General features: G+C 61.0%; 54 protein-coding genes (1 of these 54 running past the window's edge). 30 read left to right on the forward strand and 24 right to left on the reverse strand.

What is annotated here, in order from left to right:
• The coding region (locus KW846_RS25820; protein WP_218485990.1) for an aldehyde dehydrogenase family protein at window positions 1-684 on the reverse strand (684 nt) is incomplete at its 3' end.
• 402 nt (window positions 685-1,086) lie between these two features.
• Between KW846_RS25820 and KW846_RS25825 the strand changes: the two genes are divergently transcribed.
• From KW846_RS25825 to KW846_RS25840, 4 genes are all read left to right on the forward strand, one after another.
• Window positions 1,087-3,003 (forward strand): sigma-54-dependent Fis family transcriptional regulator, encoded by a 1,917-nt coding sequence (locus KW846_RS25825; protein WP_218485991.1) that lies wholly within the window; start codon window positions 1,087-1,089, stop codon window positions 3,001-3,003.
• Window positions 3,004-3,162: 159 nt separating this feature from the next.
• Window positions 3,163-4,512 carry a UDP-N-acetylmuramate:L-alanyl-gamma-D-glutamyl-meso-diaminopimelate ligase gene (mpl, locus tag KW846_RS25830; protein WP_218485992.1) on the forward strand — a complete coding sequence of 450 codons (1,350 nt, stop codon included), beginning with the start codon at window positions 3,163-3,165 and terminating at the stop codon, window positions 4,510-4,512.
• Entirely contained in the window at window positions 4,509-5,141 is a 633-nt protein-coding gene (ubiX, locus tag KW846_RS25835; protein ID WP_007979725.1) for a flavin prenyltransferase UbiX, read from the forward strand. Before mpl ends, ubiX begins: the two co-directional genes overlap by 4 nt.
• Entirely contained in the window at window positions 5,134-5,418 is a 285-nt protein-coding gene (locus KW846_RS25840) for a YceK/YidQ family lipoprotein (RefSeq protein WP_218485993.1), read from the forward strand. The genes ubiX and KW846_RS25840 overlap by 8 nt, the downstream gene beginning before the upstream one ends.
• A 153-nt stretch (window positions 5,419-5,571) precedes the next feature.
• On the opposite strand, the gene KW846_RS25845 is transcribed toward KW846_RS25840, so the two are convergent.
• The 3 genes from KW846_RS25845 to KW846_RS25855 form a co-directional block, all read right to left on the reverse strand.
• Window positions 5,572-6,213, reverse strand: coding sequence for an oxidoreductase (locus tag KW846_RS25845; RefSeq protein ID WP_218485994.1), 642 nt, complete (start codon window positions 6,211-6,213; stop codon window positions 5,572-5,574).
• A gap of 27 nt (window positions 6,214-6,240) precedes the next feature.
• Window positions 6,241-7,959, reverse strand: coding sequence for a C13 family peptidase (locus KW846_RS25850; RefSeq protein WP_218485995.1), 1,719 nt, complete (start codon window positions 7,957-7,959; stop codon window positions 6,241-6,243).
• Between the two features lie 114 nt (window positions 7,960-8,073).
• The gene (locus KW846_RS25855; protein WP_007979717.1) at window positions 8,074-8,529 is read right to left on the reverse strand and encodes a MaoC family dehydratase; all 456 of its coding nucleotides are present in this window, start codon (window positions 8,527-8,529) and stop codon (window positions 8,074-8,076) included.
• 193 nt (window positions 8,530-8,722) lie between these two features.
• Here KW846_RS25855 and KW846_RS25860 point away from each other — a divergent pair, with 193 nt between their 5' ends.
• From KW846_RS25860 to KW846_RS25875, 4 genes are all read left to right on the forward strand, one after another.
• Window positions 8,723-9,085 (forward strand): CidA/LrgA family protein, encoded by a 363-nt coding sequence (locus KW846_RS25860; protein ID WP_218485996.1) that lies wholly within the window; start codon window positions 8,723-8,725, stop codon window positions 9,083-9,085.
• On the forward strand, window positions 9,082-9,798 hold the full coding sequence (locus KW846_RS25865; RefSeq protein ID WP_007975911.1) for an LrgB family protein: 717 nt from the start codon (window positions 9,082-9,084) through the stop codon (window positions 9,796-9,798). The genes KW846_RS25860 and KW846_RS25865 overlap by 4 nt, the downstream gene beginning before the upstream one ends.
• Before the next feature lie 10 nt (window positions 9,799-9,808).
• Window positions 9,809-10,399, forward strand: coding sequence for an LON peptidase substrate-binding domain-containing protein (locus KW846_RS25870; protein ID WP_007998442.1), 591 nt, complete (start codon window positions 9,809-9,811; stop codon window positions 10,397-10,399).
• Between the two features lie 220 nt (window positions 10,400-10,619).
• Window positions 10,620-10,985, forward strand: a complete 366-nt coding sequence (locus KW846_RS25875; RefSeq protein WP_218485997.1) for a hypothetical protein — start codon at window positions 10,620-10,622, stop codon at window positions 10,983-10,985.
• 189 nt (window positions 10,986-11,174) lie between these two features.
• Here the strand turns inward: KW846_RS25875 and KW846_RS25880 are convergent, their stop codons facing one another.
• Both KW846_RS25880 and KW846_RS25885 read right to left on the reverse strand, forming a co-directional pair.
• A complete protein-coding gene (locus KW846_RS25880; protein WP_218485998.1) occupies window positions 11,175-12,491 on the reverse strand; it encodes a bifunctional DedA family/phosphatase PAP2 family protein in 1,317 nt (438 codons plus the stop codon).
• A 193-nt stretch (window positions 12,492-12,684) separates the two neighbouring features.
• On the reverse strand, window positions 12,685-13,383 hold the full coding sequence (locus KW846_RS25885) for a DNA-3-methyladenine glycosylase (protein ID WP_256356868.1): 699 nt from the start codon (window positions 13,381-13,383) through the stop codon (window positions 12,685-12,687).
• A gap of 189 nt (window positions 13,384-13,572) precedes the next feature.
• On the opposite strand from KW846_RS25885, the gene KW846_RS25890 reads away from it, so the two are divergent.
• The 13 genes from KW846_RS25890 to KW846_RS25950 all read left to right on the forward strand — a co-directional run bounded on the left by KW846_RS25890 (window position 13,573) and on the right by KW846_RS25950 (window position 26,152).
• On the forward strand, window positions 13,573-14,844 hold the full coding sequence (locus tag KW846_RS25890; protein ID WP_218486000.1) for a glutamate-5-semialdehyde dehydrogenase: 1,272 nt from the start codon (window positions 13,573-13,575) through the stop codon (window positions 14,842-14,844).
• Window positions 14,845-14,890: 46 nt separating this feature from the next.
• On the forward strand, window positions 14,891-15,535 hold the full coding sequence (gene nadD, locus KW846_RS25895; protein WP_218486080.1) for a nicotinate-nucleotide adenylyltransferase: 645 nt from the start codon (window positions 14,891-14,893) through the stop codon (window positions 15,533-15,535).
• Between the two features lie 73 nt (window positions 15,536-15,608).
• On the forward strand, window positions 15,609-16,103 hold the full coding sequence (rsfS, locus tag KW846_RS25900) for a ribosome silencing factor (RefSeq protein WP_007975896.1): 495 nt from the start codon (window positions 15,609-15,611) through the stop codon (window positions 16,101-16,103).
• Window positions 16,104-16,112: 9 nt separating this feature from the next.
• Window positions 16,113-16,580, forward strand: a complete 468-nt coding sequence (gene rlmH / locus KW846_RS25905; protein ID WP_007937439.1) for a 23S rRNA (pseudouridine(1915)-N(3))-methyltransferase RlmH — start codon at window positions 16,113-16,115, stop codon at window positions 16,578-16,580.
• Between the two features lie 12 nt (window positions 16,581-16,592).
• Window positions 16,593-18,488 carry a penicillin-binding protein 2 gene (gene mrdA / locus KW846_RS25910; protein WP_218486001.1) on the forward strand — a complete coding sequence of 632 codons (1,896 nt, stop codon included), beginning with the start codon at window positions 16,593-16,595 and terminating at the stop codon, window positions 18,486-18,488.
• Window positions 18,489-18,519: 31 nt separating this feature from the next.
• A complete protein-coding gene (rodA, locus tag KW846_RS25915; RefSeq protein WP_050549215.1) occupies window positions 18,520-19,623 on the forward strand; it encodes a rod shape-determining protein RodA in 1,104 nt (367 codons plus the stop codon).
• A 17-nt stretch (window positions 19,624-19,640) separates the two neighbouring features.
• A complete protein-coding gene (gene mltB, locus KW846_RS25920) occupies window positions 19,641-20,651 on the forward strand; it encodes a lytic murein transglycosylase B (protein ID WP_104451328.1) in 1,011 nt (336 codons plus the stop codon).
• Window positions 20,651-21,658 (forward strand): septal ring lytic transglycosylase RlpA family protein, encoded by a 1,008-nt coding sequence (locus KW846_RS25925; protein ID WP_218486002.1) that lies wholly within the window; start codon window positions 20,651-20,653, stop codon window positions 21,656-21,658. Before mltB ends, KW846_RS25925 begins: the two co-directional genes overlap by 1 nt.
• A 185-nt stretch (window positions 21,659-21,843) precedes the next feature.
• Window positions 21,844-23,001, forward strand: coding sequence for a D-alanyl-D-alanine carboxypeptidase family protein (locus KW846_RS25930; protein ID WP_007975884.1), 1,158 nt, complete (start codon window positions 21,844-21,846; stop codon window positions 22,999-23,001).
• 83 nt (window positions 23,002-23,084) lie between these two features.
• Entirely contained in the window at window positions 23,085-23,360 is a 276-nt protein-coding gene (locus KW846_RS25935) for a DUF493 domain-containing protein (RefSeq protein WP_007975882.1), read from the forward strand.
• On the forward strand, window positions 23,360-24,007 hold the full coding sequence (gene lipB / locus KW846_RS25940) for a lipoyl(octanoyl) transferase LipB (RefSeq protein ID WP_218486003.1): 648 nt from the start codon (window positions 23,360-23,362) through the stop codon (window positions 24,005-24,007). The genes KW846_RS25935 and lipB overlap by 1 nt, the downstream gene beginning before the upstream one ends.
• Window positions 24,008-24,032: 25 nt before the next feature.
• Window positions 24,033-25,031, forward strand: a complete 999-nt coding sequence (gene lipA, locus KW846_RS25945; protein ID WP_162130289.1) for a lipoyl synthase — start codon at window positions 24,033-24,035, stop codon at window positions 25,029-25,031.
• A gap of 173 nt (window positions 25,032-25,204) precedes the next feature.
• Window positions 25,205-26,152, forward strand: a complete 948-nt coding sequence (locus KW846_RS25950; protein WP_218486004.1) for an LD-carboxypeptidase — start codon at window positions 25,205-25,207, stop codon at window positions 26,150-26,152.
• A 72-nt stretch (window positions 26,153-26,224) separates the two neighbouring features.
• Here the strand turns inward: KW846_RS25950 and KW846_RS25955 are convergent, their stop codons facing one another.
• From KW846_RS25955 to leuS, 5 genes are all read right to left on the reverse strand, one after another.
• Window positions 26,225-27,547 (reverse strand): lytic murein transglycosylase, encoded by a 1,323-nt coding sequence (locus KW846_RS25955; protein ID WP_218486005.1) that lies wholly within the window; start codon window positions 27,545-27,547, stop codon window positions 26,225-26,227.
• A gap of 61 nt (window positions 27,548-27,608) precedes the next feature.
• Window positions 27,609-27,773 (reverse strand): alternative ribosome rescue factor ArfA, encoded by a 165-nt coding sequence (arfA, locus tag KW846_RS25960; protein ID WP_007975872.1) that lies wholly within the window; start codon window positions 27,771-27,773, stop codon window positions 27,609-27,611.
• Between the two features lie 183 nt (window positions 27,774-27,956).
• Window positions 27,957-28,994, reverse strand: a complete 1,038-nt coding sequence (gene holA, locus KW846_RS25965) for a DNA polymerase III subunit delta (RefSeq protein ID WP_218486006.1) — start codon at window positions 28,992-28,994, stop codon at window positions 27,957-27,959.
• Window positions 28,995-29,033: 39 nt separating this feature from the next.
• The gene (lptE, locus tag KW846_RS25970; protein ID WP_218486007.1) at window positions 29,034-29,639 is read right to left on the reverse strand and encodes an LPS assembly lipoprotein LptE; all 606 of its coding nucleotides are present in this window, start codon (window positions 29,637-29,639) and stop codon (window positions 29,034-29,036) included.
• Window positions 29,640-29,726: 87 nt separating this feature from the next.
• Complete coding sequence (gene leuS, locus KW846_RS25975) at window positions 29,727-32,333, reverse strand: leucine--tRNA ligase (RefSeq protein WP_116581872.1); 2,607 nt, start codon at window positions 32,331-32,333, stop codon at window positions 29,727-29,729.
• A gap of 281 nt (window positions 32,334-32,614) precedes the next feature.
• Here leuS and KW846_RS25980 point away from each other — a divergent pair, with 281 nt between their 5' ends.
• Together KW846_RS25980 and KW846_RS25985 are read left to right on the forward strand one after the other, a co-directional pair.
• Window positions 32,615-32,935 (forward strand): hypothetical protein, encoded by a 321-nt coding sequence (locus tag KW846_RS25980; RefSeq protein ID WP_007975866.1) that lies wholly within the window; start codon window positions 32,615-32,617, stop codon window positions 32,933-32,935.
• 104 nt (window positions 32,936-33,039) lie between these two features.
• Window positions 33,040-33,801 (forward strand): YdcF family protein, encoded by a 762-nt coding sequence (locus KW846_RS25985; protein ID WP_218486008.1) that lies wholly within the window; start codon window positions 33,040-33,042, stop codon window positions 33,799-33,801.
• 76 nt (window positions 33,802-33,877) lie between these two features.
• On the opposite strand, the gene lnt is transcribed toward KW846_RS25985, so the two are convergent.
• From lnt to miaB, 5 genes are all read right to left on the reverse strand, one after another.
• Entirely contained in the window at window positions 33,878-35,401 is a 1,524-nt protein-coding gene (lnt, locus tag KW846_RS25990; protein ID WP_218486009.1) for an apolipoprotein N-acyltransferase, read from the reverse strand.
• Window positions 35,402-35,409: 8 nt separating this feature from the next.
• Window positions 35,410-36,249, reverse strand: a complete 840-nt coding sequence (locus tag KW846_RS25995; protein WP_007975860.1) for an HlyC/CorC family transporter — start codon at window positions 36,247-36,249, stop codon at window positions 35,410-35,412.
• Between the two features lie 5 nt (window positions 36,250-36,254).
• Window positions 36,255-36,749 (reverse strand): rRNA maturation RNase YbeY, encoded by a 495-nt coding sequence (ybeY, locus tag KW846_RS26000; RefSeq protein ID WP_218486010.1) that lies wholly within the window; start codon window positions 36,747-36,749, stop codon window positions 36,255-36,257.
• Complete coding sequence (locus KW846_RS26005) at window positions 36,742-37,749, reverse strand: PhoH family protein (protein ID WP_015096962.1); 1,008 nt, start codon at window positions 37,747-37,749, stop codon at window positions 36,742-36,744. Before KW846_RS26005 ends, ybeY begins: the two co-directional genes overlap by 8 nt.
• A 176-nt stretch (window positions 37,750-37,925) precedes the next feature.
• Window positions 37,926-39,254 (reverse strand): tRNA (N6-isopentenyl adenosine(37)-C2)-methylthiotransferase MiaB, encoded by a 1,329-nt coding sequence (gene miaB / locus KW846_RS26010; RefSeq protein ID WP_218486011.1) that lies wholly within the window; start codon window positions 39,252-39,254, stop codon window positions 37,926-37,928.
• A gap of 135 nt (window positions 39,255-39,389) precedes the next feature.
• Between miaB and KW846_RS26015 the strand changes: the two genes are divergently transcribed.
• Entirely contained in the window at window positions 39,390-39,719 is a 330-nt protein-coding gene (locus KW846_RS26015) for a DUF1820 family protein (RefSeq protein ID WP_003185742.1), read from the forward strand.
• A 129-nt stretch (window positions 39,720-39,848) separates the two neighbouring features.
• Here KW846_RS26015 and KW846_RS26020 read toward each other — a convergent pair whose 3' ends face one another.
• From KW846_RS26020 to KW846_RS26035, 4 genes are all read right to left on the reverse strand, one after another.
• Window positions 39,849-40,403, reverse strand: coding sequence for a tetratricopeptide repeat protein (locus KW846_RS26020; RefSeq protein WP_095965710.1), 555 nt, complete (start codon window positions 40,401-40,403; stop codon window positions 39,849-39,851).
• 224 nt (window positions 40,404-40,627) lie between these two features.
• Window positions 40,628-41,911, reverse strand: a complete 1,284-nt coding sequence (gene hemL, locus KW846_RS26025) for a glutamate-1-semialdehyde 2,1-aminomutase (protein WP_218486012.1) — start codon at window positions 41,909-41,911, stop codon at window positions 40,628-40,630.
• 10 nt (window positions 41,912-41,921) lie between these two features.
• Window positions 41,922-42,545 (reverse strand): thiamine phosphate synthase, encoded by a 624-nt coding sequence (gene thiE, locus KW846_RS26030; protein ID WP_095965708.1) that lies wholly within the window; start codon window positions 42,543-42,545, stop codon window positions 41,922-41,924.
• Window positions 42,546-42,576: 31 nt separating this feature from the next.
• Window positions 42,577-43,374 (reverse strand): hydroxymethylpyrimidine/phosphomethylpyrimidine kinase, encoded by a 798-nt coding sequence (locus tag KW846_RS26035; protein ID WP_057713171.1) that lies wholly within the window; start codon window positions 43,372-43,374, stop codon window positions 42,577-42,579.
• Window positions 43,375-43,746: 372 nt separating this feature from the next.
• On the opposite strand from KW846_RS26035, the gene KW846_RS26040 reads away from it, so the two are divergent.
• The 4 genes from KW846_RS26040 to KW846_RS26055 all read left to right on the forward strand — a co-directional run bounded on the left by KW846_RS26040 (window position 43,747) and on the right by KW846_RS26055 (window position 50,251).
• On the forward strand, window positions 43,747-46,131 hold the full coding sequence (locus tag KW846_RS26040; protein ID WP_218486013.1) for a hybrid sensor histidine kinase/response regulator: 2,385 nt from the start codon (window positions 43,747-43,749) through the stop codon (window positions 46,129-46,131).
• A 74-nt stretch (window positions 46,132-46,205) separates the two neighbouring features.
• Window positions 46,206-47,855 (forward strand): acyl-CoA dehydrogenase family protein, encoded by a 1,650-nt coding sequence (locus KW846_RS26045; protein WP_007975843.1) that lies wholly within the window; start codon window positions 46,206-46,208, stop codon window positions 47,853-47,855.
• A 186-nt stretch (window positions 47,856-48,041) separates the two neighbouring features.
• Window positions 48,042-49,541 carry an AMP nucleosidase gene (gene amn / locus KW846_RS26050; protein ID WP_218486014.1) on the forward strand — a complete coding sequence of 500 codons (1,500 nt, stop codon included), beginning with the start codon at window positions 48,042-48,044 and terminating at the stop codon, window positions 49,539-49,541.
• Window positions 49,542-49,612: 71 nt separating this feature from the next.
• Entirely contained in the window at window positions 49,613-50,251 is a 639-nt protein-coding gene (locus KW846_RS26055) for a pseudouridine synthase (protein ID WP_095965705.1), read from the forward strand.
• Here the strand turns inward: KW846_RS26055 and KW846_RS26060 are convergent.
• Together KW846_RS26060 and KW846_RS26065 are read right to left on the reverse strand one after the other, a co-directional pair.
• Window positions 50,246-50,455, reverse strand: a complete 210-nt coding sequence (locus KW846_RS26060) for a DUF2788 domain-containing protein (RefSeq protein ID WP_007975837.1) — start codon at window positions 50,453-50,455, stop codon at window positions 50,246-50,248. The two genes, KW846_RS26055 and KW846_RS26060, sit on opposite strands and share 6 nt — an antisense overlap.
• A 243-nt stretch (window positions 50,456-50,698) precedes the next feature.
• Window positions 50,699-51,178, reverse strand: coding sequence for an Lrp/AsnC family transcriptional regulator (locus tag KW846_RS26065; RefSeq protein ID WP_007937367.1), 480 nt, complete (start codon window positions 51,176-51,178; stop codon window positions 50,699-50,701).
• 438 nt (window positions 51,179-51,616) lie between these two features.
• On the opposite strand from KW846_RS26065, the gene KW846_RS26070 reads away from it, so the two are divergent.
• Complete coding sequence (locus KW846_RS26070) at window positions 51,617-52,690, forward strand: DUF6515 family protein (RefSeq protein ID WP_218486015.1); 1,074 nt, start codon at window positions 51,617-51,619, stop codon at window positions 52,688-52,690.
• On the opposite strand, the gene KW846_RS26075 is transcribed toward KW846_RS26070, so the two are convergent.
• Entirely contained in the window at window positions 52,684-53,580 is an 897-nt protein-coding gene (locus KW846_RS26075) for a cation diffusion facilitator family transporter (RefSeq protein ID WP_218486016.1), read from the reverse strand. The two genes, KW846_RS26070 and KW846_RS26075, sit on opposite strands and share 7 nt — an antisense overlap.
• A 41-nt stretch (window positions 53,581-53,621) precedes the next feature.
• Window positions 53,622-54,041, reverse strand: a complete 420-nt coding sequence (locus KW846_RS26080) for a hypothetical protein (RefSeq protein ID WP_007975830.1) — start codon at window positions 54,039-54,041, stop codon at window positions 53,622-53,624.
• A gap of 100 nt (window positions 54,042-54,141) precedes the next feature.
• Here KW846_RS26080 and hrpB point away from each other — a divergent pair, with 100 nt between their 5' ends.
• Window positions 54,142-55,865, forward strand: partial view of an ATP-dependent helicase HrpB gene (gene hrpB, locus KW846_RS26085; RefSeq protein WP_218486017.1) — the 5' portion only. Its footprint extends 793 nt past the window's final position; 1,724 of the gene's 2,517 nt are visible here — the first part of the coding sequence; the start codon lies at window positions 54,142-54,144; its stop codon lies beyond the right edge, outside the window.

Genomic DNA, 55,865 nt, shown 5'->3' on the forward strand with positions numbered 1-55,865 from the left:
GGCCAGGGCTTCGCCGGCTTCTTTGCCGAAGCCTTGCACGATGTTCAGCACGCCCGGTGGCAGCAGGTCGCCGATCAGTTCGACCAGCACGGTGATGCCCAGCGGGGTTTGCTCGGCGGGTTTGAGCGCCACGCAGTTACCGGCAGCCAGGGCCGGGGCGAGTTTCCAGGCGGCCATCAGGATCGGGAAGTTCCACGGGATGATCTGCCCGACCACGCCGAGGGGTTCATGGATGTGATAGGCCACGGTGTTGCCGTCGATTTCGGCAGCGCTGCCTTCCTGGGCGCGGATGCAGCCGGCGAAGTAGCGGAAGTGGTCGGCGGCCAGTGGGATGTCGGCGTTGAGGGTTTCGCGCACGGCCTTGCCGTTGTCCCAGGATTCGGTGATTGCCAGCAGTTCGAGGTTCTGTTCGATGCGGTCGGCGATTTTCAGCAGCACCAGCGAGCGCGCCTGGGCGGACGTGGCGCCCCAGGCATCGGCGGCTGCGTGGGCAGCGTCCAGGGCCTTGTCGATGTCTTCGGCCGTGGAGCGGGGGAATTCGGCAATCGGTTGGCCATTCACTGGCGAGGTATTGGTGAAGTACTGACCTTTGACAGGCGCGACGAACTCGCCGCCGATGTAGTTACCGTATTTGGCTTTGAACGAAACGATAGCGCCTTCAGTACCGGGGTGAGCGTAACGCATGGTGGTCTCTCCTTGCTTTTGTGCTTATAGGGAGTCGCGCATGTGCGCTTGCTATAAGCGTAGAGCAAGGGGCGGGCCAGCGCGTTGCAGCTCAGGCAAATCAAGGCCTTGCGCATTTTTTGTCGGACGGATGGAGTGCGCCTGTGACGCTTTCGGTACAGCTGGCGTGACACTTTGTACCGTTTCTGGCGCAGCGTGTGACTGAGCGGTCTTGCCAGCATTGCAATGCAGGCCCGGCTGGAGGATGCTCGGGCAATCACAAGGACTGACGCTGCATCACCCCTGTAGGAGCTGCCGCAGGCTGCGATCTTTTGATCTTGAAAAAATCAAAGTCAAAAGATCGCAGCCTGCGGCAGCTCCTACAGGGAGCGTGTAAACCTTTCGGGGGGAGAACAATAAGAAATGCACGACAACCATTTGAGTCGCCATGCCCAGCAGGTTCTGACCGTCACTCAGGGCAAGGCCCACTTGCATGGCCCTGGCAGTGATCCGTCCATCGCCCGCTCCTGGCTGCGCTGCCTTGAGGACTATCACCTCGACCCGGCCCTGAGCATTGCACCAACGGTGCTGGAGCATGGGCGTGTCCTCGAAAGCCGCGAACGCTTGCAGCAAGTGCTGCACATCGCTGGCAATGAAATGACCAGCCTGCACCAGCAACTCTCCGGTGCCGGCCATGCAGTGCTGCTGACCGACGCCCGCGGCGTGATCCTCAATTGCGTCACCGCGCCTGCCGAACGACAGATTTTCGAGCGTGCCGGGCTCTGGCTCGGTGCCGACTGGAGCGAGGCCTGCGAAGGCACAAACGGTATCGGAACCTGCCTGGTGGAGCGTCAGTCGCTGACCATCCATCAGGACGAACACTTTCGCGGCCGCCACACCGGCCTGACCTGCTCGGCGAGCCCGGTCTTCGATCCCCATGGCGAATTGCTGGCGGTGCTCGACGTGTCGTCGGCGCGGCGCGATGTGTCGCGGCAAAGCCAGTTCCACACCATGGCGCTGGTCAATCTGTCGGCGAAGATGATCGAGAGCTGTTACTTCCTGCGCTGCTTCGACAATCAATGGTTGCTGCGTTTTCACTTGCAGGCCGAGTCCGTCGGTTTGTTCAGCGAAGGGTTGCTGGCGTTCGACGGAGAAGGGCGCATCAGCGCGGTCAATCAGAGTGCGCTGAACCTGCTGGGACACATTCGCGGCGGCTTGCTGGGTAAGTCGGTGGAAGCGTTTTTCGATTGCTCTCTCGATGAGTTGCTGGGGCGGGCGAGTATCAATGCCGCGGCCAGTTGGCCATTGCGTACCCGTGATGGTCGCAAGTTGTTCGCGGTATTGCGCGGCGAGGCGCGGCGGTCACTGCCGATTCCGATGGAGCCTGCTCCCAAGGCCGCACCTGCACCGCGCCTGTCGGGCATTTGCCTGGATGATGTGGCCTTGCAGGCGGATTTTCGCAAGGCCTTGCGCGTCTACGAGCGCGACGTGCCGCTGCTGATCAACGGCGAAACCGGGTCCGGCAAGGAGGCCTTCGCCAAAGCGGTGCACCACGCCAGCCAGCGGGCGGAAAAAGCCTTCGTCGCCCTCAATTGCGCGGCCATTCCCGAGAGCCTGATCGAAAGCGAGCTGTTCGGTTACCGTGGCGGCAGCTTCACCGGCGCACGCAAGGAAGGCATGCGTGGCAAGTTGCAACAGGCCGACGGCGGGACCTTGTTCCTTGATGAAATCGGTGACATGCCACTGGCCCTGCAGACGCGATTGCTGAGGGTGCTTGAGGACCGGCAGGTGGTGCCGATCGGTGGCGAGCCGGAAGCGGTTAACGTGCGGATCATCAGTGCCACCCACCGTAATTTACTGGATCGCGTGCAGGACGGCAGTTTCCGCGAGGATTTGTATTACCGCCTCAACGGGCTGGAAGTCGCGTTGCCGGCTTTGCGTGATCGCAGTGACAAATCGCAGTTGCTCGATTTTTTACTGGCCGAAGAGGCGCACGGAGAATCGGTGTTGATTGACGGGCCGGCACGCGAGGCTTTGTTGGGATTTGCCTGGCCAGGCAACGTGCGCCAGTTGCGAAATGTGTTGCGTACTCTGGCAGCCCTGTGTGAGGACGGACGGATCGGTCTGGACGATTTGCCGGCCATGATTCGTTCGGCCAGGCCGGCGATGGCGCCGGCTGTCGAGGAGCCATCGGAGCATCCGCTGGAGGATGCTGAGCGGCTGGCGTTACTCAGTGCGCTGGAGCAGACGCGCTGGCATATGACGCATACGGCGGAGCAGTTGGGGGTCAGTCGAAATACCCTCTACCGGAAGCTGCGTAAACACGGTATTGCCCGGTAAACCGGGTCGCGGCTATTCGCGAGCAAGCCCGCCCCCACAGGGTCTATGGGGTCTTTGTGGGAGCGAGCCTGCTCGCGAAGGCGTCTTCAGATCTGAAACATCAGGTGCGATTTTCCCTACCCTACGCTAACCTGCGGCCATGTTTTAAGAGGTCGACTAATGCACATTCATATTCTTGGTATCTGCGGCACTTTCATGGGGTCAATGGCGGTTCTGGCCAAAGAACTGGGCCATCACGTGACGGGCTCCGATGCCAACGTCTATCCGCCGATGAGTACTCAGCTGCAAGCCCAGGGCATCGAGTTGACACAAGGCTATGACCCGGCGCAACTCGATCCGGCTCCTGATCTGGTGGTGATCGGCAACGCCATGTCCCGGGGCAACCCGGCGGTGGAGTACGTGCTGAACAAAGGCCTGCCGTACGTGTCCGGCCCTCAATGGCTGGCGGATCACGTGCTGCAAGGTCGTTGGGTGCTGGCCGTTGCCGGTACGCACGGCAAAACCACCACCAGCAGCATGCTGGCCTGGGTGCTGGAGCATGCAGGCATGGCCCCGGGCTTCCTGATCGGCGGCGTACCGCAAAACTTCTCGGTGTCCGCGCGCCTGGGTGATACTCCCTTCTTCGTCATCGAAGCCGACGAGTACGACAGTGCGTTCTTCGACAAGCGCTCCAAGTTCGTACATTACCGCCCGCGCACCGCAATCCTGAACAACCTTGAGTTCGATCACGCGGACATCTTCCCGGACCTGCCGGCCATCGAGCGGCAGTTCCATCACCTGGTGCGGACCATCCCGAGTGAAGGGCTGGTGATTCATCCGACCACTGAGCCGGCGTTGCAGCGCGTTATCGAGATGGGCTGCTGGACGCCGGTGCAAACCACCGGTGCTGGCGGTCAGTGGCAGGTGAAACTGCTCAGTGAAGATGGTTCGAAGTTCGAAGTGATGTTCGAAGGCGTCACCCAGGGTGTGGTCGAATGGGACATGACTGGCCAGCACAACGTCGCCAATGCATTGGCCACTTTGGCCGCTGCGCGCCACGTCGGCGTGGTGCCATCCATGGGTATTGCCGCATTGAGGGCATTCAAGAGTGTGAAACGCCGGATGGAGAAAGTCGCGGAAGTCCGTGGCATCACCATCTATGACGACTTCGCTCACCACCCGACCGCCATCGCCACCACGCTGGACGGCCTGCGCAAGCGCATCGCCGATGCACCCTTGATCGCGATCATCGAGCCACGCTCCAACTCTATGAAGCTTGGCGCGCACCGTGACGGATTGCCGGAAAGCGTGGTCGATGCCGATCAGGTGATTTGGTACGCACCCGCCAACCTCGGCTGGGACCTGGCGGGCACTGCGGCACTGTGCACTGTGCCGTCGATTGTCAGCGATTCCCTTGAGGGCATCATCGATCGTGTGAAGAGCCAGGCCCAACCCGGCACTCACGTGGTCATCATGAGCAACGGCGGCTTCGGCGGCCTTCACGGCAAGTTGGCCGAGGCACTCAAATGAACAACGGCCCGGATCGCATCACCCTGGCGATGACCGGCGCTTCAGGCGCCCAGTACGGTTTACGCCTGCTCGACTGCCTTGTGCGGGAAGATCGTGAAGTACACTTCCTGATTTCCAGGGCTGCGCAGTTGGTGATGGCGACCGAAACCGACGTCACTCTGCCATCCAAACCGCAGATGATGCAGGCGTTTCTCACTGAATATACGGGGGCCGTCGCCGGGCAGATTCGGGTGTACGGCAGGGAAGACTGGATGTCGCCGGTGGCCTCGGGTTCCGGCGCGCCAGCGGCGATGGTGGTGGTGCCGTGTTCCACTGGCACCTTGTCGGCGATCGCTAGCGGCGCTTGTAACAACCTGATCGAGCGTGCCGCGGATGTGACGCTCAAAGAGCGTCGCCAGCTGATTATTGTGCCTCGCGAGGCGCCGTATTCGAGCATTCACCTGGAGCACATGCTCAAGTTGTCGAACATGGGCGTGACAATCCTGCCGGCATCACCGGGCTTTTATCATCAACCGCAAACCATCGACGACCTGATCGATTTCGTCGTGGCACGGATCCTTAACCTGCTGAATATTCCACAGGACATGCTGCCGCGTTGGGGCGAGCATCATCTGACCAGCGATGAGTAAGTTGCTGGTGATGGTGCTGGCACTGCAATTGGCCGGGTGCGCCACGGTGCGCACCCTCGATGCGGGCAAGCCGGGGGCGCCGGTGGTGTACGCCGGGACACGGCTGGATTTGTATGCGATGAATGGCGGTTGTTGCGCGATGGACCGTTTCGGCGCGCAAGCGCCGAGCTATCCGGGCGTTGATCTGCCGGCCAGTGCGTTGCTCGACACACTGCTGTTGCCGTTGTCGGTGTTGACGGTGATCGGGGTGAGTTTTCAGGCAACGGGTGGGTTGTAAGGGCGCGTTGTGGCGAGGGTGCTTGCCCCCGTTTGGGCTGCGGAGCAGCCCCAAAACTGGCCATCTCCATTTTTCTGATACACCGCGAGTTCCATATTTACGACTGCTACGCAGTCGAACGGGGGCAAGCCCCCTCGCCACAGGGTCCGCGGATTACTTGCCGAGTTTGCGCAACTCATCCGACTCGACAATCCGCACGCCATCCTGCTCTTCGAGCGCAAGACGCCACATGGCGCGGGCCAGTTGGCAGGCTTCGATGCCGTGGTATTTACCGGGGATCAGGCGTGACAAGGGGCCGGCGACTTTCTCCGCCAGGCGCGGCTCAATGCGATCACCCAACAACAGCGAAGGGCGGCAAATAGTCAGCTGCGGCCAGTTTTGCGCGCGCAATGCGTACTCCATCTCGCCTTTGACCCGGTTGTAGAAAATCGAGGATCGGCGATCGGCTCCCAGGGCACTGATCACGATCAGGTGCCGTGCGCCCATCTCCCGTGCGCGCTTGGCGAATGCCACCACCATGTCCAGGTCCACTGCGCGAAACGCCTGCTCCGAGCCGGCTTGCTTGATCGTGGTGCCCAGGCAGCAATAGGCGATATCGACCCGCCCGTTCAGTTGTGGCAGGAACGCCGTCGGGTCGCCGACCGGGTTTTCCAGGTGCGGGTGTTTGGCCAGTGGCCGGCGCGAGGGGGCCAATACCCGAGTAATCGTTGGCTCGCTGAGCAAGCGATCGAGCAGGTGTTCACCCGTCAAACCGGTGGCTCCGGCGAGCAGCACGTGCTGAGGCGTCAAGTACATAGTGTTTCTCCCTTGATACTGTTCAGCTTAGTTGCTGTTTGCATCCTTGCTTTGCATGGATGCACTTTGCAACGCTTTTCGTGCCTGTTGTTTGCGCAATAGCTGCCAGTGCGAGAGGACGGTTTTCGGTGCCCATATCTGTGGTTCGGATGCTTCGAAGCCGTCCGCCAGCTCACGCTCGGCGACAGTGGCCTTGGCCTGTTTGAAGGCTTGTTCCAGATCATCGGTCTGGTTCAGGGCCTGGACGAACAGGGCATCGCCGAAGTAGGTAAAGTTGGCCTCCTCCGAGCAGCCGAAGGAGACGCGGTCAGCCCGCGAGGCCGTCATGATCAGGGTCCGTTCATCCTTGAGTGCGGGAATAAAACCGCCGGAGTAGCAGGACGAAATCACGATGACCTTGTCGCGGTTTTTCAGCGGGGCGAGAACAGCGGCCAATTCGTCGGCTGGCAGATCGGCCAGTTCCATGCGCGGCTGGTCCAGTACCAGTTCGTGTTCGCTGGTGCCATGGCTGGTCAGGTAGATGAAAATCAGGTCTTCCGGACCGCTGCGTTCGGCCAGTGCCAGGGCCGCGCGACGCAGGTTCTCCCGGGTAGCCATCGGGCGGTCGGCGAGGTGATCACGATGGTTCACCAGGCGGATCTGGCCGAAGGCGCCGAAACGGGTGGAGAGCATATTGGCGACGTAGTCGGATTCGCGCAGAAACACGCTTTGCTTGCCATCACCGCCCAGGGTCAATGAATACAGCTCCACTGCAGGGGTGGAGGGCGGAATGTTGGCCAGCGCAGCGTCGAGCAAGCGCCCCTGTGCCAACAGACCGAGCTCGAGCGTGTCAGGCAAAAGTTTGCCCTCGGCGTCGCGCACGCGCTGGCCATTGATCCAGGTGCCGCTGAGCACGGTGCCATCGGTCAGCACCAGCGTGCCACGCCCTTGGTAACTGTCGTTGTCGAACTGGCCGGTATAAAAGCTGCCGTCGGCGAGGTTCAGCCGGCCCTGGCCGGAAAAGCGCCAGTCGTTGAAGTGGCCGATGTAGTGGCTGCCGTCAGTGCCGATCAACTCGCCCTTGCCGTTCAGCGAGCCTTCCTTGAACTGGCCCAGCCACACATCGCCGTCGGCGTTTTCGTAGCGGCCTTTGCCGTGCAGTTGATTGTTCTTGAAGCTGCCGACATAGATGTCGCCATCGGCACTGTTGAACGTGCCGTTGCCTTCCAGCTGGCCGTCGACAAAGTGCCCGGTGAACTGATTGCCGTTGCCGTCACCGCGCTGGCCTTCGCCGTTGGGTTTGCCGTGGGCGAATTGGCCCTGATAGGAGCTGCCGTCTTCGAGTTCGAGGCGACCCAGGCCAGCGTATTGATCGGCCTTGAATTCACCGCGGTAACTCATGCCGTTTTCTTTGAGCGTGCCTTCTCCGTCGCGACGGCCAGCCTTGAAGCCGCCACTGTAGCTGTTGGCGTTGGTGGTCAGTGCTCCCTGACCGTCGAACAGTCCCTGATTGAACTGCCCGCGATAGACTTCACCATTGCTGCCATGCCATTCACCCTGGCCCTGCCACTGGCCTTTGTCGAATTCGCCGGCGTACCAACTGCCGTTCGGGTAGTCGATGCGACCCTTGCCTTGCAGCAAGCCATTGACCAGGTCACCGCGATAGCGTCCGCCGTCCGGCAGGCGTGCGTCGGGGGGCAAAGGTGATTCGCCGTCGCCGCAAGCGGTGAGCATCAGGGTCAAGGCAAGGAGTGCAAGTGGGCGCATAGCGGATTCCGGGCAATTAGGCGAGGGAGTATGCCGCAGCCATGTGTCCTTATATAGGGCGAGGTACCGCAAGAGGGCGCGAAACAGCAGGAGCTGCTTCGCATCCCGGAAGGTTTACACGAAGCACAGGGACAGGGGTTCGGCGATATACGCCGGCTTGTCCGAGCCTTCAATTTCCAGGGTGGTGGTGGCCTTGAGCAGCCATTGGCCGGGTTTCTTCTCGATGACTTCGGTCAGGTCGACCTTCAGCCGCACCCGCGAATTGACCTTGACCGGCTGGATGAAGCGCACGCTGTCGAGGCCGTAGTTGACCACCATCTTCAGGCCTTGGGGCATGACGAGGATGTCTTCCATCAACTTCGGAATCAGCGACAACGACAGAAAGCCGTGAGCGATAGTGCTGCCAAATGGCGTTTGCGCGGCCTTGACCGGGTCGACGTGGATGAACTGAAAATCCCCTGTGGCTTCGGCGAACAGGTTGATGCGGTCCTGATCGATGGTGAGCCATTCGGAACGTCCAAGTTCCTTGCCGACATAATCTTTGAGCTCTGCAACTGGAACATAGGGCATTGAGACTCTCCTTGGGTTCATCGGTTTTATAGTTTTGAGTTGGGGGGATTTGACCTCCCGGCTTACCACTTTAGATCAACATGGCTGAACGTCGCGGTCAACTGGCCATGCTTTTGGCGAATGCCGGTCTATAGCGCGAGCATGCTTATAATGCCAAGCCAATGCGGGTGACGGATTTTGCGGGAGATCTTTGATGTTGTTACGGGGCCTGACGTGGCTGGTGCTTTTCCAATTGCTCGGCACGGCGATCAATCATTTGTTTCTGCCTGTGCTGCCGGGGCCGATTGTGGGGTTGCTGCTGTTGCTGGTGTACCTCATCTGCCGGGGACAGGTCGGCGAGCCACTGAATTTGGCGGCCGGCAGTCTGCTGCGCTACCTGCCTCTGCTGCTGGTGCCGCCGGCCGTGGGCGTGATGGTGTATGCCGCTGACATCGCGGCGGACTTCTGGGCCATCGTCGGTGCGCTGGTGTTGTCGCTGTTGCTTTCGATGGCCTTCGCCGGGGTGCTGATGCAGCGCATGGTCAAGCGCCATGCGCACTCCGAGGACAACCCATGATCTTCGACTGGCACGGCGCCTGGGCCTCGGTGATTCACCATCCATTATTCGGCATCGGTATCACCCTCGGCGCCTATCAACTCGTCCTTGCGGCATTCGAGAAAACCCGCTGGATCTTTTTGCAGCCGGTGCTGGTCTCCATGTTGCTGGTGATCGGTGTGCTGGTGGGTTGCGGCCTGACTTACGCCGAGTACCGCAAGAGCACCGAGATCCTGAGCATCCTGCTCGGTCCGGCCACTGTTGCGCTGGCGGTGCCGCTTTATCTGAACCTGCGACGGATTCGGCAGTTGTTCTGGCCGATATTTACTACGCTGGTGATAGGCGGGGTGGTGGCCACGGGTATGGGCGTGTTGTTGGGCTGGTGGTTCGGTGCCGAGCACATGATCCTGATGACCATGGCACCGAAGTCGGTGACGTCGCCGATTGCGATGCTGGTGGCCGAACAGATCGGTGGGGTCGCGGCGCTGGCAGCGGTGTTCGTCCTGATTACCGGGGTGATTGGGGCGATTTTCGGCCCGGCCCTGTTGACTCGCCTCGGTGTGCACAGCCCGGAAGCCAGGGGTATGGCACTGGGCATGACGGCCCACGCGGTCGGTACGTCGGTGGCACTGCAGGAAAGTGAAGAGTGCGGCGCCTTCGCGGCGCTGGCGATGAGCCTGATGGGTGTGGCCACGGCGGTTTTCCTGCCGCTGGCGGTGTCGATGGTCGTGTAAGGAAATGTTTATGAGTCTGCCGCTTTTTCCGTTGAACACAGTGCTGTTCCCAGGTTGCATCCTCGACTTGCAGATCTTCGAAGCGCGCTATCTGGACATGATCGGCCGCTGCATGAAGCAGGGTGGCGGGTTCGGCGTGGTGTGCATCCTCGATGGTGAGGAAGTCGGAATCGCCCCGGCCGGCTACGCGTTGGTGGGCTGTGAGGCGCTGATCACCGATTTCAAACAGCAGGACAACGGCCTGCTGGGGATTCGGGTCCAGGGCGGTCGGCGCTTTCACGTTTTGCGTACCGAAGTGCAGCGGGATCAGTTGACCGTCGCCGAGGTCGAGTGGCTGGAAGACGAGCCGGAGCAACCGCTGCAGGATGAGGATGCCGACCTGGTGGCGTTGCTCAAGGCCCTGGCGGAGCACCCGATGGTCGAAGCCTTGAACATGGGCACGGAAGCGACCGGGCAACAGTCACTGGCCAATCAGTTGGCGTACCTGTTGCCTTTCGCCGAACTGGACAAGATTGACCTGTTGCAACTTGATGATCCGCAACAACGATTGGATGCGATTCAGGCATTGTTGGACGAATTGCAGGGTGAGTTGTTTGCCTGATTAATTATGGAAAGTCGGCGCTTGTTCGGTTGAGTGCTGTTATTTGGTTTGTTCTTGAATTTGTTGGTCGGTTGTTTTTGCGGTGGTCGGTTTGTTTTGTGGGTCTTTGTATTGACTTATAATAAGTTATGGATGGGGTTTGTGTTGATTGATAAAGTTGAGGTGGTTATATTTGCTTCGCCTGCATGAGGCAGGTATTGCATATATAAGGGAATATTTGATGAAAGATTTAACTGACGATGAGCGTGCGTTGTGGGGTTTTTGCTTTACTCGGTCCATGTTGCGGTATATTAACGGAAACACACCGGGTGGCGAAGTTGAGTTTGCGGCGGATTCGGCGGTGAGTGTGGCGACTGCGCTGATCCTGGCGCGACGTTCGCCTTCGAATGTTGCACGCGATAGTTTTGAGCAGCGGCTCTGGGATGATTATGCCGGGGAGGCAATGGTCAAGTTTACTGAGATTCGTTGGAAACTTGAAAACAATATTGCCCTTGCTGGCAAAATTGCAAAGCAAATCGAAGTGGGTTTAATGACGTATCGTGCTGTTGATGGCGAGAACTTGCCAAGTTTCCCGATCGGCGGCTAAGACTCAATGTAATCTGTCAGGTTGGGCTGTTACTTGATGTCGGTGCGCTTCCTGATATCACTGCTGTGATAGGGTTGTCCGCCCAGAAGTTGTTTGCCTGGCATTATTGAAAAGATCGCAGCCTTTGGTCGCTTCTACAGAGTGAATGCTCATACAGGTGCGACTGAGGGCTGGGATCTTTTGCTTTATCTAGTACGCATATCGCAACATCGTATGCGGCAAATGCCGCAACACGAAGAACCCGAACAATGCTACCAAGGCTGGGAGCACCAGCCACCAGACCTTGGGCGGCAAGGCGTTGAGCGGTTCCTTGCGCTGGATCAGCCACAGGCTGGCCGCACAGACACACGCCGCCAGCATTGCGCCAGCCAATACATCTGTCGGCCAATGCGCACCGAGGTATACCCGCGACAGCGCAATAGCCGTCGCTGGCAGGCATCCCACTAATAACCAGGTCAGGCGCATCCGGGGCGGTTGCCCGCGGCCGGCCAGAACGGCGAGGGTGAGGAACAGCGCGAAAGACCCTGACGCGTGGCCGCTGGGCATGCTGTAGCTGGTGAGCGGGTCGCTCAACACTTCGGGGCGCAAGCGGGCGAAAAAGTACTTGGTCGCGGTATTGGCCAGTGCCGTGAAGAGCAGTGTGCTGCCCGCGAAAATCGCGTGCCGCCATTGACGCGTCAGCAACAGCAAACCGGTCAGCAGCGCACTGAACAACAACATGTTGCGGAATTCGCCGATCAGCGTGAAGACCACCGCCACTTCATCCAGCAACGGTTTACGATGCTCCTGCACCAGCGTCATCACGCCTTGATCGAGTGCGGACAGGTGCGAATATCCGATAAACAACCCCGCCAGAATCAAAAGACTCATCCCGGTAATGAACAGCGTCGCGCGACGATGCCGGCGCAGGCTGCTGGTCGCGCTCAAGCCGATCATCAGAGCAATGCTGCCGACAACAACCCCGGCCTGGAACCAGAAGCCTTCGGGCAACGGCAAGCGGATTGCTGCGCCCGTGGCCCAGCCGGGCATCAGATAAGCCACCGACCACCCCGCACCGGCCAACAGGCTGACAGCGAAGAAGCGCGGGAAAGGCATGTCGCACATTCCGGCCACCATCGGCAGCATTGGCCGCAGGGGGCCGATAAAGCGCCCAACCAGCAGGCTGGCGATGCCGTAGCGCTGGAAATATGACTCGGCCCCGGCGATCCATTCCGGATGATGGCGCAAGCCCGGCAGGCGCCGGATGTTCTGATGGAAGTGCCGCCCCAGAAAATACGAAACGACGTCACCCAGCACACCGGCGATGAAACCCAGCGAGAGCGTCTCACTGAGTGTCAGTGCACCACTGCCTGCCAGTACCGCCACGGCAAACAACAACACCGTGCCGGGAACGATCAGCCCGGCAATCGCCAGGCATTCCACAAAGGCTACGATGAATACCGCTGCTGCCAGCCATTGCGGGTTGACCGCCAACCATCCGGTCACGCTATCGAGCCATGGGCCCATAAAAACCACTCCATCAAATGTTCAATTGCTTCCAGGGGGTATGTGCAACTTTGAATACGCCACTAACCCCTGTGGGAGTGGGCTTGCCCGCGAATGGGGCCTTTCAGTCAAAATTGACGTCGCCTGACACTTCGCCTTCGCGGGCAAGCCCGCTCCCACAGAGGGTTCTATTTGCATCAAGTCTGAGTCAATTTCAGGACAGTACAAAATAATCGCGACCTTCGACTTGCCCCCGACGTAGCGGATTGCGCGTGCAGTAAGCCGCGTAGGCTCCGTCGACGAAACGGTACATCAGGTGTTCATCGCGTCCGTGGGGGATGCCCAGTCGTGTAGTCTGGATGATATGGGCGGGCGTCTGGCCGACATGTTCCACCAGCAGCACTTCATGGTCGAAGCGTTTGGCGTCCCACACCGGCACTTTCAGGCCCAGCGCCTTGCAGAGCAGGGTTTGCCCGGCGCAGAGCTTTTGCGATGGGCGAGGGTGGCCTTGGGCATCGGGATTGTTCAACAGCATCTGTGCCAGGCTGGCCGGCCCGCTCAGTTCATCGACCCACGGATAGGCGGACTTGATCAGCACGGCGTTGCCGGGCCCTTGGGCGCTGAAATTGAGTGAATCGCCGCCCCGGGCGTAATACATATAGATGTGGCCGCCATCCAGAAACAAAGCCTTACGCTTTTCTGTGTAGCCGAGGGACGCGTGGCTGCCTTTTTCCGCGCAGTAATAGGCTTCGGTCTCGATGATCCGGGCGCTGAGCCACAGGTCGCCCACTCGATGGCGAATGACTTTGCCCAGTAAGTCCCGGGCCAGAATTTGTGCGTCACGGTCGAAAAACGCATCCGGGAGGGCCGCGGGCAGGCTCATGGCGGACGCTCGAACAGTCAGGTTGGACATGATGGCCGGCATTTGTCAGGGCTGAATGAGTCGTGATGATAACAATTTGCAGCTTAATCCCGGCTGAACGTCGGCAAATACCCCTCCATTTCGACCATCCGCCCGTCACCGCTGTTAGTCCCGGGACGCGACAGCTATAATCTGCCGCTTTACTCTTTACCAAGACCTTATCAAAGACCACGCCAGACCATGACTGAGTCCGTTCTTGACTACATGACCCGCCTGGGTCGCGCTGCCCGCGAAGCCTCCCGCGTGATCGGCCGTGCCAGCACCGCGCAGAAAAACCGCGCCCTGCAGGCCGCCGCCAATGCGCTGGATGTGGCTCGCGCCGAGCTAACGGCGGCCAATGAGCTGGATTTGGCCGCCGGTCGCGCCAATGGTCTGGAACCGGCCCTCCTTGAGCGTCTGGCGCTGACCCCGGCGCGTATCGACGGCATGATCGTCGGCCTGCGCCAGGTGGCGGCCCTGCCGGACCCGGTCGGCGCGATCCGCGACATGAGTTTCCGTCCGTCCGGTATTCAGGTTGGCAAGATGCGCGTGCCACTGGGCGTGATCGGAATCATCTACGAGTCTCGACCGAACGTGACCATCGATGCCGCCAGCCTGTGCCTGAAGTCCGGCAACGCGACCATCCTGCGTGGCGGTTCCGAGGCCATTCATTCCAATCGTGCCATCGCCGCCTGCATCCAGCGCGGCCTGGCCGAGGCCGATCTGCCGGCCGCGGTGGTGCAAGTGGTCGAAACCACGGATCGCGCTGCCGTCGGCGCGCTGATCACCATGCCTGAATACGTCGATGTCATCGTGCCCCGCGGCGGCCGTGGCCTGATCGAACGCGTCAGCCGTGACGCCCGCGTACCGGTGATCAAGCATCTGGACGGTATCTGCCACGTTTACGTGAGTGAACACGCCGACCTGGCCAAGGCCCAGCGCATCGCGTTCAACGCCAAGACTTACCGTTATGGCATCTGCGGTGCCATGGAAACGCTGCTGGTGGATCAAACCGTCGCCAAGGATTTCCTGCCGGCGATGGCCGCCCAGTTCCGCGAAAAAGGCGTCGAGCTGCGCGGTTGCGAGCGTACCCGGGCGATCATCGATGCCGTACCGGCCACCGAGGAAGACTGGAGCACCGAGTATCTGGCGCCGATTCTGTCGATCCGCGTGGTCGACGGCCTGGAGCAGGCCATCGAGCACATCAACCATTACGGCTCTCACCACACCGATTCGATTGTCAGCGAACACCAGGGCGACACCCGGCGTTTCGTGGCTGAAGTCGATTCGTCGTCGGTGATGATCAACACCCCGACATGCTTCGCCGATGGCTTCGAATACGGATTGGGTGCCGAGATCGGCATTTCTACTGATAAGCTGCACGCCCGTGGCCCGGTGGGCCTCGAAGGACTGACCTGCGAGAAGTACATCGTGGTCGGCGACGGGCAGCTGCGCGGACAGGAGCCGGTCTGACTTGGGCGACATCGACCCGTCAGCCCCGGTCACCGTCAGCGAGCCAATGCCTCGCCGCATTGGCGTGCTGGGCGGAACGTTTGACCCGGTGCACATCGGCCATTTGCGCGGTGCACTGGAAGTCGCCGAAACCCTGGCACTCGATGAGCTGCGCCTGACACCCAGTGCCAGGCCGCCCCATCGGGACACGCCGCAGGTGTCGGCAAAAGACCGTCTGGCGATGGTCGAGTGCGCGGTGGCCGGTGTGGCGCCGTTGGTGGTGGACGCCCGCGAATTGCAGCGGGACAAACCGTCCTACACCATTGATACCCTGGAACTGATGCGCGCCGAGCTGGCCGTGTCCGACCAGGTTTTTCTGCTTTTGGGCTGGGACGCTTTTTGCGGCCTGCCCACTTGGCACCGCTGGGAAGAGTTGCTCCAGCATTGCCATATCCTGGTGTTGCAACGCCCGGATGCCGACAGCGAACCGCCGGATGCCTTGCGCAACCTGCTGGCAGCGCGCTCGGTGAGCGACCCGCTGGCCCTCAAAGGGCCGAGCGGACAGATTGCATTCGTCTGGCAGACACCGCTCGCGGTATCCGCCACCCAGATCCGTCAACTGCTGGCCAGCGGTAAGTCGGTACGTTACCTGGTGCCCGACGCGGTCCTGGCCTACATCGATGCGCACGGACTCTACCGTGCGTCGAACTGAATAGGAGTGCCTCAAGGCACGTGGCAACAACGTGTATTGAAGCGCCCGAACAAACGAGCAAAACGAGTTTTATATGACGAGCAACAACGAAAGCAAAGTAAAACGCAAAGGCACATTCAAGAGCGCCCCGCTGCCGGAAAAGGTCCTCGCCGCCGAGCCGCCTAAGGGCGACGAGCTGGTCAAGATCGCCGTAGCCGCCCTGGAAGACGTCAAGGCCCAGGACGTGCTGGTGATTGATGTTCGCGACAAGCAGAGCATCACTGACTACATGATCATCGCCACCGGTACCTCCAACCGCCAGATCGGCGCGATGCTGGACAAGGTTCGCGAGGCTGTCAAAGCCCTGGGCATCAAGCCGCTGGGTGAAGAAGGCAAGGGCGACAGTGATTGGGTGCTGCTGGACATGGACGACGTGATCGTTCACATGATGACCTCCAACGCCCGTCAGTTCTACGACCTGGAGCGTTTGTGGAAAGGTGCCGAGCAGAGCCGTGCGGCCGATGGCAAGCACCACAGCCCTGAAGTTGGTCACGAGCACTTCAACAAGCTCAACAAAGACCAGGAATAAGGGATCGCTGTGCGACTGCGACTGATCGCCGTCGGTTCACGTATGCCCAAGTGGGTGGAAGAAGGCTGGCATGAATATGCCAAGCGTCTTCCGTCCGAGTTGGCGCTGGAACTGGTGGAAATACCGCTCAATACCCGTGGCAAGAACGCCGACGTGGCCCGTTTCATCCGTCAGGAAGGCGAAGCCATGCTGGCCAAGGTCGGGCCGAACGAGCGCGTTGTCACCCTCGAAGTCCATGGCAAACCCTGGAGCACCGAGCAGCTGGCGGTCGAACTCGATCGTTGGCGGCTGGATTCGCGCACCGTCAACTTCATGGTCGGCGGCCCCGAAGGGCTGGCGCCGGAAGTCTGTGCCCGGGCTGACCAGCGCTGGTCGTTGTCGCCGCTGACCTTGCCGCACCCGCTGGTGCGGATTCTGATCGGCGAACAGTTGTACCGTGCCTGGACCGTGCTGTCCGGTCACCCATACCACAAGTAGTTTTGCGCTCCCATGACCCAGCCGATCCGCATCAAGGACCACGAAAAAGACGCCCGTCTGGTGCGTGGCCGCGTCGTGTTCGGGGCCATTGCAGTGGTGGCGCTGATTGGCGTGCTGATCGCGCGCCTGTATTTCCTGCAGGTGATCCAGTACGAGTACCACTCGACCCTGTCGGAAAACAACCGCGTCCATGTGCAGCCGATTCCGCCAACCCGTGGCTTGATTTTCGACCGCAATGGCGTGGTGATCGCCGATAACCGGCCCAGTTTCAGCCTGAGCATGACCCGCGAGCGGTCCGGCGACTGGCAGCAAGTGCTCGACGTGATCGTCGAAGTACTGGAACTGACGCCTGAGGACCGGGTGGTCTTCGAGAAGCGCATGCGCCAGGGACGTAGGCCGTTCGAGCCGGTGCCGATCCTGTTCGAGCTGACCGAAGAGCAGATCGCGCGGATCGCGGTGAACCAGTTCCGCCTGCCCGGGGTAGAAGTGGTCGCGCAATTGGTTCGCCACTATCCCCAGGGCGCGCACTTCGCGCACTCCGTGGGTTACATGGGGCGGATCAACGAGAAAGAGCTCAAGACGCTGGACCCGGTCAGCTACAGCGGCACCCATCAGATCGGCAAAACCGGCATCGAGCGTTTCTACGAGCCGGAACTGCACGGTCAGGTGGGTTACGAGGAAGTCGAGACCAATGCTCGGGGCCGCGTATTGCGTGTGCTCAAACGTACCGAACCGGTTTCCGGCAAGGACATCGTCCTGAGCCTGGACATCAAATTGCAGGAAGCCGCCGAAGCCGCGCTCGGCGGTCGTCGTGGTGCGGTGGTGGCCCTGAACCCGAAAACCGGCGAGGTGCTGGCAATGGTCAGTCAGCCGAGTTTCGATCCGAACCTGTTCGTCACCGGCATCAGCTCCAAGGCCTATTCCGAGTTGCGCGATTCCATCGACCGGCCGCTGTTCAACCGCGTACTGCGCGGTCTGTACCCGCCGGGTTCGACCATCAAGCCAGCGGTGGCGATTGCCGGCCTGGATTCCGGCGTGGTGACGGCGTCGACCCGTGTGTTCGACCCCGGTTACTACATGCTGCCCAACTACGACCACAAGTACCGCAACTGGAACCGTACCGGCGACGGCTTTGTTGATCTCGACACGGCGATCATGCGTTCCAACGACACCTACTTCTACGACCTGGCCCACAAGCTGGGAATCGATCGGTTGTCGTCGTACCTGAGCAAGTTCGGCATCGGCCAGAAGGTGTCTCTGGACATGTTCGAGGAATCGCCGGGTCTGATGCCGACCCGCGAATGGAAGCGAGCGACCCGCCGCCAGGCGTGGTTCCCGGGGGAAACGCTGATCCTCGGGATCGGCCAGGGCTACATGCAGTCGACCCCGCTGCAATTGGCCCAGGCCACGGCGCTGGTCGCCAACAAAGGCATCTGGAACCGTCCGCACCTGGCCAAGACCATCGAAGGCGAGAAACCGGTGGATGAGAACCCGATGCCGGACATCATCCTGCGCGACCCTTCTGACTGGACCAAGGTCAACCACGGCATGCAGCAGGTCATGCACGGCGCCCGCGGTACGGCGCGCAAGGCTTCGATCGGTGCGCAATACCGGATTGCCGGCAAGAGTGGTACGGCCCAGGTGGTCGCGATCAAACAGGGCGAGAAATACGACCGCTCCAAGGTTCAGGAACGCCATCGAGACCACGCCTTGTTCGTTGGCTTCGCGCCGGCGGACGACCCGCAAATCGTGGTGTCGGTGATGGTCGAGAACGGTGAGTCCGGCTCCGGCGTCGCAGCTCCCGTGGTGCGTCAGGTGATGGACGCCTGGCTGCTGGACCAGGACGGCCGCCTCAAAGCCGAATACGCCACCCCTACCAGCGCGGAGGCCACGGCCCGTGATGAATAATTTTGATCGCATGCTCTCCAGTGAGGATGTGATGCGTCGTCGCGCGACGCTGCTGCAACGCATGCACATCGATGGCGTGTTGCTGATTTTGCTGCTGACCCTGGCCGCCGGCAGTCTGTTCGTGCTGTATTCGGCCAGCGGCAAGAGCTGGGACCTGCTGGCCAAACAGGCCACTTCGTTCGGCATCGGCCTGGTGTCGATGATCGTCATCGCTCAGTTCGAGCCGCGCTTCATGGCTCGCTGGGTGCCGGTCGGCTATGTGATCGGCGTGCTCTTGCTGGTCGTGGTGGATGTCATGGGGCACAACGCCATGGGCGCCACGCGCTGGATCAATATTCCCGGCGTGATTCGCTTCCAGCCTTCGGAGTTCATGAAGATCCTGATGCCGGCAACCATCGCCTGGTATCTGTCCAAGCGCACCTTGCCGCCGCAGCTCAAGCATGTCGGCATCAGTCTGATGCTGATCGGCATCCCGTTCATTCTCATCGTGCGGCAACCGGACCTCGGCACTTCGCTGCTGATCCTGGCCGGCGGCGCTTTCGTGCTGTTCATGGGGGGGTTGCGCTGGCGCTGGATCCTCAGCGTGCTGGCTGCCGCCGTGCCCGTGGCGGTTGCCATGTGGTTCTTCATCATGCACGACTACCAGAAGCAGCGAATCCTGACATTCCTCGACCCGGAGAGCGATCCGCTCGGTACGGGCTGGAACATCATCCAGTCCAAGGCCGCCATCGGCTCCGGTGGTGTGTTTGGCAAGGGTTGGTTGCTGGGCACCCAGTCGCACCTGGACTTCCTGCCGGAAAGCCATACCGACTTCATCATTGCCGTACTGGGTGAAGAGTTCGGCCTGGTAGGGATCTGTGCGCTGCTGCTGATCTACCTGCTGTTGATCGGGCGGGGCCTGGTGATTACCGCCCAGGCGCAGACATTGTTCGGCAAGTTGCTCGCGGGCAGCCTGACCATGACGTTTTTTGTTTATGTTTTCGTCAACATCGGTATGGTCAGTGGCCTGTTGCCGGTGGTGGGGGTGCCGTTGCCGTTCATTAGCTACGGAGGAACTTCGCTGGTGACGCTGCTGTCAGCGTTTGGGGTTTTGATGTCGATCCATACCCATCGCAAGTGGATCGCGCAGGTTTGAATAAGGTGAAATTTTCAATGCAAGTAATGCGTGGCTGGGCGACTCGATTTGCGCCATGGGTCGGCCTGGTAAGCATCCTTGGCAGCGTGCAGGAAGCGTTGGCCGGCGACTACGAAGGCTCACCCCAGGTGGCCGAATTCGTCGGTGAAATGACCCGTGACTACGGTTTCGCCGGCGAACAATTGATGGGCGTGTTCCGCGAAGCCGAGCGTAAGCAGTCGATTCTGGACGCCATCTCGAAACCCGCCGAACGGGTCAAGCAGTGGAGCGAGTATCGCCCGATGTTCATCACCGACGCGCGCATAGCCCGGGGTGTGGACTTCTGGCGTCAGCACGAAGCGGTGCTGGCCCGTGCCGAGCAGGAATACGGCGTACCGGCCCAGGTCATTGTCTCGATCATCGGCGTTGAAACCTTTTTCGGCCGAAATACCGGGAATTTCCGGGTGATCGATGCCTTGTCGACGCTGGGTTTCGACTATCCTCCCCGTGCCGAGTTTTTCCGCAAGGAATTGCGTGAGTTCCTGCTGCTGGCCCGCGAAGAGCAGGTCGATCCGTTGACGCTCAAAGGCTCCTACGCTGGCGCAATGGGCTTGCCGCAATTCATGCCGAGCAGTTTCCGCGCCTACGCGGTGGATTTCGACGGTGATGGGCATATCAACATCTGGACCAACCCGGACGATGCCATTGGCAGTGTCGCCAGTTACTTCAAGCGTCATGGCTGGGTCGCCGGCGAACCGGTGGTGAGCCGCGCCGATGTCCGTGGCGATCAGGTTGACGAAGGTTTGACCGCAGGCATCGAACCGACGAAAACCGTCGGGGAGTTGCGAGCCCTGGGGTGGTCAAGTCATGATGCGCTGCGCGATGATATGCCGGTTACTGCTTTCCGCCTGGAAGGCGACAATGGCCCCGAGTACTGGATGGGCCTGAAGAATTTTTACGCGATCACGCGATATAACCGCAGCGTGATGTACGCCATGGCCGTACATCAACTGTCTGAACAGCTGGTCCAAGCACGGGGCGTCAAGTAATGCGGGCATTGCCTATCAATAAACCCCTGAAGCTGATGGCATTCGCCGCGTTGGCAGTGATGGTCGCCAGTTGTTCGACCAGCCGCGCACCGACCCAGAAGTCCACCACCGCCGTACGCGCGACGCCGGGGCTGGACATCAACCGTGCCCACAAGGATGGCGCGCCATGGTGGGACGTCGATGTGTCGCGCATCCCGGACGCCACGCCGACCCTGCACACCGGCCCCTACAAGGCCAACCCATACACCGTGCTGGGGAAGACTTACTTCCCGTTGCAGGAATCCAAGACCTACGTGCAGTCGGGTACGGCGTCCTGGTACGGCACCAAGTTCCACGGTCAGAACACCGCCAACGGTGAAGTGTATGACCTGTACGGCATGAGTGCCGCGCACAAGACATTGCCACTGCCGAGTTACGTCCGGGTGACCAACTTGGACAACAACAAGAGCGTGATCCTGCGAGTCAACGACCGCGGTCCGTTCTACTCGGACCGGATCATCGACTTGTCCTACGCTGCCGCGAAGAAACTCGGCTACGCCGAAACCGGCACGGCGCGGGTCAAGGTCGAAGGCATCGATCCACAGGCGTATTGGGCGGCCAAAGGCCGTCCGGCACCATTAATGCTCAACGAACCGAAAGTCGCGCAGAATAGCGCGCCGGCGATCACGGCTTCGGCGGGCACCGTCGAGCAATGGACACCACCGCCGCAGCAACACGCCGCTGCGGTAGTGCCCGTGCAGCTCGATGCAAAAAAAAACGCTTCTGTACCAGCCTCTGGCCAGTATCTGCAGGTGGGCGCGTTCGCCAACCCGGACGCTGCAGAGCTCCTGAGATCCAAGCTCAGTGGGATGGTGAGCGCTCCGGTGTTCATCAGCTCGATCGTGCGCAATCAGCAGACCCTGCATCGGGTTCGCCTGGGGCCGATCGGATCGCCGGGTGAAATCCAGCAGGTGCAGAACAGTGTGCGCCTGGCCAACCTTGGTTCGCCAAGTGTGGTCACGGAATAAGCAACACGTAGAACTTGATTGACGATTCACCAGCGATTGGGGGGTGAATCAGGTTGTTGGCTCGTTGAAGAACAAAAGCCCGGCAAGGGTTACAGAGTGAGCAACTGAACACGCGATGACTCGTTAGAAAGTCATCTGATTAGTTTTGCCCTAGGGCAGTTTCCATTAGCGATTTCGAGAGACGGATGAACATCACCACCTTTGCCAAACGCCTGTTCCTGTTAGTCCCGCTGCTCCTCTCACCTGCTGCTTTTGCGGCCGAGATGATGCCGTCGCCACCACAATTGGCCGCCAAGGCCTACGTGCTCATGGATGCCAGCAGCGGCAACGTGCTGGTCGAGAACAACGGTGACCAGCGTCTGCCACCGGCCAGCTTGACCAAGCTGATGACCGCGTACATTGCGACTCTGGAAATCCGTCGTGGCCAGATCGGTGAAAACGACCCGGTGACCGTCAGCGAGAACGCCTGGCGCACCGGTGGTTCGCGGATGTTCATCAAGGTGGGTTCGCAAGTCACTGTCAGCGACCTGCTGCACGGCATCATCATTCAGTCGGGCAACGACGCCAGCGTCGCGCTCTCCGAGCACATCGCCGGCAGCGAAGACGCCTTCGCCGACCTGATGAACAAGACCGTCGCCGATCTGGGCATGACCAATACCCATTTCATGAACCCGACCGGCCTGCCGAACCCTGAGCACTATTCGTCGGCTCACGACATGGCTGTGCTGGCCCGTGCGATCATCCACGAAGACCCGGCTCACTACGCGATCTACTCGCAGAAAGAGTTCTTCTGGAACGGCATCAAGCAACCCAACCGTAACCTGCTGCTGTGGCGCGACAAGACTGTCGACGGCCTGAAAACCGGCCACACCGACGAAGCCGGCTACTGCATGGTGTCCTCGGCCGTACGTGATGGCATGCGCCTGATCGCCGTGGTGTTCGGCACCAACAGCGAAGTGGCCCGTGCCGCCGAAACCCAGAAGCTGCTGACCTACGGTTTCCGTTTCTTCGAAACCCAGACTTTCTACCAGAAGGGTACCGAACTGGCTCAGGCTCCGGTCTGGAAAGGCGCCACCAACCAGGTCAAGGCCGGTCTGGCTGAAGACCTGACCATGACCCTGCCAAAAGGCCAGCTGAAAAAGCTCGCCGCCAGCATGACCATGAACCCTCAACTGGTTGCGCCAATCGCCAAGGGTGACGTGATTGGTAAAGTCGAAGTCAAACTGGAAGACAAGGTGGTGCACAGCGCCGACCTGATCGCTCTGGATGGAGTCGAAGAGGGTGGTATCTTCCGTCGCATGTGGGATAGCATCCGTCTATTCTTCTACGGCTTGTTCAACTGATAGTGTGCTCCTGCAAGGCCCCGTGCTGATCCGGCGCGGGGCTTTGCCGTCGCCACGGCTTACGCTTACGAGGCCGTTACGCCATGACCGATACCGAAGTAAAGGCGCCAAAGATCGAATTCCCTGCCACTGATTATCCAGTCAAGGTGATCAGCGACACGGGTGTGGGCAACAAGGACAGAATCATCGACATCGTCAGCAAGCACGCCAAGATCAACGACGAGCGTATTGACGAGCGCCAGAGCAGCAACGGCAAATACACCACCATTCAGTTGCACATCGTCGCGACCGACCAGGACCAGCTGTACAACATCAACAGCGAACTGCGGGCCACCGGTTTCGTGCACATGGTGTTGTGATGTCCGGCACGCTGGGCTTTCGCGAGCTCGGCCAGATGGCTTACGAGCCGGTCTGGCATGCCATGCAACGCTTTACCAACGAACGCGGCACCGATGTTGCCGACGAGGTCTGGCTGGTGGAACACCCTGCGGTGTTCACCCAAGGTCAGGCCGGCAGAGCCGAACACTTGCTGCTTCCCGGTGATATTCCGGTGGTGCAGGTCGACCGTGGTGGTCAGGTGACCTACCACGGCCCCGGCCAGTTGGTGGCTTATCTGCTGCTGGACGTGCGCAGGTTGGGGTTTGGCGTGCGCGATCTGGTCAGCCGGATGGAGCAATGCCTGATCGAGCTGCTGGCCAGTTACGGTGTCACCGCCGCGGCCAAGCCCGATGCACCGGGTGTCTATGTCGACGGGGCGAAAATCGCCTCCCTGGGTCTGCGGATCCGCCACGGCTGTTCCTTTCATGGCCTGGCCTTGAACGTGGACATGAACCTGGAACCGTTTCGACGGATTAATCCCTGCGGCTACGCCGGGCTGGCGATGACCCAGCTGAGCGATCACGCAGGATCGATTGAATTTGCCGAGGTAAGTGCCCGGCTGCGCGCGCAGCTCGTCAAACACCTCGACTATGCTGAGCAGACGACCCTTACGGGCGGAATCGACTGATATGACTACTGATGCAGTGCAAACCATGATCCCGACGCTCGATGTCACCGAGCGCCCGGCCCCGCGTCCCAAGGTTGAAGCCGGCGTCAAGCTGCGCGGCGCCGAGAAGGTTGCACGCATCCCGGTGAAGATCATTCCGACCACCGAACTGCCGAAGAAGCCGGACTGGATTCGTGTGCGCATTCCGGTTTCGCCGGAAGTCGACCGTATCAAGGCCCTGCTGCGCAAGCACAAGCTGCACAGCGTGTGCGAAGAAGCGTCCTGCCCGAACCTGGGCGAGTGCTTCTCCGGCGGCACCGCGACCTTCATGATCATGGGAGACATCTGCACCCGTCGTTGCCCGTTCTGCGACGTCGGCCACGGCCGTCCGAAGCCACTGGACGTCAACGAACCGGAAAGCCTGGCCATCGCCATTGCCGACCTGCGCCTGAAGTACGTGGTGATCACTTCGGTAGACCGCGACGACCTGCGCGACGGCGGTGCCCAGCACTTTGCCGATTGCATCCGCGAAATCCGCAAGCTGTCGCCGAATGTGCAGCTCGAAACCTTGGTTCCGGACTATCGTGGCCGCATGGACATCGCCCTGGAAATCACTGCCGCCGAGCCGCCGGATGTGTTCAACCACAACCTGGAAACCGTGCCGCGCCTGTACAAGGCTGCGCGCCCGGGTTCGGACTACCAGTGGTCGCTGACCCTGCTGCAACGCTTCAAGCAGATGATGCCGCACATTCCGACCAAGTCCGGGCTGATGCTGGGCCTGGGCGAGACCGACGAAGAAGTCATCGAAGTCATGAAGCGCATGCGCGAACACGACATCGACATGCTGACCCTCGGCCAGTACCTGCAACCGTCCCGCAGCCACTTGCCGGTGCAACGCTTCGTGCACCCGGACACCTTCGCCTGGTTCGCCGAGGAAGGCTACAAGATGGGCTTCAAGAACGTTGCCTCGGGTCCGTTGGTGCGTTCCTCGTATCACGCCGACGAGCAGGCCAAGCTGGTCAAGGCCGAGCTGATGTCGTCCTGATCTGCGCAAGGAAATGAAAACGCCCGCACGGTGTTCAGCCTTGCGGGCGTTTTTTTGCCCGGCCTACGGCACTGGCCGCTTTTTCCTGCAACCCGCGGGGCAACTGACCCTCTTCAGTTTGTCCCTGTTCCTGACTACTGTGTGCTGACGTGTTTACGCAGGGAGATTCACGAATGACCGCTCGACCGACCCACACCCTTTGCCCCCATGCTCCCGTCCCCGCACTGCCGTCGGAAGGCATGATTGGCGTTATCGCACCCGCCGGTCCCGCGACGCTGGACACCGACAAGGCGGTGCAATGGATGTCTGCCCGAGGCTACTCACTAAAAGTGTTTCCCGGGGTCTACGAGAAAGACGGCTACCTGGCCGGCAGTGACGACGTGCGGCTCAATGATCTGCACGCAGCGTTCGCGGATCGTGACGTCGATGCCATCATCTGCCTGCGCGGAGGTTATGGCACGCCCCGGCTGCTTGATCGCATCGATTTCCAATTGCTGCGCGACAACGCCAAGCCATTCATCGGCTACAGCGACATCACTGCCCTGCATTTGGCGATCAGTCGTTATGCCGGCTTCGTGACATTTCATGGTCCATTGCTCAACGCCGACCTGCTGGGTGGCAAGCAAATACCAACGGAGTCTTCCTTTTTCAACATGCTCCGCGGGCAGGTGAGGGCGGGCTCGGTGCTGGCACATCCGGTGGCCTACCCGCTGACCTCGATCGAGCCGGGCGTCGCTCATGGGCGCTTGCTCGGAGGCAATCTGGCCATGATCGCCGCGACCATGGGCACGCCCTACGAGATTGATGCCGAGGGCGTCATTCTGTTGATCGAGGACATCAACGAGCCGTTGTATCGCATCGACCGGTTGCTGGCACAGCTGCGGCTGGCGGGCACGTTGCAGAAGCTGCGCGGCGTGTTGGTCGGGGATGTGGCGGGGGTGGAGGTGGCCGCGTTGGAGAGGTTGCTCAAGCAGACATTCGAGTCATTGAAGATTCCGGTGTTGTCCGGGTGGCGAAGCGGGCATTGCGACCCGAATCTGACGTTGCCCATGGGGGCGTTGGTCAGGCTGGATGCGGGGAATAAGGAATTGATGTTGGAGCAGGATGTGGTAATCAGGTAAGACGCGAACATATCGAAAAGATCGCAGCCTTCGGCACCTGTAGGCGCTGCCGAAGGCTGCGATCTTTCGCTTTTAGCGGTTACGCAACCCTTCCAGCAACTTGTGCGTCGGATACCCATCTGCTGGCCAGCCAAACGACTGCTGGGCGCTGCGGATCGCCTTGCGGGTGTTGGCGCCAATGATCCCGTCAGCGGTGCCAGCGTCGTAATTTTGCGCGCTCAGCAGGTTTTGCAGCTCGATCCGCTCGGTACGGCTCAGTGGCAGGTCATCCTTGGGCCACGTGCCACTGATCAAGCCCGCACCATTGAAGCGTTCCGACAACAGGCTCACACCCAGAGCGTAGGACGACGAGTTGTTGTATTTGAGTATCGCTCGGAAGTTATCGAGCACCAGGAACGCCGGGCCACGGTAACCGGCCGGCAGCAGCAGGGCTGCGGACAATTGCTCGGAGCCGGCCGGGACCTGGCCACCGTTGGACAGGGTAATGCCCAGTTGCCGCCATTCAGCGACGCTCTTGCGAATCGTGCCGTCGGCCAGCAGGTAGTTGAACCCGCTCGGCAGCTGGACTTCAAAGCCCCATGGCTGGCCTCTCTGCCAGCCAGAACTCTGCAGGTAGTGCGCGGTAGACGCCAGGGCATCGGCCGAGCTGCTCCAGATATCGCGACGCCCGTCACCATCGAAGTCCACGGCATGGGTGTTGTAGGTGGTCGGGATGAACTGGGTCTGGCCCATGGCGCCGGCCCAGGATCCCAGCATCTTCTCGGGCTCGATATCGCCTTGTTGAAGGATTTGCAGGGCGGCAATCAATTGCGCGTGGGCGAAACCGGGGCGACGGCCTTCGTAGGCCAGGGTCGCCAGCGAGTTGATCACCGACTTGTTGCCCTGGAACTGGCCAAAGTTGCTTTCCATGCCCCACACGGCCACCAGGGCCTGACGATCAACGCCATAACGCTGCTCGATGCTTTGCAGGGTGTCCGCATACTGGTTGATCAACGACTGGCCTTTGCGTACCCGCAGCGGCGACAAGGCGCCATCGAGGTATTCCCACACCGGCTTTGCGAATTCCGGTTGGCTGCGGTCGGCACTAATCACACTGGGGTCGAAGCTGACATTGGTGAAAGCGCGATCAAACAGATCGGCGCGGATACCCGCGGCCAGGGCATCCTTGCGGAAACCTGCCTGCCATTCGGCGAATGTCTGGGTTGGCTGGATGTCGAGGTTCTCACCCGTAGGAACCACAGGCGGAACAACCGCCGGGGCGGTGGCGACAGGAAGCGTCTGAAGCGGCTGAGCGTCGGCTGCGGTCGGTTTTTCCGCACAGGCGACAAGCAAAACAAGGCTGGAGGCAGCGATCAATTGGCGTAGGTGCCAACGATGGGGAAGACAAAAGGGCATGCACGGGTCCAGGGAGTACGAATCAGGTACAGACCTTAACATGTTGAAGGGGTGTTCTGCTTTACGCAGCCAGAAAGTAAGAAGCCTCCCAGTTGTCAGACTGGAAGGCTTCGCGGCGGTAACTACCCTTGCCCTTGGCTGGACGTTCCTGGCGGCTGCGGAACAATGGCTGGGCGATGATGGATTTGGCCTTGTTGGGGCCATGCTTCGATGGCTTTTTGCTCATGATCGGGTCTCACGGGTAGGTGGGTGTTGCGGGGGAAATAATCTGCCGAAGTCGGGGTTATGTCTATAGGGCAGATGGAAGCGGGGTTTGTAGGACGGAAGATCAAAAGATCGCAGCCTGCGGCAGCTCCTACATGAGAATGCGATCCCTTGTAGGAGCTGCCGCAGGCTGCGATCTTTTGATTTATTCGGCGGGCAACGACAATCTCTGGCCGGCCATCAACAACGTCAACCGGCTCAAGCTCATCCACGGCGAACCCGCCGCCTGGCCCTTGATCTGCGCGTCGATGCGTTGCGCTTCCAGCAGCAGTTGCGCCCAGCGTTGTGCCGAGTAGCGTTGCAGGGCTTTGCTCATCAACGGTTTACGTTTGTCCCAGACCGGAGGTTTGGCCTGGCTGAAGGCCTTGTCCAGCGGCGTCCCCTGGCTGTATTGCAGGGAAATATTAGCCAGCAGGCGCAGCTCCCGGGCCAGGGCCCAGAGAATCACCGGTGGCTCGACGCCTTCGCCGCGCAAGCCTTCGAGCATGCGCAACGCGTGGGCCGCTTCACCATTGAGCACCGCATCGGTCAGGCCAAAGACGTCGAAGCGCGCACTGTCGGCCACCGCTGCCTGCACGGTTTCAACGGTGATCTGCCCCCCTTCGGCCATCAGTTTGAGCTTTTCGATTTCCTGGGCGGCGGCCAGCAGGTTGCCCTCGACCCGTGCTGCGATCAGCTCAACAGCGTCCTGGCTGGCGGACAGCCCGGCCTGGGACAGGCGTTGGCGGATCCAGCTGGGCAACTGTGCGACATCGACTGGCCAGATCTGTACGAACTGAGTCTGCTGTCCTTCGACCAGCGCTTTGCCCCACTTGGTTTTCTGTGCACTGCCATCGAGTTTCGGCAAGCTGATCAGCAGCACGGTGTCGTCAGCCGGGCGCGAGCAATACTCGATAAGCGCGGCAGCACCTTTGTCGCCAGGCTTGCCGGAAGGCAGGCGGAGCTCCAGCAGACGCTTTTCGGCGAACAACGACATGCTGGCACCGGCTTGCAGCAAGGTCCCCCAGTCGAAATTGGCGTCGGCGGCAAATACCTGGCGTTCATCGAATCCCTGCTGACGGGCGGCAGTGCGGATGGCGTCGGCCGCTTCCTGACACAGCAGTGGATCATCGCCGCTGATGATGTAGACGGGCGTAAGGGCGCCTTGCAGGTGTTTGGCGAGTTGGGCGGGGGCGAGCTTCATAAGGGAGGGCGAACGGGGCGCCTGAGCGCCCCGTAAGTCTTACTGCTGCGGCAGTTCGACAGGCGACTGGCGCGGGGTTTCCGCTTCAGCCTTTTGTGCCGCTTCCAGTGCCGCGGCGTCAGCCTTGGCCTTGGCTTCGGCAGTCTGCTGCAACTGATCCAGTTGGCCCGGGGTCAGTTGTTCCAGACGCAGCATCATGCGTTGAACCATCTCCCGGCGGCCTTCTTCACGGGCTGTTGCGGCTTCTTGGTCGGACCCCACCAGGTTGCTGCCATCGTGCATATAGACTTTCTGCACTTCAAGCTTGTCGCTCAACAATGGCAGGCCACCGCGACCACGGATGTCGTAGCTCAGCACGGTGGTGATCTGGTACTCGCCGGTACTACTGGCGCCTGCGTAGCTGAGGATGCGCTGGCTTTCCTGCTCATTGGTCAGCACCAGTTTGTACGGTGCGCCGGTATAGACTTTGACGCCGCTACCTTCCAGTACCCGACGCAACTGGGTCACGGTTTCGCCATAAGCGTTACGGGCGCTCAGGTCGAGTTCCTTGATCGCCAGTTGGTTGGTGCCGGTGCCGCGCAGCTGGAAACCGCAGGCGCTCAGCAGAACCGCGAGGCCCATCACCAGCAGATTGCGTTTGATCATCTTGTTGCTCCCCTTGAAACCATGTGGGCCGATCAAGCGGCCCGAAAGGTTTTACTCGGCGCCAGGCTCACCTGGCGCCTGATCCAATTAGCTGGCGACGATATTGACCAGTTTCCCGGGCACTACGATCACTTTACGAATGGTCAGACCGTCGACGAAGCGCAGGACGTTCTCGTTGGCACGGGCGGCGGCTTCGACTTCTTCACGGCTGGCACTGGCCGGCATGTCGATGTGACCACGCAGCTTGCCATTGACCTGAATCACCAGTTGCAGGCTGTCCTGTACCAAAGCGCTGTCATCCACTACCGGCCAGCCGGCGTCGATCACAGGATCAGCGTGGCCCAGTCGATGCCACAGCTCGTGGCTGATGTGCGGCGTGATCGGGGCGAGCAGCAGGGTCACGGTTTCCAGGCCTTCCTGAACCAGCGCGCGATCCTGTTCGGTGCCTTGTGCGGCTTTCTCCAGCACGTTCATCAGCGTCATCACCTGGGCGATGGCGGTGTTGAATTTGTGGTTCTGGCCGACGTCCTGGCTGGCCTGCTTGATGGCCAGGTGGATCGAGCGACGAACGGCTTTCTGCTCGTCATTCAGGCTGGCGACGTCCAGTTTGCCCGGCAGGCCCTGAGTGACGTGCGCTTGAGCCAGGCGCCAGACGCGCTTGAGGAATCGGTGCGAGCCCTCTACGCCGGAGTCGGACCATTCCGCGCTCATGTCAGGTGGCGAGGCGAACATCATGAACAGGCGGCAGGTGTCTGCACCGAACTGGTCAATCATCGACTGTGGGTCGACGCCGTTGTTCTTCGACTTGGCCATCTTCTCGGTGCCGCCGATTTCCACCGGCAGTCCGTCCGCTTTCAATTTGGCGCTGATAACCTTGGCCTTGCTGTCGCGCTCGAGCTCGACGTCCGCCGGGTTGAACCAGGTGTAGGCGCCATTGGCTTCGCGGCGATAGTAGGTCTCGGCGATCACCATGCCCTGGGTCAGCAGATTCTTGAACGGCTCGTTGGAGCTCACCAGGCCTTCGTCGCGCATCAGCTTGTGGAAGAAGCGCGCGTACAGCAGGTGAAGAATCGCGTGTTCGATACCGCCGATGTACTGGTCAACCGGCAGCCAGTGGTCGGCCGCCGATTTTTCCACCAGGCCGCCTTCAAAGTGTGGCGAGGCGTAGCGGGCGTAGTACCACGAGGACTCGACGAAGGTGTCCATGGTGTCGGTTTCACGCTTGGCCGGCGCGCCGCATTTAGGGCAGGTGCACTCGTAGAACTCGGGCATGCGCGCCAGTGGCGAACCGGCGCCATCCGGCACCACGTCTTCGGGCAGCACGACCGGCAGTTGATCTTCCGGTACCGGCACGTCACCGCAGGTGGTGCAGTGGATGATCGGGATCGGGCAGCCCCAGTAGCGCTGACGACTGATGCCCCAGTCGCGCAGGCGGAACTGGGTACGCGAGGCGCCCAGTTCTTTCTTGATCAGCGCGACTTCGATGGCGTCGAAGGCGCCCGCGAAGTCGAGGCCGTCGAACTCGCCGGAATTGATCAGGGTGCCGTGCTCGCCGTAGGCATCTTGCCATGGCGCGGGGTTGGTCTCACCGGAACTGGTGCGCACGACCGATTTGACCGGCAGGTTGTATTTGTGGGCGAATTCGAAATCGCGCTCGTCGTGGGCCGGAACCGCCATCACCGCGCCATCGCCGTAATGCATCAGCACATAGTTGGCGACCCAGACCGGCAGCTTTTCGCCGGTCAGCGGGTGTTCGACGAACAGACCGGTCGGCAGGCCTTTTTTCTCCTGGGTGGCGACGTCGGCTTCAGCCACGCTGCCACCCTTGCATTCAGCGATGAACGCTTGCAGCTCGGGATTGTTCCGGGCGGCCAGGGTGGCCAGGTGGTGCTCGGCGGCCACGGCGACGTAAGTCGCGCCCATTAAAGTGTCCGGACGAGTGGTGAAGACTTTCAGTGCACCGGTTTCGCCGATGGAGTCGACGTTGTACGGGAACTGCACTTCCATGCCGCGAGATTTGCCGATCCAGTTGCGCTGCATGGTCTTGACCTGTTCAGGCCAGCCGGTCAGTTCGTCGAGGCTCTCCAGCAGTTCATCCGCGTAGGCGGTGATCTTGAAGTAGTACATCGGGATTTCGCGCTTCTCGATCAGCGCGCCCGAACGCCAGCCGCGACCGTCGATCACCTGTTCGTTGGCCAGGACGGTCTGGTCGACCGGGTCCCAGTTCACGGTGCCGCTTTTCTTGTAGATCACACCTTTTTCGAACAGGCGAGTGAACAGCCATTGTTCCCAGCGGTAGTAATCGGGCTTGCAGGTGGTCACTTCGCGCGACCAGTCCACCGCCAGGCCCAGGCTGCGCAGCTGGCTTTTCATGTAGGCGATGTTTTCGTAGGTCCATTTGGCGGGCGCTACGTTGTTCTTCATCGCGGCGTTTTCCGCCGGCATGCCGAAGGCGTCCCAACCCATCGGTTGCAGAACGTTCTTGCCCTGCATGCGCTGGTAGCGGGAGATCACGTCGCCGATGGTGTAGTTGCGCACGTGCCCCATGTGTAGCTTGCCGCTGGGGTAAGGGAACATCGACAGGCAGTAGTAAGTCTCCTTGCCTGGCTGTTCACTGACTTCAAAGGACTTTTGCTCGTCCCAGAACGACTGGGCGGCGGCTTCGATTTCACGGGGCTGATATTGTTCGTGCATGGCTACTTTTGAACTGAATAGGGGTGGCCTAATCCTCTTCAATGCAACGCTGGACGTTGAAGCCGCCTCATTGGCGTTTTCGGTGTCCAGCCGAGCTGGAAGTGGAGTTACAGGAAGCGCCGTAGCATACATGACCGCGCTCCACCGAGGGAAACCCTGATTGCTGCCACACGTCCTGCGAAAACCGCTGCGAGGGCCGTTGGTCGCGGCGTTCAGCCGGTTTGTTCATGGAAGCTAAGCTCTAACTGGGGAGTAGGTCATATCTTCCAATGAGGTGAGGGATGGTTGAGTCACAGCAAAAAGCTACAAAACCGGAGCTATACGAAAGGCTGATCGATCGTTTGGCCTTGGCCCTGGAAGCGGCAAGGACCGCTGGCCGGTTGCGCGACGAACGCCCTCTGGAGCTGGAACTGCGCGGCCTGAGTGCCGCAGAGTTTGCACTGGTCAAGGCGTATCTGGATCGCAGTGAACGTGAGACGCACGGATGCTTGTCAGAAGCGGTAAAGCAGCTCGACGCACCACGTTCAGCCAAAATCATCTGGCTCAAGGACAAGGTTCCCGGCAGAGACGCGGTAAAGGTCCGGTCTTTGCAGTTCAAATAGAACACGGTGCCATGCTCCTTGAATTTTTGAAGCATATTCCTTCCATATTGATTGTCGCATTGCGCCAACCCACTTAGGCTTCGGGCATCTCCAGGAGATGCTCGATGCCGTTCCGTTATTTCGTAAAACAACTTCTTTTGCCGCCCGGCATTCTATTGCTGCTGCTTTTGCTTGCCTGGTGGTTGCGCCGCTCAAGGCCGAGGCTTTCCGGTGTGTGCTTTGCTCTGGGCCTGGGTGGTTTCTGGCTGATGAGCCTGCCGGTGGTTGTGCAATGGAGTGCCAGTCTGCTCGAGCGGGAGCCGCCGCTTGCCCGCAGTGAGTGGGCAGTCCTGGGGCAGCGTGCGGATGCGATCGTGGTCCTCGGTTCGGGGCGCGAGCGCGGTGACGTGGCCTGGGGCACCGACCAGCCCACGGGTGTCGGTCTGGAACGCCAGCGCTTTGCCGCGCGGCTGGCCAAGGCTTCCGGATTACCGGTACTGACCAGCGGCGGCCTGCATTACGGCACACCGCCCAGCGAGGCGCAGATGATGGCTGACGCCTTGCGTGACGATTTTGGCTTGAGCGTGCGCTGGCAGGAAGGGCGCAGCCGCACGACCTGGGAAAATGCGCAGTTCAGCGCCGAGGTGTTGCTTCCCCAGGGCATCAAGCGTGTGGTGCTCGTGACTCAGGCCTGGCATATGCCACGGGCGGCCTGGAGTTTCCGCAAGGCCGGTTTTGAGGTGGTGCCTGCGCCGGTAGGGTTTCTGGGCGGCGATAACGCGCGGCCGCTGGGTGGCTGGATGCCGGAGTTCAAGGCGATCTGGCAGAACGGGCAGTTGATGAACGAGGCGGTGGGGCAGGTCGGTTATTCGTTGTTTTATCGATGAAGTTCAAAAGATCGCAGCCTGCGGCAGCTCCTACAGGCATTCCAAATGTAGGGGCTGGCGCAGGCTGCGATCTTTTCTAGACGGTCTTGGCCATCCGGCTGGCAATCAGCGCCCAGCCAAACAACAACACGCAGACTATGAGCAATGGCCATGAGCGCCATTCCAGGTACGGCGTCAGGTTGTGCATCGGCACCACTTCGCCATACAGGATGCCACGTTCGAACTGCGGGATCTGATCGGTAATCTGGCCGAACGGGTTGATCAGGCCGGACACGCCGTTGTTGGTGGCGCGGATCATCCAGCGGCCGGCTTCGAGTGCGCGCATCTGTGCCATCTGCAGGTGTTGCAGCGGGCCAATGGAGGTGCCGAACCAGGTGTCGTTGCTGATGGTCAGCAACAGGTCGCTGCGGGCGGCAAGGCTGGCGGCGAACTCCGGATAAACCACCTCATAGCATATGAACGGCGCGATCTGATAACCCTTGGCTTGCAGCAGCGGCTGGTCAGCCGGGCCGCGAGCGAAGTCCGACATTGGCAGATCGAAGAAGGCGATCAGTCCGCGCAGGATGTCCTGCAAGGGAACATATTCACCAAAGGGCACCAGTTTTTGCTTCAGATAAGTGCCGTCGCCTTCACCGGTCACGGTGATGCCATTGAAGAAACGCTTCTCGTGGCGTACTTCCATTCGGACCGGGACACCGGTGATCAACGCCGATTTACGTTCGGCCGCGAAGTTGCCCATCATGTTCAGGTAGCCCTCGGCGGACTCCTTGAGCACCGGGATCGCCGTTTCCGGCCAGATGAGCAAGTCGACGCGTTTGGAGCTGAAGCTCATGTCGCGGTACAGCGCCAACTGCGCGTTGAGCTGCGCCGGATCCCACTTCATGCTTTGTTCGATGTTGCCCTGAATGGCGGCGACGCTCAGTGGCGGGCCCGAAGGGCTGGTCCAGGCGTGGTGCTTGAGCGCCATGCCGACCAGCCATGGGCCGACCAGCAGCAATACACCGGCAGCGATGAAGCCTTTGCGCCCCGTGCGAACCAGGCGCAAGCCGTTGTAGATCAACGCCGCTGTCAGTGCCAGGGTAAAGGAAATCAGCCACATCCCGCCGAGGGGCGCGAGCCCGGCCAGCGGGCCGTCGAGCTGGCTGTAACCGGAATACAGCCACGGGAAGCCGGTGAGGAACCAGCCGCGGAAGGCTTCCTGGGCGACCCACAGCGCAGCGAAGGCCAGGGCGTCGGCCAGCGGCGCCTCATTGCGGCGCAGCCAGCGCGCCCAAATCCAGGCGGGCAGGGCAAAGAACCAGGCAATCGCCGCCGTGAACAGCAGCATCAGGAAACCGGCGAGCAACACCGATGCGCCGCCGAAATGGTGAATGCTGTAGTAGATCCAGCTGGTGCCGGCACCGAACAGGCCGAAACCGAAACACCAGCCGCGCCCCAAGGCTTGACGTGGGCTCAGTTCGCGCAGGCCGGCATAGAACAGGCCGACGGCGAGCAATGCCAGTGGCCAGATATCGAACGGCGCCAGGGCCAGGGTGGTGATTGCACCGGCCGCCACGGCCAGCAGGTTACCGGGCCAGCCGGGGCGGGTTGTCCAGCGCATTTCAATCCTTAGCGAGCAATGGGCGTCAGGCGAAGCAAGTGAATCCGACGGCTGTCGGCGTTCAGGATGCGGAAGCGGTATGGGCCGATTTCAGTGATTTCGTTACGTTTTGGCAGATGCCCGAACGCACTCATCACCAGACCGCCAACGGTGTCGAATTCATCGTCGGAGAACTCGCTGTCGAAAAACTCGTTGAAGTTCTCGATCGGCGTCAGGGCCTTGATCAGGAAATCACCGCTCGGCAGCGGCTTGATGTAGCTGTCCTCTTCGACATCGTGTTCGTCTTCGATGTCGCCGACGATTTGTTCCAGCACGTCTTCGATGGTGACCAGGCCTGCCACGCCACCGTACTCGTCAATGACGATGGCCATGTGATTGTGGTTGGCGCGAAACTCGCGCAGCAGCACGTTAAGGCGCTTGGATTCCGGCACGAAGGTGGCTGGACGCAGCAGATCCTTGATGTTGAAGCTGTCGCCGTTCTCCTTGAGGATCAACGGCAGCAGGTCCTTGGCCAGCAACACGCCCATCACGTCATCGTGGCTTTCGCCGATGACCGGGTAGCGCGAGTGGGCCGAGTCGACCACGGCAGGCAGGAACTCGCGGGGTGTCTGGTTCGCCTTGATGCTGACCATTTGCGAGCGCGGGACCATGATGTCCCGCACCTGCAAGTCAGCCACCTGGATGGCGCCTTCGACGATGGCCAGCGCTTCGCTGTCCAACAGTTTGTTCTGGTGTGCATCGCGCAGCAGCTCCAAAAGCTCCTGGCGGTTTTTCGGCTCGTGGGCAAAAGCCTGGGTGAGCTTACCCAGCCATGACTTCTGCCCGTTGCTCGATCGATCTTCGCTCATAGCGATTACTCTGAATCCTTTGTTGTTTCTGTGGGGGATGAATCGGTCTCGTCGTCCGCGTACGGATCGGGAAAGCCCAGTTCTGCAAGCAACGTTCGTTCCAGTGCTTCCATCTCTTCGGCTTCGTCGTCATCAATATGGTCGTAACCAAGCAGATGCAAGCAGCCGTGAATCACCAGGTGTGCCCAATGGGCCTTGAGTTCCTTGCCTTGATCCCGGGCCTCACGCTCGACCACCGCTACGCAGATCACCAGATCGCCCAGCAGCGGGATGTCGAGGAATTCATCCGGCACATCGGCCGGGAATGACAAGACGTTAGTTGCGTAATCCTTTTGCCGCCAGGTGTGGTTCAGCTCGCGTCCTTCGGCTTCGTCGACCAGGCGAATGGTCATCTCCGAGTCGGCGCTGCGCTGGCGCAAAGCCAGTTCGCACCACTGGCGGAACTCGGCTTCGCTGGGGGCGGGGGCTTGGGTAGCGATTTGCAGGTCAAGCTCAAGCATCGCGGCGGCTATCCTTGGCGGCTGCATCATCGGCCGCACGGGTTTCGAAGCGCTCGTAGGCCTCAACGATGCGCTGTACCAGCGGATGGCGCACGACGTCCTTGGGCTGGAAATGGGTGAAGCTGATCCCCGGCACTTCCTTGAGCACTTCAATCACATGGTGCAGGCCGGACTTGGTGCCGCGTGGCAGGTCGACCTGGGTGATGTCCCCGGTGATGACGGCCGTGGAGCCGAAGCCGATCCGGGTCAGGAACATCTTCATTTGCTCGACCGTGGTGTTCTGGCTTTCGTCAAGAATGATGAAGCTGTTGTTCAGCGTACGGCCGCGCATGTAAGCCAGCGGCGCGACTTCGATCACCTGGCGCTCGATCAGCTTGGCGACGTATTCGAAGCCGAGCATCTCGTAGAGTGCGTCGTAGAGCGGGCGCAGGTACGGGTCGATTTTCTGCGACAGGTCGCCGGGCAGGAAGCCGAGTTTTTCACCCGCTTCGACCGCTGGGCGCACCAGCAGGATGCGGCGAATCTGCTCGCGCTCCAGTGCATCCACCGCGCAGGCGACGGCCAGGTAGGTCTTGCCGGTACCGGCCGGGCCAATGCCGAAGTTAATGTCGTTACCGAGGATTTCTTTCACGTAGCGCAGCTGATTCAAGCCGCGGGGGCGAATCATGCCTTTTTTTGTGCGCAGCGCCACGGACGGTTCGGCGGGGGAGTGATTGTCCAGCTGTTCCACTGCAGATTCCTGCAGGAACAGGTGCACCATGTCCGGCGACAGCTCGGTACCCTTGGTTTCCCGGTACAGGCGGCGCAGTAGGTTTTCCGCGGAGGTGGTGTGTTTGGGCTCGCCGATCAGCTCGAACTGGTTGCCGCGATTGCGGATCTCGATGGTCAGGCGTTGTTCGATCAAGCGCAAATGCTCGTCGAATTGCCCGCACAGATTGGCGAAGCGGCGAGCTTCAAAAGGCTCGAGGATGAAACGATGTGGTTCTATGGGTGCGTTCAAGGTCGTATTTAGCCGCCCTGGGGCAATTGAGATGAAATCAAGGATAACGCCAGTGGCGCGGGTGCGAAAGCTCTTAAAGTTTCTAATCTTCGAGACCGCCAGGATCGCAGCCTTCGGCAGCTCCTACATGGCGATGCATTCTTGTAGGAGCTGCCGAAGGCTGCGATCTTTTGGTGTTACTGAATCAGCGAACCCCGCAGCGAATGCGGCTGCGCGGCATCGATGTGCACGTCCGCGAACTGGCCGATCAGGGTCGGATTGTCGCAGCGGAAGTTGACGATACGGTTATTCTCGGTCCGGCCTTGCAGCTCGCCCGGGTCTTTTTTCGAGTAGTCGGTCACCAGGATCCGCTGGATCGAACCGACCATTTGTCGGCTGATCTCGAAACCTTGCTGGTTCAAGCGATGCTGCAGGGCATTCAGACGCTCTTTTTTCAGCTCTTCAGGGGTGTCGTCGGCCAGGTCGGCGGCCGGAGTGCCCGGGCGTTGGCTATAGACGAACGAGTAGGAAAAGTCGAAGCCGACGTCGGCAATCAGCTTCATGGTTTGCTCGAAGTCTTTCTCGGTCTCGCCCGGGAAGCCGACGATGAAGTCCGAGCTGATGCAGATCCCCGGTACGGCGGCGCGCAGCTTGCGCAGTTTGGATTTGTATTCCAGCGCGGTGTGGTTGCGCTTCATCGCGGCGAGGATGCGGTCCGAGCCCGACTGCACTGGCAAGTGCAGGTGCTTGACCAGTTCCGGCACATCGGCGTGGGCCTGGATCAGGCTGTCGGAGAACTCCAGCGGATGCGACGTGGTGTAGCGGATGCGGTCGATGCCATCGACGGCGGCAACCACGCGGATCAGCTCGGCCAGATCCGCCAGGCGCCCGTCATGGGTGAGGCCGCGATAACCGTTGACGTTCTGCCCCAGCAGTGTCACTTCGCGCACGCCGTTTTCGGCCAGGTGAATGATCTCGGCAATCACGTCGTCGAACGGCCGGCTGACTTCTTCGCCGCGGGTGTAGGGCACCACGCAGAAGGTGCAGTACTTGCTGCAGCCTTCCATCACTGACACGTAAGCGCTCGGGCCGTCGATGCGCGGCTCGGGCAAATGGTCGAACTTTTCGATTTCCGGGAACGAGACATCGACTTGCGGCAGCCTGGTGATGCGCGCGGCGTCGATCATTTCCGGCAGGCGGTGCAGGGTTTGCGGGCCGAACACCACGTCGACGTACGGCGCGCGATCGCGAATGGCGGCGCCTTCCTGGCTGGCCACACAACCGCCGACGGCGATCACCATCTCCGGGTTGGCCAGTTTCAGTTCGCGCCAGCGCCCGAGCTGGGAGTAGACGCGGTCCTGCGCACGTTCGCGGATCGAGCAGGTGTTGAGCAGGATGACATCGGCGTCTTCAGCGCGCGCGGTGACTTCCAGGGCCTGGTGTTCGCCCAGCAGATCGACCATGCGCGAGCTGTCGTACTCGTTCATCTGGCAACCGTGGGTTTCGATGTAAAGCTTCTTGGCCATGGATAGAGTCATCACGTGATTCAAAGAACCGCGCATTATAGGGAACATGAACCCAGGTTCCTACCGCTGCGCGTCCGGCGGCTATGCTATAGTTTGCGCCCTCTTTTTTATCCCTCGATGTGTTACTCGCCCACCATGACCAAACGTGAAGCTCCAATCTACAAGGTGATTTTCCTCAACCAGGGCCAGGTGTTCGAAATGTACGCCAAGCAGATCTATCAAAGTGATCTGTGGGGCTTTCTGGAAGTGGAAGAGTTCGTCTTTGGCGAGCGCACGCAAGTGGTCGTCGATCCGAGCGAAGAAAAGCTCAAGGCTCAGTTCGAAGGCGTGGTGCGCAGTTTTGTGCCGATGCATTCGATCGTGCGTATCGACGAAGTCGAGCGTCTGGGGACACCAAAAATCAGCGAAGCCCGCGGCGCGGTCGGCAATGTCATGCCGTTTCCGATGCCGATGCCTGAGAAGTAAGCCTCAAGATCGAGTCGCCCCCATCTCGAGCAGGCTCGCTCCCACAATTAACCGCGTTTCCATGAGGGAACCCGGTCAACTGTGGGAGCGAGCCTGCTCGCGATAGGGTCAGTCAGAACACGGCAATAATCAGGGAAGCGGCGCAAAAGGCGTACGCCCATCGGCGCTCTGCAGCTCCATCAGATACTTACGGAAAATTTGCCCGAGCACCTGGGTGGCAAGCTCCAGTTCTTCGCGGGGCATTTTTTCGGTGACTTCGTCAGCGGTGTCCAGTGCATCTTCGGCACCGTTGACGGCTGCCATCTTCAGCAGGATATACGCCTGAACGTTATTGGCCGGTACGCCTTCGCCGTGGAAGAACATGGTACCGAGCTTGAATTGCGCCTGGGCGTGGCCTTGCAGCGAGGCCTTTTCGAAATAGCTCAGGGCTTGATTGAGGTCACGCGGCGCGTTTTTGCCTTCGTAGTAGAACTCACCCAACTCGTATTGCGCTTGCGCATCCCCTTCATCCGACGCTTTCTGGCAGGCGGCGATCGCCTGTTCCAGGTCTTGCGGCTGGGTATTGAGGGTGCAGCGACCCATCGCTGGGATCAACAACGAGTTGCCGCCTGCTTGTGCGTGCGCGAGCAGGGGCTGAAGAAGCAACAGGCAGCCCAGTGCAAGGGTGCGGCCGGTGCGGTTCATGGGAATCGACTTACCTCTGAAGGGCGCGCGGACCCATCGAGGGATCCAATAAGCGCGCATTATGAAATAAGCAGGGCCAACCTTACAAAGTCTTTACTCGTTTTTCTGCTGCGCGGGAAATATATCTCCCGTTTTGCGGAGGATTTTTGCTGAAAGTGTAGGAATGAAGGCGGGCGTGTAGGTGAAAGCTGACGCTGGCAATGGCCAACGTCAGCGCTACAGCGTTATTTCAAGGCAGCGAAGGCACGCTCGGCGGCGTCCAGGGTCAGTTTCAGTTCGGCTTCGCCGTGGGCGATCGAAGTGAAACCGGCTTCGAAGGCACTCGGTGCCAGGTACACGCCACCTTCGAGCATCAGGTGGAAGAAGCGGCCGAACAGGGCGGCGTCACTGGCCATCACGTCATCAAAAGTCACGATGTCGTCGGCGCCGCTGAAGTACAGGCCGAACATGCCGCCGGCTTGTGTGGTCACGAACGGAATGCCCGCCGCATCGGCGCGCTGTTGCAGGCCGTCGAGCAGGCGAGTGGTGTAGTCGGTCAGCTCGGCGTGGAAGCCCGGACGGCTGATCAGACGCAGGGTGGTCAGGCCGGCGGCCATCGCCAGGGGGTTACCGGACAGCGTACCGGCCTGGTAGACCGGGCCCAGCGGGGCGATGCGTTGCATGATTTCACGCTTGCCGCCGAAACAGCCGACCGGCATGCCGCCACCGATGATCTTGCCGAAGGTGGTCAGGTCCGGCGTCACGCCGTAGTACGCCTGGGCACCGCCGAGGGCGACACGGAAACCGGTCATCACTTCGTCGAAAATCAGCACCACGCCGTGCTTATCGCACAGGGTCCGCAGGCCTTCGAGGAAACCCGGTGCCGGCGGCACGCAGTTCATGTTGCCGGCCACTGGCTCGACGATGATGCAGGCCACGTCCTGGCCGACTTCGGCGAGCATGGCTTCAACGGCGTCGATGTCGTTGAACGGCAGGGTCAGGGTATGTTTGGCGAACGCTGCCGGTACGCCGGCCGAACTCGGTACGCCCTGGGTCAGTGCACCCGAGCCGGCCTTGACCAGCAGGCTGTCGGAGTGACCGTGGTAGCAGCCTTCGAACTTGATGATGCTGTCGCGACCGGTGAAGCCGCGGGCCAGGCGAATGGCGCTCATGGTCGCTTCGGTGCCGGAGCTGACCATGCGCACCATTTCCATCGACGGCACGAGAGAGCAGACCAGGTCGGCCATCTGCGTTTCCATCTCGGTCGGCGCGCCGTAGGACAGGCCGTGCTCCAGCTGCTTGCGCACCGCGTTCAGCACATCCGGATGGCTGTGGCCGAGGATCATCGGGCCCCAGGAGCCGACGTAATCCACATAGCGCTTGTCGTCTTCGTCGGTGACGTAGGCGCCTTCGGCGTGCTTGAAGAACAACGGCGTGCCGCCGACGCTCTTGAACGCGCGAACCGGCGAGTTCACGCCACCGGGAATGTGTTTCTGGGCATTGGCAAACAGCGTTTCGGAACGAGACATGATCGGGTTCTCAGATTTTAAGTAATTCGTTAAAGGCGCGGGCACGGCGGGTGACTTCGGCCGTGCTCTCGGCGCCGAACAGACCATGCACCACGGCCAGCAGATCGACCCCATGGGCCACCAGCGGAGCGGCGTTGTCCAGGGTGATGCCGCCGATCGCGCAGATCGGCAGGTGCAGTTGCTTGCGCGCCTGGTCGAGCAGTTCGAGGCTGCAGGTCGGTGCGCCGGGCTTGGTGTTGGAGTTGAAGAAGCGGCCGAAGGCGACGTAACTTGCACCTTCTTTGGCCGCCTGTTCGGCCAGTTCGAGCTGCGCGTGGCAGGTTGAACCGATGATCGCCTGACGTCCGAGCAGTGCGCGGGCCGGGGTCAGCGGGCCATCGGTCTGACCCAGGTGTACGCCCACATTGAGGCGCGCGGCCAGTTCGGCATCATCGTTGATGATCAGCTGGGTCTTGTAGCGTTCGCACAGTTCGCGCAAGGCTTCGGCTTCACGCAGGCGGCGGGCCTCGTCACTGCTTTTATCGCGGTACTGCAGCAAGGTGACACCGCCTTCCAGCGCCGCCTCCACGTACTTGAGCAACTTACCGTCCAGCAAATGGCTGTCGGTAATGGCGTACAGGCCACGTAGTTTCATCGGTCAAGCCTCACCGCATTACAAATGGAAGTTACGAACAGAAATCCAGCGGCAGGCGGCGCGGCACAAACTGGCCTTTGCCCAGCTGCTCGGCGTCACGCAGGGTGCGCCATGTGTAGTTAAGCGCGGTCTGCACGGCGCTGGCGAGGTTTTCACCCTGGGCCAGACGACCGGCCAGTGCGCTGGCCAGGGTGCAACCGGAACCGTGATAACTTCCGGGCAGGCGCTGGCAGGTAAAGGTTTCGCGCAGGCCGTCGCGGCTGTACAGGCGATTGTGGATTTCGGTTTCGTCGCCATGGCCGCCGGTGATCAGTAGGTGTTTGACGAACGGCAGGAGTTTTTCAGCGCACTCGTCCGCGGTGCCTTCGGGCAGTTCGGCGAGGATCCGGGCTTCGGGAAGGTTGGGAGTGGCAATGATCGACAAGGGCAGCAGGCGTTCGCGCATGGCGTAGCCGACTTCGTCCTTGCCCAGGCGTCCACCGCCGCCGGCACGCAGCACCGGGTCGCAGACCACTGGCAAATGCGGGTGCGCCGAAAGCAGTTCGACCACGGTGTCGACCATTTCCAGGGAACCGAGCATGCCCAGTTTGACCGCCGCGACTTCGGAATCGTTGAGCACGGCATTGGCCTGGGCCAGTACCCACTCACGGTCGAGGACGCGGAAGTCAGTGACATTGACGGTGTCTTGCACGGTCAGGGCGGTGACGGCCGGAGCCGCATGGCAACCCTGAGCGAGCAGGGCTTCGATATCTGCCTGCAAGCCGGCGCCACCACTTGGGTCGTGGCCGGAGAGACAGAGGACAACGGGGCGAGAGCTGTAGATATTCATGGTGCGCGAGCTTACCACCAAACAACGTTTTTCGGGTGTGCGTGCACTTCGGTGTGAGGCGTAGAAAAAGGCAAAAGATCGCAGCCTTCGGCAGCTCCTGCAAGAAGGGCGGATCGACGCAAACCTGTAGGAGCTGCCGAAGGCTGCAATCTTTTGATCTTTTGCCCAAAACAAACAGCTCTATCTCAAAAAAGCCTTCGCTGGAACGCCCGTCCTAGAGCCTTTTCATGAAAGATTTCAATGGTGTTTAATGGCCATCAACGGCTATGCTAGAGTGGATCCAAACCAATAACAGGTGATACCGGTTTTACGTCTGCTCAAAAGGAATGGGGGGCTTCCTGACAGAACCGGACAGGCCACGCTGGGGCTTCAATGCGCTATTTGCTGATGTTGCTGTTGTGTTTGCCCCTCCTGGCAGGCGCCGTCGAGTTCGATGAGTTTACTCAAAGCCTCCCCTTGGGCCGAACCCTGCAGGTCTATGAGGACGCGGGTGGTCAGGCGACCATCGCGGATATCCGCGCGCAAGCGGCGGCCGGTAACTTCAAGGCGCACAACAAAGACACACTCAACGCTGGTTACTCGCGCTCGGTGTTCTGGCTGAAAATCGACCTGCATTACCGACCGACCGATCCGGCGGCGCAACGGACCTGGCTTCTGGAACTGGCCTATCCACCCCTCGATCATCTCGATCTCTATTTGCCCGATGCGGCCGGCAACTATCAGTTGGTCAGGCAGACCGGCGATGCCTTGCCCTTCGCCAGCCGCGAGATTCGTCAGAACAACTATCTGTTCGACCTGACGTTCAAAGCCGACCAGGCCGAAACACTATTCCTGCGCTTGCAAAGCGAAGGCTCGATCCAGGCACCGGTAACCTTGTGGTCGAGCACCGCCTATCTCGAAGAGCAGCCCGTGCGCCTCTACGTACTGGGGCTGATCTACGGCGTGTTGCTGGGGATGCTGGTCTACAACCTGTTCATCTACCTCAGCGTGCGCGATACCAGCTACCTCTACTACATCTTCTATATCGCCTCGTTCGGCTTGTACCAGCTGTCGGTCAACGGCGCGGCAGTGCAGTATTTCTGGCCGGACAACCCTTGGTGGGCCAACGCCGCGACGCCGTTTTTCATCGGCTGCGCGGGGTTGTTCGGCAGTCAGTTCGCCCGCAGTTTCCTGCAAATGGCTACCCACATTCGCTGGCTCGACCGCTTGCTGCTGGCGTTGGTTGCCTTCGGTGCGCTGGTGGTCGGCCTGTCTTTGATGACCAGCTACGCCCTGGCGTTGCGCCTGGCCACGGCCCTGGCGCTGACGTTCACGGTGGTGATTTTTGCCGCCGGGATCTTTGCCTGGCTGCGGGGCCTGCGCGTCGCGCGGTATTTCATCATTGCCTGGTCGGCGTTTTTGCTCGGCGGTATCGTCAATACGTTGATGGTGCTGGGATACCTGCCGAATGTGTTCCTGACCATGTACTCCAGCCAGATCGGCTCGGCCATCGAAGTGGCGTTGTTGTCCCTGGCCCTGGCCGACCGCATTAACGACATGCGCGAGCAGCAGGCGCAGACGCTATTCGACGCCGGCCAGAAGCTTGAAATCCTCAACCAGCAACTGGCGCGCAGTAACAAGCTCAAGGACGAATTCCTGGCCACCCTGACCCACGAACTGCGCACGCCCATGAACGGTGTGATCGGTTCGCTGGAATTGATGCAGACGGTCGAAATGGACCCGGAGCTTGAGCAGTATCAGCAGACGGCTTCGGGGTCGGCGCGGGACATGATGCGCATGGTCAACGGTATCCTGACCCTCACCGAACTGCAGGCCGGCAAACTCCAGACCTCGGCCGACAGTTTCAGCTTGCGCCGCATGGTCGAGGCGCTGCGCACGCAGTTCGAGGGCAACGCTTCGAGCAAGTCGCTGGACTTCAAGGTCGACGTCGCATCCGGAGTGCCGGATCGCTTGCACGGCGACAACACCAAGATCGCGCAATGCCTGGAGTGTCTGCTGGACAACGCCATCAAGTTCACCCGGGTCGGTGGCCTGGCCTTGCGGGTGACCGGCAAGGCCGTTGAACCCGACCGGCTGGCGTTGACCTTCGCGGTGATCGATACGGGCATTGGCTTCACCGATCTGGGAGAGGCCACGATGTATCAACGGTTCTTCCAGCTCGACGGTTCGATGACCCGTGAATACGGTGGCCTGGGTGTTGGCCTGGCGATTTGCCGGCAGTTGGTCGAATTGCTCGGTGGACGCCTGACGCATCGCTCCGAGCCAGGACGCGGCAGCCGGTTTCAGCTGGATGTGGAAGTCGGGCTGCCGGTGACCGAACGCCCGCTGGCGCCCTTGATGCCCCGGGATTTTTCGCGCCTGCGCCTGCCGCAGGATTGTGCCGTGTTGTTGGTGGATGACAACAGCATCAGCCAGTTGGTGATGCGCGGCATGTTGCTCAAGCTGGGTTTCCGCGTGCGTACGGCCGACGGAGCCGATGTCGCGCTCGATCTCCTGCAGCGCGAAGTGTTTGACGCGGTGCTGGTCGATTGTCAGTTGCCGCGTCAGGACGGTGAGTCGCTGTGCTGCCAGATCCGCGCGTTGCCGGGCTATGCCGAGCTGCCGCTGTTCATGATCGCCCTGGGGGGTGACCGTGAACGCTGCCCGACCGGCGCGTTGATCGATTACCTGAGCAAACCGGTGAAATTCGAAGACTTGCAGGCCGCGCTCTACCGTCGGGTGCTCTGCTCGCAACAGGGCGAAAGCGCCGACAGTTAGGCGGATATGACACTTTGTTCGACTGAGGGGCGGTGCTTAACTGAAGTCCCTTGGCCGACCAAAGGAGCCCAGTCATGAACCTGCATCAGTTTGCCGAAACCCACGAAGTCACCAACCAGCCACCGTCACTGGACGGCGCTAACCTCTACCGCATCGACTTGCCATTGCAGGAGTGGTCGCGGCGGTTCGGGGCCGGTTGGGCCGAATCGCGGATCGACGCTTACGGCGCGCTGGCCGGTGGCCCGCTGATGGAAGCCGGGTTCCTCGCCAATCAGAACAAGCCGGTGTTCAACAGTCATGACCGCTTTGGTCATCGCATCGATCTGGTGGAATTTCATCCGGCCTATCACCAACTGATGCGCACGGCAGTCGAGCACGGCTTGACCTCGCTGCCTTGGGCGCACCCGCAGGACGGTGCTCATGTCGCCCGCGCCAGCATGTCGTATCTGCACAGCCAGGCCGAAGCCGGCAGTGGCTGCCCGTTGACCATGACCTTCGCCAGCGTTCCGGCCATGCGTCTGCAACCGGACCTGGCGCAAAAGTGGTTGCCGAAAATCCTCGCCACCGAATACGACCCGCGCAACGTCGGCATGGCCCACAAGGCCGGGGTCACCATCGGCATGGCCATGACCGAGAAACAGGGTGGCACCGATGTGCGGGCCAATACCACCAAGGCGTATCCGGTTGGAGCCAGCGGTCCGGGCCAGGCCTATGAGTTGGTGGGGCACAAGTGGTTTTGCTCGGCGCCGATGTGCGACGCCTTCCTGACACTGGCGCAGACCGACAAGGGCCTGACCTGTTTCCTGCTGCCGCGCCATCGCCCGGACGACACACGCAATCAGTTCTATATCCAGCGCTTGAAGAACAAGCTCGGCAATTGCTCCAACGCTTCGAGCGAAGTGGAGTTTCGCGGCGCACTGGCGTGGATGATCGGTGAAGAGGGGCGTGGCGTTCCAACGATCATCGAGATGGTCGCCATGACCCGCTTCGATTGCATGGTCGGTTCCAGTTCGCTGATGCGTCAGGCGTTGACCCAGGCCAGCCATCATTGTGCTCATCGTTCGGTCGGCGGCAAATTGCTCAGCGAGCAACCGTTGATGCAGAACGTGCTGGCGGACCTGGCGCTGGAAAGCGAGGCCGCCCTGGCCTTGAGCCTGCGTATGGGCCGGGCGCTGGATCATCTGGACGACTCGCAGGAAGCCAGGTTCGCCCGGCTGGTAACGGCGGTGGGCAAGTACTGGATCTGCAAGCGGGCGCCGGCCATGATCAACGAAGCGGCCGAATGCATGGGCGGTGCGGGTTATGTCGAAGACAGCATTTTGCCGCGGCTTTACCGCGAGGCGCCGGTGAATTCGACGTGGGAAGGTTCCGGCAACGTGCAGTGCCTGGACGTGCTGCGTGCCCTGTCAAAAGAACCGGGCGTGCTCGATGCACTGTTCAGCGAGTTGGGCGATGGCCATGGCGACCAGCGCCTTGCCGCGCACATCCAGCAATTGCAGGCAGCCTTCAAGGACACCAGCGACATTCAGTACCGCGCCCGGCAACTGACTGAAGACATCGCCTTGGGGTTGCAGGCCAAGTTGCTGCTGGAAGCCGGGAATTCGGTGGTCAGTGATGCCTTCATCGCCAGTCGCCTGGACGGTGGCGGCCGAGTGTACGGCGCGTTGCCACGCGGCCTGGACGTGGAAGCGATTGTCGCCCGATCGACCCCGCAGGGTTTCTGATCCCAGGTGCAGGACGCCACTGGACCAATGTGGGAGCGGGCTTGCTCGCGAATGCGGTTTCACATTCAACCTTGATGTGACTGACAGGCCGCTTTCGCGAGCAAGCCCGCTCCCACATTTGATCTGCGGTGTGTCCCGGGGTTTGTGTAGCAATCACTGTTCCCGTGAAGCGACGATGCAGGCAAGATGAAGGTCTGCAAGTCAGAACACAGGATGCTGATCGTGACCGAAGCTTTTATTGTCGTTCAAACCGCCGAGCAAGCCGTGGATCGGCTTGCACTCTTGCACAATCGTGCAACCACCGCGCTGAGTCAGGCGCTCAAGCGTTACCTCAAGGACCGCGTCGAGCCTGATGCCGAGCAGCGGGCGTTGTTCCGGTATCCCGAGCTGCGCCTGACCTACCTTTGCCAGGGCGAAGTCCCGCAGACCACGCGTGCCTATGCCAAGGTCCAGCTGCCGGGCACCTACAGCGTCACCGTCACCCATCCGTCGGCTTTCCGTAAGTACCTGCTGGAACAACTGGTTCCGTTGATGCACGACTTCACCGTGACGGTGGAAGTCGGTGTCAGCCAGCAGAACATCCCGTATCCGTATGTGGTCGAGCAGGGCGATGAACTGGGAGGCTCCGGCGTCACCGCCGCCGTGCTGGCGCGGGTATTCCCGAGTACCGACCTGTCGGCCGCGACCGACGGCATTGCCGACGGTTTGTACGACTGGGAAAACACCGATCCGCTGCCGCTGGCCCTTTTCGATGCCGCACGGGTGGATTTCTCCCTGCGCCGACTGGTGCATTACACCGGCAGCGACTGGCGCCATGTGCAGCCGTGGATTCTGCTGACCAACTACCACCGCTATGTCGACCAGTTCATCGTCCACGGCCTGGAACAATTGCGCCAAGACCCGCGCTTCGTGCGCATGGTGCTGCCGGGTAACGTGATCATCGAAAAAAGCATGGATCACGGCGAAGCGTCGGCGATTGCCGCCGGCGTGGTCTGGCACCGTTACCAGATGCCGGCCTATCACCTGATCGCCAGTGACGGCCACGGCGTGACCCTGGTCAACATCGGTGTCGGCCCGTCCAACGCCAAGAACATCACCGACCACCTCGCCGTTCTGCGCCCGCATTGCTGGCTGATGATCGGCCACTGCGGCGGCCTGCGTCAGTCGCAGACGATTGGCGACTACGTGCTGGCCCACGCCTACATGCGCCGCGACGGCATTCTCGACCGGGTCGTGCCGCCGAACATTCCGATTCCGGCCCTGGCCGAAGTGCAACTTGCGCTTCAGCAGGCGGCGGCCAACATTACCGGTGAGAAGGGCGACGAACTGAAAAAACGCCTGCGCACCGGTACCGTGCTGACCTACGACGACCGCAACTGGGAGCTGCGCTGGGCGCAGGAAAGGCCGCTGATCAACCTGTCTCGCGCCGTGGCGGTGGACATGGAAAGTGGCACCATCGCCGCCCAGGGTTATCGTTTGCGGGTGCCGTACGGCACGTTGCTCTGCGTCTCGGACAAACCGCTGCACAGCGAAATCAAGTTGCCGGGCTCGGCCAACGCCTTCTATGAGCGCGCGGTCAGCCAGCACTTGAAGATCGGTATCGAAGCGGTGGATCTGTTGCGCACCGAGCTCAACTCACTGCACTCGCGCAAACTGCGCAGCTTCGACGAGCCGCCGTTCCGCTAACGGTAGTCGTGGTCATTTGACGGTTGGGGCACTAGCATTGGCAGCCCTGACCGTTAGATGTTTCCATTCTCATGTCTCGTCCTCCTCAACGTCCCGTTTCCCGCCGCCCTGGCACGAAACCGTCGCCTGCAGCCCCGCGCCGTGTCGCCAAGGCGCCACCGGCCGAGCCGAAGCTGATCCTGTTCAACAAACCTTTCGATGTGCTGACGCAATTCAGCGACGGCGAAGGGCGCGCGACGCTCAAGGACTACATCGATGTACCGGGAATCTATCCGGCCGGACGGCTGGACCGCGACAGCGAAGGCTTGTTGCTGCTGACCAACGACGGCCAGCTTCAGGCGCGAATCGCGGACCCGAAGCACAAACTGGCCAAGACCTATTGGGTACAGGTCGAAGGCGAGCCGAGCGCCGAGCAATTGCAGCGCCTGCGTGACGGCGTCGAATTGAATGACGGCATGACCTTGCCCGCCGAGGCGCGGCAGCTGGACGAGCCCGAGCTATGGCCGCGCAATCCGCCGGTGCGCTTTCGCAAAAGCGTGCCGACCAGTTGGCTGGAGTTGGTGATTCGCGAAGGGCGCAACCGGCAGGTGCGGCGCATGACCGCTGCGGTCGGTTTGCCAACCTTGCGCCTGGTGCGGGTCAGAATCGGTGACTGGACGATCGAAGGGCTCGATCAGGGCCAGTGGAAAGAAGTACCGGCGCGCTTATAAGGCGCCGGATTCGATCAGGCCGATCACCACGCTCTTGATGATGAACGCGGCCACGCCCAGGCCCAGCACGAAGAACAGGATGAACGAGCCAAAGCGCCCGGCCTTGGACTTCTTCGCCAGATCCCAGACGATGAAACCCATGAAAATGATCAGGATCGTGACCAGACCGGTCATCATCCACTCTTCAAAGACTGCAGGATCCATCGAACATCTCCAGCGCGGGCGAGGCTAAAAGGGCGCGAAGATTATACGCCTCGCTGACTGCGTACTGTATTGACCTGCGTCGGTGTGTCGCACCTGTGGCGAGGGGGCTTGCCCCCGTTGGGCTGCGTAGCGGCCCTGAAATCTGCAAGCAGGTTATACCTGACACACCTCATTTGCTGCGTTTGCGACTGCTTCGCAGCCGAACGGGACGGTGCGGCGATCCGACAAACCCCCTCGCCACAATCAGCTGCGCAGATGAGTCAGAGGCAGTTCGGTGCTGTTCAAAACCTGGTTCAGCACAAAACTCGAACGCACGCTGGTCACGCCTTCAATCCGGGTCAGATGCCCGAGCAGCAGTTTCTGGTAGTGATCCATGTCCGGCACCACGACCTTAAGTTGATAGTCGGCATCCATCCCGGTCACCAGGCTGCATTCGAGCACTTGGGGCAAGGTGCGAATGGCCGCTTCGAAGTTCTCGAAACGTTCCGGCGTATGACGGTCCATACCGATCAGCACGTAGGCCGTCAGGCTCAGGCCGAGCATTTTGCGGTCGAGCAGGGCGACCTGACGGGAAATGTAGCCGTCGTCCTCGAGTTGCTTGACCCGCCGCGAACACGGCGAAGGCGACAGACCGATGCGCTCGGCCAACTCCTGGTTGGAGATGCGTGCGTCGCGCTGCAATTCCGCCAAAATACTCAGGTCGTAACGATCGAGCTTGCTCATCAATCAGTCCTTTGTCGTAACTATTGCGGCAGATTATGTATCCGGGGTTAAAAATTGCGCAAGTGATGTTTAATTGAGCAATCTTCGCAATCCTCTGTCGGTGCTCACGGCCTATTCTTATCACCAGAATCACTGCTCGGACAAACAGTCCAGTGCGGCTCGCCCAATCAGGCCCGCCGCGGTCGCCACCCCCACCGGGGATGTGCCGGCCCCCGAGCTACACACTGTCCAGAAGACGGCGTGAGGTGAGCCGGCGCCACAAGCGTTGAGCCAGGACGAAGTTCTCCAAGGGGAGGCCGACGGGTCTCCCCTTTTTCTTGCGTGGAATTTGACCCTCCCGGCCTCAATAAATAAGTTGCGTGACTGATAACCTGTCGCAGAACCGGCCACTGCTTTCCCAGTCTTACGTACAGGCCCTAACCCGCAATGAGGATAAGCATGAAATCGCGCATCTGGCGTTTGGCCGGTGTTGGTTTGCTGTGTGTCAGTGTCACTGCGCAATCGCTGGCCGATGAGCAGCAAAACCGTGGCCATGATGGCGGGCAGCACGGTCAGGACGGGCATCAGGGTGGTCACCAGGGGGGTGGTCAGGGCCATGGCAACAACCAGCCACGCCCGCAGAACGGCCCGCCACAGAACCCGCCGCGTGCGCAGAACAACGACAGCCGCCAGTACGAGCACAACGGCCAGAATCAACATCAGAACAATAGCCAGAGGCAGCCCCCTCCAGCGCCGGATTTCAACAGCCCGGTTCGCTCACCGCCGCCACCACCGCAGGCACCGGCCACTGACATGCCGATTCAGCCGCGCCCCGACACCGTGCGCCAGACGCAGCCGCCGCAGCGCCATGACTACCAGGATCAGCACTACCAGGATCAACCGCATCGCAACGATTACAATCAGCGCTGGAAGGGCTATATCGGTGCGCCGACCAATGATAATCACTGGGACGGACGCCCGAGCGGACACGGTAACGGCTGGGGGCCAGGTCCCAGGTATCGCCCCGGCCAGGTGATCGATCGCTTCCCCGAACGTAACTTCCGCGTGCCTTACCGTGGCATGGATTACTACTATTCCGGTGGCTACTGGTATCGCCCGCTGGGTCCGCGTTATGAGGTGGTAGAGCCACCACGCGGGATTCGCGTCAGCTACCTTCCAGATTATGCCGAGCAGGTGTGGATCGGCGGGGCGCTGCTGTTCCTCGCGGCCGGTTCGTATTACGCCTACCAGGAGAGCACTCGGGATTACGTCGTGGTCGAGCCGCCGGTTGGCCAACCGCAGTCGCCTCCCCCGGCCGCCAGCAATGGATATGACGTGGAGGCGTACCCGGCCAACGGCCAGTCGCCGGAGCAGGTCAGTCGCGATGGTTACGAGTGTTATCAATACGCGGTGCAGCAGAGTGGTTTCGATCCACGCACCGCCACCTACCAGCCAGACCCCTCGGTGGTGCAAGTCTACCGACAGGCCCAGGGCAGTTGCCTGAGCAGTCGTGGTTATCAGGTGAACTACTGAGCCCGAGCGGTTTTAATCACTTCCTGCGGGTCTGCGTGCACCAGCACTTCAGCTCGCGGGTAGGCGGTGTGAATGGCGGCGGCCGCCTGATCGCTGATGCCGTGGGCGACTGACAGCGTCAGTTCCCCCGGTAGCTCCAGATGCAACTGCACAAACCACTGGTTGCCGGAGATCCGCGTGCGCAGGTCATGGGCACCCAACACGCCGGGCACGCTGCACGCCAATTCCAGCATGTGCTGGCTGACCTCCGGCGGCAGTTCTTCATCCATCAATACCGCAAAGCTCTCCCGGGCGATCTGCACTGCGCTCCACAGAATGTAGGCGGCGATTCCAAGACCGAACCAGGGGTCGACCTGATGCAGTCCAAATCCGGCCAACACCAGCGCGATCAGAATGCTGCCGTTGAGCAGCAGGTCCGAGCGGTAGTGCAGGGAGTCGGCGCGCACCGCGTTGGAGCCGGTGGCCTTGACCACCCGATGTTGAAACATCAACAACGCCAGAGTCAGTACGAGGGACAACACAATCACGCCGATACTGATCCACGGCGCGCCGACCGGTTCGGGATGTTTGAGCCGATCATAGGCCTGCAGCGCAATCAGTACCGCACTGCCGCCGATGAACAACGCCTGGGCCATGCCCGCCAATGACTCGGCCTTGCCGTGCCCGTAGCGATGATCATTGTCGGCTGGGCGCAGGGCGTAATGCACCGCCAGCAGGTTGAGCAATGACGTGACACCGTCGAGTGTCGAGTCGGTGAGCCCGGCGAGCATGCTCACCGAGCCGCTCAGCCACCAGGCGATGGCTTTGGCGACAATCAATGTGCACGCCACCGCCACCGAGGCACGGGTCGCCAGCCGCAGCAGGCGGGCGTGTTCGGAGCTGGAGGTCATAGTGGCCATCGTTCCTTGAAGAGTCCTTTCGCGTGTAGGGATTACGCGGCCGGTTGCAGGCCGAACATCGCCAGTTGCTGAGCGCTGCCTTTGCTCTGGATCAGGCGTGGATCGTCCAGCGGGAAGCTGCGGCCCAGCTCGCTTTCCAGAATAGTCTGCAACTTGCGGTTATCGACCTGGCCGTCGGGGCCGATGGCGTCCTTGAGTTTTTGCGGATCGACCTGGGCGGTCTTGCCCGGTTCGAAATAAATCGCGCCGGTGGCGAAGTCCACGGCAAACGCGATCAGGCCGGGGATGATGTAGAACAGCAGGCCCACGGCATCGAGCGCGGCGATGGCCGGGTCGATCTTGCCTTCGATCTGGCCACGGCGGTCGGGGTAGAAAATCGACCCGCAGGCGGTCACTTGAGTCAGCAAGGTTGCGACCAGAACACCGCCAATCAGGCGAAAGGGAGCACGCATATGAAATCTCCTGAGTAGAACGCCAAGAACGTTACTGGTTAGAGCCCAGACTACGACAAACAGTTCGCCGTTATACTCGCGCCTCTGTTTGGGAGCCAGCATGATTTCTTTGCCAATCGATGAAGTTTTACCCGCCCTGCGTGAAGCCCTCGCTACACGCCACGAAGCCGTGCTCGAAGCACCGCCCGGCGCCGGTAAAACCACCCGCGTACCTTTGGCCCTGCTCAACGAGCCGTGGCTCGCAGGGCAGGCCATCCTGATGCTCGAACCCCGCCGCTTGGCCGCACGCGCAGCGGCGGAGCGGCTGGCCAGTGAGCTGGGGGAAAAGGTCGGTGAAACCGTGGGCTATCGCATTCGCCTCGACAGCAAGGTCGGGCCCAATACCCGCATCGAAGTGGTCACCGAAGGCATTCTCACCCGGCGCTTGCAGGATGACCCGGCGCTGGAAGGCGTGGGTCTGCTGATCTTCGACGAATTCCACGAGCGCAGCCTGGACGCTGACCTGGCCTTGGCTCTGAGCCTCAATGGCCGTGAACTGTTTCGTGACGACCAGCCGCTGAAAATCCTCTTGATGTCCGCCACGCTTGAAGGCGAACGCTTGGCCGGGTTGCTCGACGACGCACCGATCCTGCGCAGCGAAGGGCGCATGTACCCGGTGGCGATGCGCTGGGGTCGGCCGTTCCAGGCCGGTGAATTCATCGAGCCGCGCCTGGTGCAGACCATCCTTGAAGCCTTGAACGACGAGACCGGCAGCGTGCTGGTGTTTCTGCCGGGGCAAGCGGAAATCCGCCGCGTGCATCAGCAATTGGCCGATGCCTTGGGTGACAACCCACAGGTTCTGTTGTGTCCGTTGCACGGCGAACTGGACCTGGCGGCGCAACGGGCGGCGATTGATCCGGCACCGCCGGGTAAGCGCAAAGTGGTGCTGGCCACCAACATTGCCGAAACCAGTTTGACCATCGACGGCGTGCGCGTCGTGATCGATGCCGGGCTGGCGCGAGTACCGCGTTTCGACCCGGGCAGCGGCATGACCCGTCTCGACACCCAGCGCATTTCCAAGGCCAGTGCGACCCAGCGCGCGGGCCGGGCCGGGCGTCTGGAGCCCGGTGTTTGTTATCGCCTGTGGTCCCAGGACCAGCACGAGCAACTGGCGGCTTATGGCAGTGCGGAAATCCTCTCGGCGGACCTTGCCGGGCTGGCCCTGCAATTGGGGCGTTGGGGTGTGACACCCGGGCAACTGGTGTGGCTTGACGTGCCACCGGCCGCCGCTTATGCACAGGCTCAGGATCTGCTCGAACGCCTGGGTGCACTGGACGGTGAAGCGCTGACCCGTCACGGCCAAGCCATGGCCGAACTGCCGGCCCATCCGCGTATCGCGCATTTGCTGTTGCGCGGCCAGGCGCTGGGTCTGGCGGAAATGGCGTGCGACGTCGCCGCACTGCTCGGCGAACGCGACATTTTGCGTGGCGCCGGGGCGGACTTGCACAGCCGACTGGTATTGCTGTCTGGCGAAGAACGCGCCGCACGTGGCGCGCAGGGGGGCGTGCAACGCGCACGGCAACTGGCGCGCCAATACCGTGGTTACTTGCGCGGCAAAGCCTCGGAGCCGGTCAGCGATCCTGATCATCCCCGCTGGCTCGGTGCATTGCTGGCGTTGGCCTATCCCGACCGCGTCGCCCAACAACGGCGTGCCGGTGGCGCGGAGTATCGCTTGGCCAACGGACGTGCCGCGCTGTTCGCCGAGGCCGACAGCCTGATGAAGCAGCCGTGGCTGGTGATCGCCGATCTGGGCAGTCGCCAGGGGCAACGCGAAGAGCGGATTTA

The sequence above is a fragment of the Pseudomonas sp. PDM32 genome (assembly GCF_019219225.1).
Taxonomy (GTDB): domain Bacteria; phylum Pseudomonadota; class Gammaproteobacteria; order Pseudomonadales; family Pseudomonadaceae; genus Aquipseudomonas; species Aquipseudomonas laurylsulfatiphila.

Bases quoted from the DNA above. Each gene is read 5' to 3' on its own strand.
- KW846_RS25985 (WP_218486008.1), top strand. From the start codon at position 33,040: ATGCCGTTCCGTTATTTCGTAAAACAACTTCTTTTGCCGCCCGGCATT.
- nadD (WP_218486080.1), top strand. From the start codon at position 14,891: ATGCCTCGCCGCATTGGCGTGCTGGGCGGAACGTTTGACCCGGTGCAC.
- KW846_RS26060 (WP_007975837.1), bottom strand. From the start codon at position 50,455: ATGGATCCTGCAGTCTTTGAAGAGTGGATGATGACCGGTCTGGTCACG.
- lptE (WP_218486007.1), bottom strand. From the start codon at position 29,639: ATGATCAAACGCAATCTGCTGGTGATGGGCCTCGCGGTTCTGCTGAGC.
- ubiX (WP_007979725.1), top strand. From the start codon at position 4,509: ATGAACAACGGCCCGGATCGCATCACCCTGGCGATGACCGGCGCTTCA.
- KW846_RS25935 (WP_007975882.1), top strand. From the start codon at position 23,085: ATGACCGATACCGAAGTAAAGGCGCCAAAGATCGAATTCCCTGCCACT.
- KW846_RS26020 (WP_095965710.1), bottom strand. From the start codon at position 40,403: ATGAACCGCACCGGCCGCACCCTTGCACTGGGCTGCCTGTTGCTTCTT.
- KW846_RS26070 (WP_218486015.1), top strand. From the start codon at position 51,617: ATGAAATCGCGCATCTGGCGTTTGGCCGGTGTTGGTTTGCTGTGTGTC.
- rodA (WP_050549215.1), top strand. From the start codon at position 18,520: ATGCGTCGTCGCGCGACGCTGCTGCAACGCATGCACATCGATGGCGTG.
- mrdA (WP_218486001.1), top strand. From the start codon at position 16,593: ATGACCCAGCCGATCCGCATCAAGGACCACGAAAAAGACGCCCGTCTG.
- KW846_RS25860 (WP_218485996.1), top strand. From the start codon at position 8,723: ATGTTGTTACGGGGCCTGACGTGGCTGGTGCTTTTCCAATTGCTCGGC.
- KW846_RS26075 (WP_218486016.1), bottom strand. From the start codon at position 53,580: ATGACCTCCAGCTCCGAACACGCCCGCCTGCTGCGGCTGGCGACCCGT.
- KW846_RS25930 (WP_007975884.1), top strand. From the start codon at position 21,844: ATGAACATCACCACCTTTGCCAAACGCCTGTTCCTGTTAGTCCCGCTG.
- lipA (WP_162130289.1), top strand. From the start codon at position 24,033: ATGATCCCGACGCTCGATGTCACCGAGCGCCCGGCCCCGCGTCCCAAG.
- KW846_RS25880 (WP_218485998.1), bottom strand. From the start codon at position 12,491: ATGGGCCCATGGCTCGATAGCGTGACCGGATGGTTGGCGGTCAACCCG.
- thiE (WP_095965708.1), bottom strand. From the start codon at position 42,545: ATGAAACTACGTGGCCTGTACGCCATTACCGACAGCCATTTGCTGGAC.
- KW846_RS25950 (WP_218486004.1), top strand. From the start codon at position 25,205: ATGACCGCTCGACCGACCCACACCCTTTGCCCCCATGCTCCCGTCCCC.
- miaB (WP_218486011.1), bottom strand. From the start codon at position 39,254: ATGGCCAAGAAGCTTTACATCGAAACCCACGGTTGCCAGATGAACGAG.
- mltB (WP_104451328.1), top strand. From the start codon at position 19,641: ATGCAAGTAATGCGTGGCTGGGCGACTCGATTTGCGCCATGGGTCGGC.
- KW846_RS26035 (WP_057713171.1), bottom strand. From the start codon at position 43,374: ATGAATATCTACAGCTCTCGCCCCGTTGTCCTCTGTCTCTCCGGCCAC.
- lnt (WP_218486009.1), bottom strand. From the start codon at position 35,401: ATGCGCTGGACAACCCGCCCCGGCTGGCCCGGTAACCTGCTGGCCGTG.
- KW846_RS26015 (WP_003185742.1), top strand. From the start codon at position 39,390: ATGACCAAACGTGAAGCTCCAATCTACAAGGTGATTTTCCTCAACCAG.
- KW846_RS25870 (WP_007998442.1), top strand. From the start codon at position 9,809: ATGAGTCTGCCGCTTTTTCCGTTGAACACAGTGCTGTTCCCAGGTTGC.
- KW846_RS25840 (WP_218485993.1), top strand. From the start codon at position 5,134: ATGAGTAAGTTGCTGGTGATGGTGCTGGCACTGCAATTGGCCGGGTGC.
- mpl (WP_218485992.1), top strand. From the start codon at position 3,163: ATGCACATTCATATTCTTGGTATCTGCGGCACTTTCATGGGGTCAATG.
- leuS (WP_116581872.1), bottom strand. From the start codon at position 32,333: ATGCACGAACAATATCAGCCCCGTGAAATCGAAGCCGCCGCCCAGTCG.
- KW846_RS25845 (WP_218485994.1), bottom strand. From the start codon at position 6,213: ATGTACTTGACGCCTCAGCACGTGCTGCTCGCCGGAGCCACCGGTTTG.
- arfA (WP_007975872.1), bottom strand. From the start codon at position 27,773: ATGAGCAAAAAGCCATCGAAGCATGGCCCCAACAAGGCCAAATCCATC.
- KW846_RS25925 (WP_218486002.1), top strand. From the start codon at position 20,651: ATGCGGGCATTGCCTATCAATAAACCCCTGAAGCTGATGGCATTCGCC.
- KW846_RS25865 (WP_007975911.1), top strand. From the start codon at position 9,082: ATGATCTTCGACTGGCACGGCGCCTGGGCCTCGGTGATTCACCATCCA.
- ybeY (WP_218486010.1), bottom strand. From the start codon at position 36,749: ATGCTTGAGCTTGACCTGCAAATCGCTACCCAAGCCCCCGCCCCCAGC.
- KW846_RS26055 (WP_095965705.1), top strand. From the start codon at position 49,613: ATGTCTCGTCCTCCTCAACGTCCCGTTTCCCGCCGCCCTGGCACGAAA.
- KW846_RS25955 (WP_218486005.1), bottom strand. From the start codon at position 27,547: ATGCCCTTTTGTCTTCCCCATCGTTGGCACCTACGCCAATTGATCGCT.
- amn (WP_218486014.1), top strand. From the start codon at position 48,042: ATGAAGGTCTGCAAGTCAGAACACAGGATGCTGATCGTGACCGAAGCT.
- KW846_RS25980 (WP_007975866.1), top strand. From the start codon at position 32,615: ATGGTTGAGTCACAGCAAAAAGCTACAAAACCGGAGCTATACGAAAGG.
- holA (WP_218486006.1), bottom strand. From the start codon at position 28,994: ATGAAGCTCGCCCCCGCCCAACTCGCCAAACACCTGCAAGGCGCCCTT.
- KW846_RS25855 (WP_007979717.1), bottom strand. From the start codon at position 8,529: ATGCCCTATGTTCCAGTTGCAGAGCTCAAAGATTATGTCGGCAAGGAA.
- KW846_RS26040 (WP_218486013.1), top strand. From the start codon at position 43,747: ATGCGCTATTTGCTGATGTTGCTGTTGTGTTTGCCCCTCCTGGCAGGC.
- KW846_RS26065 (WP_007937367.1), bottom strand. From the start codon at position 51,178: ATGAGCAAGCTCGATCGTTACGACCTGAGTATTTTGGCGGAATTGCAG.
- KW846_RS25825 (WP_218485991.1), top strand. From the start codon at position 1,087: ATGCACGACAACCATTTGAGTCGCCATGCCCAGCAGGTTCTGACCGTC.
- hemL (WP_218486012.1), bottom strand. From the start codon at position 41,911: ATGTCTCGTTCCGAAACGCTGTTTGCCAATGCCCAGAAACACATTCCC.
- KW846_RS25995 (WP_007975860.1), bottom strand. From the start codon at position 36,249: ATGAGCGAAGATCGATCGAGCAACGGGCAGAAGTCATGGCTGGGTAAG.
- rsfS (WP_007975896.1), top strand. From the start codon at position 15,609: ATGACGAGCAACAACGAAAGCAAAGTAAAACGCAAAGGCACATTCAAG.
- lipB (WP_218486003.1), top strand. From the start codon at position 23,360: ATGTCCGGCACGCTGGGCTTTCGCGAGCTCGGCCAGATGGCTTACGAG.
- KW846_RS25890 (WP_218486000.1), top strand. From the start codon at position 13,573: ATGACTGAGTCCGTTCTTGACTACATGACCCGCCTGGGTCGCGCTGCC.
- KW846_RS26045 (WP_007975843.1), top strand. From the start codon at position 46,206: ATGAACCTGCATCAGTTTGCCGAAACCCACGAAGTCACCAACCAGCCA.
- KW846_RS26080 (WP_007975830.1), bottom strand. From the start codon at position 54,041: ATGCGTGCTCCCTTTCGCCTGATTGGCGGTGTTCTGGTCGCAACCTTG.
- KW846_RS25850 (WP_218485995.1), bottom strand. From the start codon at position 7,959: ATGCGCCCACTTGCACTCCTTGCCTTGACCCTGATGCTCACCGCTTGC.
- KW846_RS25875 (WP_218485997.1), top strand. From the start codon at position 10,620: ATGAAAGATTTAACTGACGATGAGCGTGCGTTGTGGGGTTTTTGCTTT.
- KW846_RS25885 (WP_256356868.1), bottom strand. From the start codon at position 13,383: ATGTCCAACCTGACTGTTCGAGCGTCCGCCATGAGCCTGCCCGCGGCC.